This is a genomic window from Flavobacterium sp. (assembly GCF_031411595.1).
GTDB lineage: Bacteria > Bacteroidota > Bacteroidia > Flavobacteriales > Flavobacteriaceae > Flavobacterium.
This window is the reverse complement of sequence record NZ_JANOBI010000049.1, coordinates 1-46,842: the sequence shown is the minus strand read 5'-3', so window position 1 is coordinate 46,842 and position 46,842 is coordinate 1. Positions and strand designations below refer to the sequence as shown.

The 46,842-nt window shown below is 37.5% G+C and carries 41 protein-coding genes and 1 other RNA gene; 22 read left to right on the top strand and 20 right to left on the bottom strand.

What is annotated here, in order from left to right; all coding sequences use genetic code 11:
- From RMO03_RS11860 to RMO03_RS11840, 5 genes are all read left to right on the top strand, one after another.
- The coding region (locus RMO03_RS11860) for a type IX secretion system membrane protein PorP/SprF (protein WP_309642273.1) at positions 1 to 211 on the top strand (211 nt) is incomplete at its 5' end.
- Positions 212 to 231: 20 nt separating this feature from the next.
- Complete coding sequence (locus RMO03_RS11855; protein WP_309642317.1) at positions 232 to 2,097, top strand: OmpA family protein; 1,866 nt, start codon at positions 232 to 234, stop codon at positions 2,095 to 2,097.
- A 97-nt stretch (positions 2,098 to 2,194) separates the two neighbouring features.
- Positions 2,195 to 5,977, top strand: coding sequence for a reprolysin-like metallopeptidase (locus RMO03_RS11850; RefSeq protein WP_309642316.1), 3,783 nt, complete (start codon positions 2,195 to 2,197; stop codon positions 5,975 to 5,977).
- A gap of 129 nt (positions 5,978 to 6,106) precedes the next feature.
- A complete protein-coding gene (locus RMO03_RS11845) occupies positions 6,107 to 7,891 on the top strand; it encodes an ABC transporter transmembrane domain-containing protein (RefSeq protein WP_309642315.1) in 1,785 nt (594 codons plus the stop codon).
- Positions 7,892 to 7,902: 11 nt separating this feature from the next.
- Entirely contained in the window at positions 7,903 to 8,766 is an 864-nt protein-coding gene (locus tag RMO03_RS11840; protein ID WP_309642314.1) for an alpha/beta hydrolase-fold protein, read from the top strand.
- A gap of 90 nt (positions 8,767 to 8,856) precedes the next feature.
- On the opposite strand, the gene RMO03_RS11835 is transcribed toward RMO03_RS11840, so the two are convergent.
- The 6 genes from RMO03_RS11835 to RMO03_RS11810 form a co-directional block, all read right to left on the bottom strand.
- Positions 8,857 to 10,026, bottom strand: coding sequence for a proline dehydrogenase family protein (locus RMO03_RS11835; protein WP_309642313.1), 1,170 nt, complete (start codon positions 10,024 to 10,026; stop codon positions 8,857 to 8,859).
- Between the two features lie 152 nt (positions 10,027 to 10,178).
- A complete protein-coding gene (locus RMO03_RS11830; protein WP_309642312.1) occupies positions 10,179 to 11,471 on the bottom strand; it encodes a DASH family cryptochrome in 1,293 nt (430 codons plus the stop codon).
- The gene (locus RMO03_RS11825) at positions 11,471 to 11,638 is read right to left on the bottom strand and encodes a DUF2256 domain-containing protein (protein ID WP_309642311.1); all 168 of its coding nucleotides are present in this window, start codon (positions 11,636 to 11,638) and stop codon (positions 11,471 to 11,473) included. Before RMO03_RS11825 ends, RMO03_RS11830 begins: the two co-directional genes overlap by 1 nt.
- The gene (locus tag RMO03_RS11820; protein WP_309642310.1) at positions 11,635 to 12,288 is read right to left on the bottom strand and encodes a flavin reductase; all 654 of its coding nucleotides are present in this window, start codon (positions 12,286 to 12,288) and stop codon (positions 11,635 to 11,637) included. The genes RMO03_RS11825 and RMO03_RS11820 overlap by 4 nt, the downstream gene beginning before the upstream one ends.
- Positions 12,289 to 12,291: 3 nt before the next feature.
- The gene (locus RMO03_RS11815) at positions 12,292 to 12,747 is read right to left on the bottom strand and encodes a DUF2452 domain-containing protein (RefSeq protein ID WP_309642309.1); all 456 of its coding nucleotides are present in this window, start codon (positions 12,745 to 12,747) and stop codon (positions 12,292 to 12,294) included.
- 48 nt (positions 12,748 to 12,795) lie between these two features.
- Positions 12,796 to 13,080, bottom strand: a complete 285-nt coding sequence (locus tag RMO03_RS11810) for a TIGR03643 family protein (protein WP_309642308.1) — start codon at positions 13,078 to 13,080, stop codon at positions 12,796 to 12,798.
- Positions 13,081 to 13,357: 277 nt separating this feature from the next.
- On the opposite strand from RMO03_RS11810, the gene aroB reads away from it, so the two are divergent.
- The 6 genes from aroB (at position 13,358) to RMO03_RS11780 (ending at position 18,282) form a co-directional block, all read left to right on the top strand.
- Positions 13,358 to 14,425, top strand: a complete 1,068-nt coding sequence (aroB, locus tag RMO03_RS11805; protein WP_309642307.1) for a 3-dehydroquinate synthase — start codon at positions 13,358 to 13,360, stop codon at positions 14,423 to 14,425.
- Positions 14,426 to 14,580: 155 nt separating this feature from the next.
- Entirely contained in the window at positions 14,581 to 14,754 is a 174-nt protein-coding gene (locus RMO03_RS11800; RefSeq protein ID WP_309642306.1) for a hypothetical protein, read from the top strand.
- Positions 14,755 to 14,805: 51 nt separating this feature from the next.
- Positions 14,806 to 16,206: an arginine decarboxylase gene (locus RMO03_RS11795; RefSeq protein ID WP_309642305.1), complete on the top strand. Its 1,401-nt coding sequence runs from the start codon at positions 14,806 to 14,808 to the stop codon at positions 16,204 to 16,206.
- A gap of 130 nt (positions 16,207 to 16,336) precedes the next feature.
- The gene (locus tag RMO03_RS11790; protein ID WP_309642304.1) at positions 16,337 to 17,308 is read left to right on the top strand and encodes a deoxyhypusine synthase family protein; all 972 of its coding nucleotides are present in this window, start codon (positions 16,337 to 16,339) and stop codon (positions 17,306 to 17,308) included.
- Positions 17,309 to 17,334: 26 nt separating this feature from the next.
- Positions 17,335 to 17,760 carry a DNA primase gene (locus RMO03_RS11785; RefSeq protein ID WP_309642303.1) on the top strand — a complete coding sequence of 142 codons (426 nt, stop codon included), beginning with the start codon at positions 17,335 to 17,337 and terminating at the stop codon, positions 17,758 to 17,760.
- 42 nt (positions 17,761 to 17,802) lie between these two features.
- Positions 17,803 to 18,282, top strand: coding sequence for a DNA-deoxyinosine glycosylase (locus RMO03_RS11780; RefSeq protein WP_309642302.1), 480 nt, complete (start codon positions 17,803 to 17,805; stop codon positions 18,280 to 18,282).
- A gap of 1 nt (position 18,283) precedes the next feature.
- On the opposite strand, the gene RMO03_RS11775 is transcribed toward RMO03_RS11780, so the two are convergent.
- From RMO03_RS11775 to RMO03_RS11755, 5 genes are all read right to left on the bottom strand, one after another.
- On the bottom strand, positions 18,284 to 18,805 hold the full coding sequence (locus RMO03_RS11775; protein WP_309642301.1) for a DinB family protein: 522 nt from the start codon (positions 18,803 to 18,805) through the stop codon (positions 18,284 to 18,286).
- Positions 18,806 to 18,816: 11 nt separating this feature from the next.
- Positions 18,817 to 21,375 carry a phosphoenolpyruvate carboxylase gene (locus tag RMO03_RS11770; RefSeq protein ID WP_309642300.1) on the bottom strand — a complete coding sequence of 853 codons (2,559 nt, stop codon included), beginning with the start codon at positions 21,373 to 21,375 and terminating at the stop codon, positions 18,817 to 18,819.
- A 140-nt stretch (positions 21,376 to 21,515) separates the two neighbouring features.
- A complete protein-coding gene (locus tag RMO03_RS11765) occupies positions 21,516 to 21,995 on the bottom strand; it encodes an Lrp/AsnC family transcriptional regulator (RefSeq protein ID WP_166337030.1) in 480 nt (159 codons plus the stop codon).
- Positions 21,996 to 22,075: 80 nt separating this feature from the next.
- Positions 22,076 to 23,230 (bottom strand): M14 family metallopeptidase, encoded by a 1,155-nt coding sequence (locus tag RMO03_RS11760; RefSeq protein ID WP_309642299.1) that lies wholly within the window; start codon positions 23,228 to 23,230, stop codon positions 22,076 to 22,078.
- Between the two features lie 15 nt (positions 23,231 to 23,245).
- Positions 23,246 to 23,812 carry a 1-acyl-sn-glycerol-3-phosphate acyltransferase gene (locus tag RMO03_RS11755; protein ID WP_309642298.1) on the bottom strand — a complete coding sequence of 189 codons (567 nt, stop codon included), beginning with the start codon at positions 23,810 to 23,812 and terminating at the stop codon, positions 23,246 to 23,248.
- Between the two features lie 151 nt (positions 23,813 to 23,963).
- On the opposite strand from RMO03_RS11755, the gene RMO03_RS11750 reads away from it, so the two are divergent.
- Together RMO03_RS11750 and RMO03_RS11745 are read left to right on the top strand one after the other, a co-directional pair.
- Entirely contained in the window at positions 23,964 to 24,638 is a 675-nt protein-coding gene (locus tag RMO03_RS11750; protein WP_309642297.1) for a fused MFS/spermidine synthase, read from the top strand.
- A gap of 3 nt (positions 24,639 to 24,641) precedes the next feature.
- The gene (locus RMO03_RS11745) at positions 24,642 to 25,592 is read left to right on the top strand and encodes an endo alpha-1,4 polygalactosaminidase (protein WP_309642296.1); all 951 of its coding nucleotides are present in this window, start codon (positions 24,642 to 24,644) and stop codon (positions 25,590 to 25,592) included.
- A gap of 65 nt (positions 25,593 to 25,657) precedes the next feature.
- Here the strand turns inward: RMO03_RS11745 and RMO03_RS11740 are convergent, their stop codons facing one another.
- Positions 25,658 to 26,155 carry a fasciclin domain-containing protein gene (locus RMO03_RS11740; RefSeq protein ID WP_409024919.1) on the bottom strand — a complete coding sequence of 166 codons (498 nt, stop codon included), beginning with the start codon at positions 26,153 to 26,155 and terminating at the stop codon, positions 25,658 to 25,660.
- 231 nt (positions 26,156 to 26,386) lie between these two features.
- Between RMO03_RS11740 and RMO03_RS11735 the strand changes: the two genes are divergently transcribed.
- A complete protein-coding gene (locus tag RMO03_RS11735) occupies positions 26,387 to 27,109 on the top strand; it encodes a potassium channel family protein (protein ID WP_309642294.1) in 723 nt (240 codons plus the stop codon).
- 78 nt (positions 27,110 to 27,187) lie between these two features.
- Here the strand turns inward: RMO03_RS11735 and kdsB are convergent, their stop codons facing one another.
- From kdsB to RMO03_RS11720, 3 genes are all read right to left on the bottom strand, one after another.
- The gene (gene kdsB / locus RMO03_RS11730) at positions 27,188 to 27,913 is read right to left on the bottom strand and encodes a 3-deoxy-manno-octulosonate cytidylyltransferase (protein ID WP_309642293.1); all 726 of its coding nucleotides are present in this window, start codon (positions 27,911 to 27,913) and stop codon (positions 27,188 to 27,190) included.
- A 221-nt stretch (positions 27,914 to 28,134) separates the two neighbouring features.
- Positions 28,135 to 29,565: an AAA family ATPase gene (locus RMO03_RS11725; RefSeq protein ID WP_309642292.1), complete on the bottom strand. Its 1,431-nt coding sequence runs from the start codon at positions 29,563 to 29,565 to the stop codon at positions 28,135 to 28,137.
- Between the two features lie 74 nt (positions 29,566 to 29,639).
- Positions 29,640 to 30,569 (bottom strand): T9SS type A sorting domain-containing protein, encoded by a 930-nt coding sequence (locus tag RMO03_RS11720; protein WP_309642291.1) that lies wholly within the window; start codon positions 30,567 to 30,569, stop codon positions 29,640 to 29,642.
- Between the two features lie 292 nt (positions 30,570 to 30,861).
- On the opposite strand from RMO03_RS11720, the gene RMO03_RS11715 reads away from it, so the two are divergent.
- Positions 30,862 to 31,659 carry a DUF3822 family protein gene (locus RMO03_RS11715; RefSeq protein WP_309642290.1) on the top strand — a complete coding sequence of 266 codons (798 nt, stop codon included), beginning with the start codon at positions 30,862 to 30,864 and terminating at the stop codon, positions 31,657 to 31,659.
- The gene (locus RMO03_RS11710; RefSeq protein WP_309642289.1) at positions 31,656 to 32,207 is read left to right on the top strand and encodes an RsmD family RNA methyltransferase; all 552 of its coding nucleotides are present in this window, start codon (positions 31,656 to 31,658) and stop codon (positions 32,205 to 32,207) included. Before RMO03_RS11715 ends, RMO03_RS11710 begins: the two co-directional genes overlap by 4 nt.
- A gap of 200 nt (positions 32,208 to 32,407) precedes the next feature.
- Here RMO03_RS11710 and rnpB read toward each other — a convergent pair.
- An RNA gene (gene rnpB, locus RMO03_RS11705) (RNase P RNA component class A) lies at positions 32,408 to 32,712 on the bottom strand.
- Between the two features lie 127 nt (positions 32,713 to 32,839).
- Between rnpB and RMO03_RS11700 the strand changes: the two genes are divergently transcribed.
- The 3 genes from RMO03_RS11700 (at position 32,840) to RMO03_RS11690 (ending at position 35,238) form a co-directional block, all read left to right on the top strand.
- The gene (locus RMO03_RS11700) at positions 32,840 to 33,157 is read left to right on the top strand and encodes a hypothetical protein (RefSeq protein WP_309642288.1); all 318 of its coding nucleotides are present in this window, start codon (positions 32,840 to 32,842) and stop codon (positions 33,155 to 33,157) included.
- A gap of 318 nt (positions 33,158 to 33,475) precedes the next feature.
- Positions 33,476 to 34,561, top strand: coding sequence for a DNA polymerase III subunit gamma/tau (gene dnaX / locus RMO03_RS11695; RefSeq protein WP_309642287.1), 1,086 nt, complete (start codon positions 33,476 to 33,478; stop codon positions 34,559 to 34,561).
- Positions 34,562 to 34,596: 35 nt separating this feature from the next.
- Positions 34,597 to 35,238 (top strand): DNA polymerase III subunit gamma/tau, encoded by a 642-nt coding sequence (locus RMO03_RS11690; protein WP_309642286.1) that lies wholly within the window; start codon positions 34,597 to 34,599, stop codon positions 35,236 to 35,238.
- A gap of 1 nt (position 35,239) precedes the next feature.
- Here RMO03_RS11690 and RMO03_RS11685 read toward each other — a convergent pair whose 3' ends face one another.
- The 4 genes from RMO03_RS11685 to RMO03_RS11670 all read right to left on the bottom strand — a co-directional run bounded on the left by RMO03_RS11685 (position 35,240) and on the right by RMO03_RS11670 (position 39,438).
- Positions 35,240 to 35,812 (bottom strand): TMEM175 family protein, encoded by a 573-nt coding sequence (locus RMO03_RS11685; protein WP_309642285.1) that lies wholly within the window; start codon positions 35,810 to 35,812, stop codon positions 35,240 to 35,242.
- A 103-nt stretch (positions 35,813 to 35,915) separates the two neighbouring features.
- Positions 35,916 to 36,806: an exopolyphosphatase gene (locus RMO03_RS11680; RefSeq protein WP_309642284.1), complete on the bottom strand. Its 891-nt coding sequence runs from the start codon at positions 36,804 to 36,806 to the stop codon at positions 35,916 to 35,918.
- On the bottom strand, positions 36,807 to 38,948 hold the full coding sequence (gene ppk1, locus RMO03_RS11675; protein ID WP_309642283.1) for a polyphosphate kinase 1: 2,142 nt from the start codon (positions 38,946 to 38,948) through the stop codon (positions 36,807 to 36,809).
- Positions 38,949 to 38,952: 4 nt separating this feature from the next.
- Positions 38,953 to 39,438 carry a histidine phosphatase family protein gene (locus RMO03_RS11670; RefSeq protein ID WP_309642282.1) on the bottom strand — a complete coding sequence of 162 codons (486 nt, stop codon included), beginning with the start codon at positions 39,436 to 39,438 and terminating at the stop codon, positions 38,953 to 38,955.
- Positions 39,439 to 39,685: 247 nt separating this feature from the next.
- On the opposite strand from RMO03_RS11670, the gene RMO03_RS11665 reads away from it, so the two are divergent.
- From RMO03_RS11665 to RMO03_RS11655, 3 genes are all read left to right on the top strand, one after another.
- Positions 39,686 to 43,051 carry a gliding motility-associated C-terminal domain-containing protein gene (locus tag RMO03_RS11665; protein ID WP_309642281.1) on the top strand — a complete coding sequence of 1,122 codons (3,366 nt, stop codon included), beginning with the start codon at positions 39,686 to 39,688 and terminating at the stop codon, positions 43,049 to 43,051.
- A 364-nt stretch (positions 43,052 to 43,415) separates the two neighbouring features.
- Positions 43,416 to 43,928: a hypothetical protein gene (locus RMO03_RS11660; protein ID WP_309642280.1), complete on the top strand. Its 513-nt coding sequence runs from the start codon at positions 43,416 to 43,418 to the stop codon at positions 43,926 to 43,928.
- Between the two features lie 25 nt (positions 43,929 to 43,953).
- The coding region (locus RMO03_RS11655) for a hypothetical protein (RefSeq protein WP_309642279.1) at positions 43,954 to 46,842 on the top strand (2,889 nt) is incomplete at its 3' end.

The following is a 46,842-nucleotide window of genomic DNA, read 5'->3' as shown; positions in this document are numbered from 1 at the left end:
TGAGAAGTTTGAAATTGGTGCAACGTATCGTAAGGAAGACAGTTTTGGCGCGATGGTCAATTATGCTATCAATCCCAACTTAAGAATTGGATATGCTTACGACCATGTCATTTCGGATTTGAAAGTCGCTACAACATCATCACATGAAATCATATTGTTATTCGACTTAAACTTCCCGAAAAAAGTATCACAATCACCTAGATATTTCTAAAATCAAAAAGCAAATCAAACATGAAACATTTATATATAGCATTTATTTTAATCGCAAGTACAAGTCTTTTAGCTCAGAATGCAAACACTCAAAAAGCAGATCAATATTTCAATCAATATGAATATGTGAATGCCGCCAATGCTTACCTCAAACTTGTCGAAAACGGTAAAGCGGATGGTTATGTTTACAAACAATTGGCGGACACTTATTTCAATATGTTCAACACCACCGAAGCTGCTAAATGGTATGCCAAAGCGACGATGACAAAACAAGATGCCGAAACGTATTATCGTTATGCACAAATGCTTAAAGCCAACGGAAAATACGAAGAAGCAAACAAGCAAATGCAGCAATTCGCAAACTTAGCGCCGAATGATCAAAGAGCCAAAACATTCAAAGAAAATCCGAATTATATTCCAAAACTTTTTGATGTATCGAAATTGTATGAAGTAAAAGCAGGCACATTCAACACGGACAAATCTGATTTCGGAGCAGTTTTAAACAACAATCAAATCTATTTTACAAGCACTCGAAACAACTCTAGAAAAGATTATGGTTGGAACAAAGAACCATATTTAGATTTATATCAAGCGGATTACAATACTGATGGAACCGTTGTCAATGTTAGAAACATTAGCGAATTAAATTCAAAATACCACGACGGTCCTGCTTCGCTTAGTGCTGACGGGAATACGATTTATTTTGCTAGCGACAGTTTTAGAGAATCTTCTTTTGAAAAAGACAAAAAGAACAACTTAAAATTAGGGAAAAACAATTTATTTATCGCTACAAAATCGCAAGGCAATTGGGGAAAAGCGACTTCTTTACCATTCAACAGCAACGATTTTTCTACGAGTAATCCGAGTTTGAGCAACGATGGAAAAACCTTGTATTTTTCATCGAACATGCCCGGAAGTCTTGGTGGCGTAGATATTTGGAAAGTTTCTGTGAATGCTGACGGCAGTTATGGAAAGCCGGAAAATTTAGGTGCTAAAGTGAATACGGAAGGCAACGAAAGTTTTCCATTCATAGCTGATGACAACACTACTTTATACTTTGCATCAAGCGGGAAACCGGGTTTGGGCGGCATGGATATTTTTCAAGCTGATTTGAATAAGGGAACCGAAGCTAGCAATCTAGGAAAACCAATCAATACGGAAAAAGATGATTTTGCATTTACTTTCAATAAAGCGCAAAACATCGGATTCTTATCGAGCAATCGCAACGGCAATGATGATATTTTTGAAGTGCATGCGATTTGCAATGTCGATGTATTAACCGCTGTAACCAATGCCAAAACCGGAGCAATATTGGCCAAAGCCAGCGTATCGATTCTCGACGATAAGAAAAATGTGATTGCTACAGAAATTGCCAATGACAAAGGCGAAGTGAGTTACAAAGTAGATTGTAATAAATCTTATTCGATATTGGCTTCTAAAGATGGTTTTGAAAGCAACTCGTTCGAAGTCGCCAAAAGCAAAGGCGGTACAACTACAATTGCTGCAGCATTACAACCTATTGACGTGATTGTTACCGAAACAGAAATCGTATTGAAACCAATTTACTTCGAATACAACAAAAGCAACATCACGCAAGAAGGCGCTAATGAATTGGATAAATTGGTACAAGTTTTAAAGAGCAATCAGAAGCTGATTATCTTAGCCAAATCGCATACCGATAACCGTGGAAGCGATGCCTACAATCTGAGTTTATCCGACCGAAGAGCCAAAGCTACTGCGCAGTACGTTATTTCTAAAGGTATTGCCGAATATAGAATTTCAGGCAAAGGTATGGGAGAAACCGAACCGAAAATCGATTGTAAAGAAAACTGCACTGAAGAGGAACATGCGGCCAACAGACGATCGGAATTTTTGATTGTGAAGTAGAATAATATTTATAGAAGAACTAAAAATATTATCTTTCCAAAATTTTGATATTGAGTTAATTGATATAATTTTACTTCCAATAAAATGAACTAACATTATGAGAAATACATTACTACTATTTTCTGTTTTTATTTTTTTTAACAGTTTTGGACAAAATGCTTTATGGAATAAGGTTTCTGAAGAAGCAACAAAATCATCAATTAAAATGGATCGTGCTTCGATGCCATCTAAGTATGAATTGTATTCTTTAAATTTAGATTTACTTAAATCGCGTTTGTTGCAAGCACCTTTAGATTCGAGGGCTACATCTTCTAATGTTATAATTGCTTTTCCAAATCCGAAAGGAGAATTGGAAGATTATAAAATTTATGAAGCTCCTATTATGGAGAAAGGTTTAGCAGATAAATTTCCAAATTTAAAAACATACATAGGAAAAAACATTAAAAATCCTGCAGAAACTATACGATTTAGTATTACTGTTTTTGGTTTACATGTCATGTCATTATCGGGTGAAAACGGAACTTTTTATATTGATACCTATACCAAAAATTTGAGCAATTACATTGTTTATAAAAGACAAGATATTATTGCAACCAAATCTTTTCATTGTGATGTAATCGACTCGTCTTCAGAAGATATTAAATCGATTAGAGGTGCTATTCAAAACAGAGCTAGTGATAGTTTTTTTAGAACCTATCGTTTAGCAATGGCTTGTACTGTTGAATATGCAGCTTTTCATATCACTGCAGCAGGATTAGGGGGCGGAACCATAGCCCAAAAGAAAGCGGCAGTTTTATCGGCTATGATTATTACGATGGCACGTGTTAATGGTGTTTTTGAAAACGATATGTCTTTAAGAATGAAATTAGTAGCCAATAATGATTTGATCATTTTTGTTGATGCTGATAGTTTCGATAATTCGAATTCAAGCACATTGATTAATCAAAGTCAGACTGTAATTGACGCGACTATTGGTTCTTCAAATTATGATGTTGGTCATACCGTGAGTACTGGAGGCGGCGGACTTGCTCAGTTGAACTCTCCCTGCGGAAGTGGTAAAGCAAGAGGAATTACAGGTCAAGGTTCGCCAGTTGGAGATCCTTTTGATATTGATTATGTAGCGCACGAAATGGGTCACCAGTGGGGCGGAAATCATACGCAAAATAATGCGTGTAACCGAAATTCGACAACTGCAATAGAACCAGGAAGTGCTTCAACCATAATGGGTTATGCAGGAATTTGCGCGCCAAATGTTCAAAGCAATTCGGATGCTTATTTTCATACCGTAAGTATTTCTGAAATGATTGCATTTATTGCCGGAACAGGAGGAACATGTGCGGTTGCCACTGCTAACGGTAATGCTGCTCCAATTGCAGATGCAGGAATTGATTATACGATACCCAAAGGAACCGCTTTTATTTTAAAGGGAACTGGTTCTGATTCCAATGGAGATTCTTTAACTTATTGTTGGGAGCAAACAAACAATCAAACCAGTACGCAACCACCCACTCAAACGGCCACAACTGGTCCGAATTTTAGATCTATTTCACCATCAACCTCACCAAACAGATACATGCCAGTCTTGTCTAGTGTAGTTGCAAATGTTTTGAATCCAACTTGGGAAGTTGTGCCAACTGTTGCTCGAACTATGAATTTTGCCTTAACAGTGAGAGATAATAGAACACCAAATGGTGGTCAAACCAATAGAGACGATATGGTGCTTACCGTTGCTAATGTGGGACCTTTTTTAGTGACTAGTCCAAATACTGCTGTATCTTATGTTGGAAATGTGTCGCAAACGATAACATGGGATGCAGCCGGAACTACTGCAAACGGAATTAATTGTGCCAATGTTGATATACTTTTATCGACTAATGGCGGACTGACTTTTCCCATCACTTTATTAGCAGGAACTCCTAATGACGGTAGCCAAGCGGTTACTATTCCGAATGTAGCTGGAACTACCAATCGTATTATGATTGCGGGTAGTAATCATATTTTTTATGATGTATCTAATACTAACTTTACCATTACCGCTGGAACTGCAGATACGACCGCCCCGACACCTCCTACCCTTGTCGCTTCAAACACCACTTCAAGTTCAACCTTGCTGAGTTGGTCTGGAGCGACAGACAACATTGCAGTCGCTAGTTATTCTATTTTTAGAAATGGTACACTTGTCGGGACATCAACTGGAACAACATACACCGCGTCTGGATTAAGTGCAGCAACAATTTATTCCTTTACAGTAAAAGCAAAAGATGCCGATGGAAATCTTTCTATTGATAGCAATTCCGTTAGCGTTACCACACTTTCCGCCGACACAACGCCGCCTTCAGCACCGGTCTTAAGCAATAGTTTGACAGGCATTAATTCTACTTTTCTTTCTTGGCCAACCGCTACAGATAATGTTGGAGTTGTGAGTTATGACGTATACAAAAATGGGGTGTTTTTAGCAAATACGACGCTAACATCTTATTTGGTTAATGGATTATCTGCCGCTACACTTTACACCTTTTATGTAAGAGCAAAAGATGCCGCTGGAAATGTCTCTGCGAACAGCAACGTCGTGAATGTGACAACACAAGTACCTGATGTAACGCCACCGACACCACCAACATTAAGTGCGTCATCTACCACATCTACTTCAACCGTGCTTTCGTGGTCTGGTGCTACAGACAATATTGGTGTTTCTGCTTACGATGTGTATCGCGGTGCTACACTAATCGGTACAACTGCAGCTACAACATTTAATGTGACGGGATTAACACCACTAACTCCGTATTCATTTTCAGTAAAAGCAAAAGACGCATCTGGAAATATTTCCGTTTCAAGTAATGTAGTTTCAATTACAACAGGCGAATTTACTTATTGTACTTCTCTAGGAAATAGTGTCGCCGATGAATTAATCGGAAACGTCACCTTGGGTACAATCAACAATACTTCAACTGGAGGTTCAGGATATACAGATTTTACCAACATCTCTACAAGTTTAGTTGTAGGAACTACAAAGACTATTACTATCACACCAACGTGGACAGGTACAGTTTATCCTGAAGGTTATGCTGTATTTATAGACTACAATCGAGATGGAGATTTTATTGATAGTGGCGAAACAGTTTTCACTAGAGCTGCAACAACTTCAACACCAATTAGTGGCACATTTACAATTCCATTAACGGCGACCATTGGAACAACAAGAATGCGTGTATCCTTAAAATACAATGGTATTCCAACTGCTTGTGAAACTTATTCTTACGGACAAGTAGAAGATTATACTGTAATTTTGAATGCACCGTCAACGAATACGACATTAAATCTTAAATTATTTCTTGAAGATTATTACGACAGCTCCATTCATGCCATGAGACCGGTAAAAGCCAATCAAGGTATCGGAAGCAGTAACACCTACGTTGATGACATTACGGTTGAATTAAGAAATGCAGCAACTCTTGCATTGGTAACAAGTACAACGGCAGCTTTACAAACCGATGGTGTTGCCATTTGCAATTTTCCAATGGCTGCTTCGGGTTCGCTTTATATTGTTGTTAAACATCGAAGTGCCATACAAACATGGAGCGAACCGGTAACTTTTAGTACCGCATCGGTAAACTATGATTTTTCCGATTTAATCTCCAAAGCTTTTGGGTCATCCAATATGAAACAAGTAGAACCTAATATTTGGGCATTTTACAGCGGTGATATTAATCAAGATGAAGTCATTGACAACTCTGATGCAGACAGCTTATTTATTGATATTGAATCTTCAGCATTTGGATATTTAACAACTGATTTAAACGGAGATGGCGCGGTTGATAATTCAGATCTTGACAATTTCTATATCAATATTGAAAACTCCATTTATTCTAATCACCCATAATTTTATTGATATTCACAAAAGATAAATCATTCCCAAGTTGATAATGTTATGTTAATTCTTACTGAATTGTAACCCACAATTTGTTCTCGAATAATAGATAATGCTAAATTTGAGCTCAAATAAAAAACTATGGCGCGATTCAAAGAAAACGATTTGCCAAAATCGAAAATTACGGCTACATCTTTACAAAAAGCAACCCTGATTTTTCAATTCGCAGGAAAGCATCGATGGAAGTTTTATGTAGGTTTGGTTTTTCTTTTAATGACCGGCGCGACAGCTTTAGCATTCCCAAAACTCATGGGGATGCTCATCGATTGTGTCAAAAACAAAGACACGGTTTTGGCCAACAACATCGCACTCGGATTGGTTGTCATTTTATTTTTACAATCTTTTTTCTCGTTTTTTAGGTTATCATTATTCGTCAATTTCACTGAAAATACTTTAGCCAATTTGCGTTTGGCGTTGTATAGCAATTTGGTTAAACTACCCATGTCGTTTTTTTCTCAGAAAAGAGTGGGCGAATTAAACAGCCGCATCAGTTCCGATATTACTCAAATTCAAGATACGCTAACGTCCACAATCGCAGAATTTTTACGTCAGTTTATCTTAATCATTGGTGGCGTTATTTTATTGGCGAGTGAAAGTTTCAAATTGACATTACTTATGCTTTCCGTTGTGCCTTTAGTGGCTGTTGCTGCTGTGATTTTCGGAAGATTCATTCGTCGTTATTCAAAAAAAGTACAAGATCAAGTGGCCGAAAGTCAAGTCATCGTCGAAGAAACCATGCAAGGCATCAGTATCGTCAAGGCTTTTGCTAATGAATGGTACGAAATTGCACGCTACGACGGCAAGATTAAAGACGTCGTAACACTAGCCATCAAAGGCGGGAAATATCGTGGTTACTTCGCTTCGTTCATCATTTTTTGTTTGTTCGGATCAATCGTAGCCGTGGTTTGGTATGGCGTTCAATTGAGTATTAGTGGTGAAATGAGCGTCGGCCAATTGATTTCTTTTGTATTGTATTCGACTTTTGTAGGCGCATCATTTGGTGGCATAGCCGAATTGTATGCTCAAATTCAAAAAGCCATTGGCGCCACAGAACGTGTTTTTGAATTGCTTGAAGAAACGCCCGAAAAAATCAATAGTGAAGCGGCGGCTAATCAAGTAAAGATCAAAGGCAACGTAACTTTCAAAAATGTGGCTTTCAGTTATCCGACGAGAAAAGAAATTAAGGTATTAAAAGACGTAAACTTTACAGCCAACTTTGGGCAAAAAATAGCGATTGTCGGACCAAGTGGCGTAGGCAAATCGACTATAGCTTCACTCCTATTGCGGTTTTATGATATCGAAGGCGGCAGCATTGAAATTGATGGAAAAAATATCTACGACTACAATCTAGAAACTTTACGTGGCAACATGAGTATCGTTCCGCAAGATGTCATTCTTTTCGGTGGCACGATTAAAGAAAATATCGCGTATGGAAAACCTGATGCTACCGATGCTGAAATTTTTATCGCAGCCAAGCAAGCCAACGCTTTCCATTTTATTGAAGGATTTCCAGAAAAAATGGAAACAGTTGTTGGTGAACGCGGCATCAAATTATCTGGTGGACAACGCCAGCGAATTGCTATTGCGCGTGCTTTATTGAAAAATCCAAGTATATTGATTCTCGATGAAGCCACTTCTTCACTCGACAGTGAAAGCGAAAAACTCGTACAAGAAGCTTTAGAAATCCTAATGGAAGGCAGAACCAGTATCATTATCGCACACCGTTTATCAACCATCAGAACGGCCGATCAGATTTTGGTACTCGACGATGGAAAAATTACTGAGCAAGGCACACATCAAGAATTGCTTGCGTTAGAAAACGGCTTGTATAAAAACCTGAGCAACTTGCAGTTTAGTAATTCATAATAAAAACAAATATGAAATCAACGCTACTTTTCTTTCTAATTTTTACAACTGTAGTCACTTCACAAAATAAAAAAGCACTCGAAAAATCGACAACAAAACCTTTCGAATTGGGCGTGATTGAAGCAATACAATCGACCATACTTTCAGAAAAAAGAATCTTGAATATTTATCTGCCCGAAGGTTACCAACAAAACGACACCATACAATATGCTGTGATTTATTTATTGGACGGCGGCGCAGATGAAGATTTCATTCATACGGTCGGATTGGTACAATACAATACTTTTTCATGGATCAACAGAATTCCAAAATCGATTGTGGTTGGTATTGCCAATACCGATCGTCGTCGGGATTTCACTTTTCCAACATCGATTGAAGAAGACAAAAAACGATTTCCAACCACCGGTGGTTCCTCAAAATTTATTGATTTTATCGAGAAAGAATTGCAACCTTTCATCCAAGGAAAATACAAAACCAACCATTCCAAAACCATCATTGGTCAATCATTAGGCGGATTATTAGTAGCCGAAATTTTATTCACCAAACCTACATTGTTTGATAAATACATTATCATCAGCCCGAGTTTGTGGTGGAATGACGGTTCCTTATTAAAACAAAATCCGGAAATACTTCATGAGAATTTCACACAAAAAACAGCAGTTTACATTGGTGTTGGAAAAGAAGGATTAGCACCAACAAAAAATCCTCACGTCATGGAAGTTGAAGCCAATCTATTGTCCGATAAACTCAAACAAACCAAAAGCAAAAACGTAAAAACTTATTTCGATTATATGCCTGAAGAAGATCATGCCACGTCGTCGCATCCAGCGTTATTCAATGCGTTTAGGCTTTTATATCCGGTAAAAAAGAATTAAAAAGTCAACACGGATTTCACAGATTAGCACGGATAAAATCTGTGACAATCCTTGAATTGAATAGAACCTCTGAGCTAAATCTGTGTTCTATTATTTCCCTTTCCTTCTATCACGTTCAGTTTTAATCAGTGTCAATTCACGGCTGGTTTGTCCTGCAACCGATGTGTTTTCTTCCGCTCGTCTGATAAGGTAAGGCATCACATCACGAACCGGTCCAAACGGTAAATATTTTGCCACGTTATAACCATTCGAAGCCAAGTTATAACTGATGTTGTCGCTCATCCCATACAATTGTCCGAACCAAATTCGTGGGTCGTTTTTCTTAATGCTTTTTTCTTGCATAAGTTCCATCAAGCGATAGGAACTTTCTTCATTGTGTGTTCCGGCAAAAATCGCCATCGAATCTAAATGCTCAATCATATAATGCACTGATGCATTGTAGTTGATATCGGTCGCTTCTTTAGAAACACAAATCGGCGATGGATATCCTTTTTCTTCAGCACGCACGTTTTCTTTTTCCATATAAGCACCGCGAACGAGTTTCATTCCGATATAAAAACCTTCAGCTTTCGCTTGATCGTGCAATTTTTGGAGATAATCCAATCGATCCCAACGGTACATTTGCAACGTATTAAACACAATCGCTTTTTCTTTGTTGTATCGGCGCATCATTTCCGTCACCAAATCATCGGCGGCATCTTGCATCCAGCTTTCTTCGGCATCAATCAATAAAGCAACATTCTTTTCGTGAGCAATTTTACAAACTTTATCAAATCGTTCTACAATCCTATCCCATTCTTGTTTTTCACTTGCTGTTAATGTTTCTTTGGCACCGATTTTTTCATACAAATCCAATCGACCAAAACCCGTAGGTTTAAAAACTGCAAACGGAATCGCTTGGCGTTCTTTGGCGAATTCAATAGTTTTCAAAGTCATCTCCAACGCAGCATCAAATTGCGATTCTTCTTCTTTGCCTTCGACCGAATAATCTAAAACCGACGATACACCTTTAGTATACATTTTATCAACGACTGACAAGCAATCATCTTCACTAACACCGCCGCAAAAATGGTCAAAAACTGTGGCGCGAATCAAACCTTCTACCGGTAAATGGGCTTTAATGGCAAAGTTGGTAACCGCAGTTCCGATGCGAACTAACGGTTGGCTATCGATTAATTTGAATAAGAAATAAGCACGGTCTAATTCGGTATCTTTTTTTAAAGAAAAGGCAACTTTAGTATCGTTGAAGATTTTTTCCATGAGGTAGTATTTGATAACAAATATAAAGAGTTTTAAAAAATCAATATTCAAAAAAAAAATACTTTTTTTGCGATATTATTATTTTTTAAGTGTCAAATGAGGTTTTTATTCATAAACATTTAGAAATGAGGAGAAAGCTAACCTAAATTCGTTTACGGTTTCAACCACAATTTTCTATAGGCTTTGTTCTTATCATAATCCTGTGCCTGTTTTTCGATATTGAAATAGCGATTGCCTCGCGGATCATTGCCAACGCCAGCCAAATAAGCCCAATTTCCCCAATTGCTGCATACATCATAATCGATCAATTGCTGCTCAAAATAGGCTGCTCCATAACGCCAATCCAGTTTTAAATCGTTGCATAAGTAACTTGCTACATTTTGCCTGCCGCGATTGCTCATAAAACCGGTTAGTTTTAATTCGATCATATTGGCATCAATAAAATCGACACCTGTCGCGCCATCGATCCAATTTTTGAGCACTTCAATATTGTGCTTATTGACGGCAATGCCTTTATTTTGAATGCCTGCTTTTTGAAAAAATTTTGTATGGTATTTCTTCATCATAAATCTAAAATAATCGCGCCACAACAACTCAAAAACCAACCAATAAGTTGATTCATTTGCTTCGTATTGCGTCTCGTATTTTTTAAGTTCAAAATAAATTTCTCTAGGCGACAAACAACCCAAAGCCAACCAAGCAGAAAATTTTGAAGAATAATCCGCGCCAACCATTCCGTTTCGGGTTTCTTTATAATTGGAAATGGATTGACTTTCAAAAAAATAATGCTGCAATCGTCGTAAAGCTTCTGTTTCTCCACCTTTAAAATGTATTGCCGCTCTTTGATCTATAGGCATTGCAACCAATCCAAGAGTTTCTATAGTAGGCAAATCAATTGTTGGTATTTCCGGCGAAGCTATCGATAAAGGCTTTTCAAAAACGGTTCTGATCACGCTTTCCTTTTCAACCTTTTTTCTAAAATTGGTAAAAACATCCGGAATGTCTTTAATCGAAAAAGGCAAATCTTCAGCATGGTATAAGGTACTCGTGCTAACCGTTTCGAATTCGCAGCGCAATTTGAAAAGTTCTGATTGCACCAATGTTTCGGTTTGTTTTTCTTCCTGCGTCACTTCTCTTTTGGCAAATACTTTATAGGCTTTATATTGTTGTACGATTTTTGGAATTTCGACTTCAGGCTTTCCAATCAACACAATCAATCCGGAGCTTAATACTCTCAATTGTTTGTCTAAATCAGCTACGGATTCTAACAGAAATTGTGCTCTGAATGCACCTGTTTTTTGAAAACCATAAGCCGTTGTTTCAAATTGCGTTTCTTCAAAACAATACACCGGAATAATGACATCGGAATTCGCAATGGCCTTCACGAGCGTTTCGTTGTCATGCAATCGCAAATCAGTTTTAAACCAAACGACGGCTCTTTTCATTAGAAAGTATTTATTTTATTTCCTATTTTACTTTTGTGATTTCGACAAGCATCGCTGCAATACTTAACTTCTTGCCAAACGTGTTCCCACTTTTTACGCCACGAAAATGGTCGATGGCAAACGATGCATAGTTTTGTGGGTAAGTTTTGCTTTCTAACACCTTTCATACTTTATAATCTGATGCAATGGCAACAATTTCACGATTCGGTTTGGCATAACTCAACCGATTCAATTGGAGTGTTTTATGGTAACTATCCAAACCTGAACATGTAATCGTATTGGCTTTTTCGATATCTAAAAAACCATCTTTAGCAAGGCAATTTTCAGGATAATAAATATGGTTGATTTCGCCGATCACCATGACTGTATCATTGATGGTAATGTTGATTTTTTCTTTAAATTGAACTCCGATTTGAATGCTGCTTTCTTGTACAAATGGCGCGAAAAAATCATTTTTATACTCACTTTTCAAACCCGTTACATCGAATTCTGAAATAGAGGAATCATATCTCGCAGCGGTTTGATGCGCTTGTTTGTATATGTTTTCGTTGATGTGATTGATGGTGTAAAAACCCGTCTCTAAAATATTTTTTAAAGTATCGCGCTCGGGTGGACTTGGTCGAAACACCACGGCAATTAAAGGAGGATTGGCTCCAATGTGAAGAATAGAACTGAAAATACCAAGGTTTTCGTTTCCTAAATGATCAACTGTTCCGATTAATGAAACACTTTTAAAACCGCCAAGACTATTCACCAAATGAACACGCTCTTGTTTTTCCATGGCAACAATAACGTCTAAAGAAATATGTTTTTGCATCTATTAATCTGTATTTATGGTTTGAAATGGCTTTTGATTTGAAAAGAAACTATTAGCTTTTTCATCCTGCACAATCCACTTTTTATCACTGTTCAATTTGAAAGTTGCAATGTGTTCTTTATTCCATTCATGTGGTGCAATTAATGACAGAAAATTGATGCCGTCATCGCCAATATACAGATGATAAATTTCACCAATTACAGGCTCAAAGGAGAATTTTGCGTTATACACCAATTCGTTCCACTCGTATTCTTGCATTAAATTCTGGTATTGCATTTTAAGCTCATTGAACTTATTCTCAAACTCTTTATTGACGTTGTGTATGCCGCGGCTTTTCCAAGCAACAACATCATCAATTTTAATGACAGGCGCGCCAACATTCGTTGAATATGGCAATACACTGGCATAAAATCCTTTTTCTTTAGAATATACAACATTGTCCGGTTTCTCTTTTTCCATTTTTTTAATAAATCTGATTATATCACTGTGCTATGTGACGTTTGTAAATTATCGTTTTGAAATTTTATTGTTTGAAATGATACGTTGTAGCTTGCATTTAAACCGATCAATACCGGAAACACGTTTCGCCAAGTGCTTGGTTTTACAGTTTTCAACTCGTTTGCGCCAAAGTTTATAACTACTGAATTTCAATTCTCTTTTCATCAATGCTTTGACATCAGCTTCAGCAAGACCAAATTGAAAACGAATCGCATCAAAAGGGGTTCGATCTTCCCAAGCCATTTCGATAATGCGATCGATGTCAACGTCACTAAAATTTTTATTGGAAGGCATTTTTATTTTGTTTAATCTTTTTAAAAAAATATTGAACAAAGATAAGCGCTATTTATGATTTAAATTGTTAAAATGCGTTTAATTTACTGGCTCGCGTTGAAGCTGATTTTCATGAATTTTATAATTCTACAATCATTAAAAAAATCAACCCTAACTTTTTAATCTGTTCAAATCCGTAAAATCCGCTTCATCCTTATACCATTTCCTAATCAAAATTATTCCATCAAAAAACCAAAAAAATTACCGTATTTTGCGACGATAAATCATACGATTCCTTATGTCTCATATTCAAGCCAATGGCTATCCGATATACTTCAACGAAGCAGGCTACGAAGCCTTAAACCAATTCATTACCGAAACTAAGTATTCTTCCATTTTCGTACTTGTTGACAGTCAGTCGAATGAATATTGTTTGCCTAATTTTTTACCGTATTTAGCCACTGAAATCGCAATAGAAATCGTCGAATTTGATTCCGGTGAAAGTTCCAAAAACATCGAAACCTGCGTGCAAATCTGGAATGTTTTAACCGAATTGGGCGCTGACAGAAAAAGTGTCATCATCAATTTAGGCGGCGGTGTAGTAACTGATTTGGGCGGATTTGTGGCTTCCACTTTCAAACGAGGTATCGATTTTATTCACATTCCAACTACATTACTCGCGATGGTTGACGCATCGGTTGGTGGCAAAAATGGTGTCGATTTAGGAAATCTAAAAAACCAAATCGGCGTGATCAATGTACCTAAAATGGTCATCATTGATTCGAATTATTTAGAAACTTTACCACAAAACGAAATGCGCTCGGGTTTAGCCGAAATGCTCAAACATGGATTGATATTCGATAAAAACTATTGGCAAAAATTCTTAGATTTAAAACAATTGGATTTGGCAGATTTAGATGATTTGATTTTCAGATCAATTGAAATCAAAAACGAAATCGTCATGCAAGATCCCACCGAAAACGGCATCCGAAAAGCGTTGAATTTCGGACACACTTTAGGCCACGCTATCGAAAGTTATTTCCTCGAAAACGAAAATAAGAGAACCTTGCTGCATGGCGAAGCGATTGCTGTCGGCATGATTCTCGAAAGTTATCTTTCATGGCAAAAAAACTGGATTTCTGAAGCTGAATTTCTTCAAATAAAAAACACGATTTCCGGCATTTTTGAAACCGTAATTTTCGATGACAACGACATCAATCCCATCCTCGATTTACTCATTCATGACAAAAAAAATGAATACGGAACCATCCAATTTGCATTGATTGAAGGAATAGGTAAAATAAAAATAAACCAAACCGCTGAAAAAGAACTCATTATAGAAGCATTCAAACATTATAAGGTTTAAATCTAGCTTTGCGCCTTTGCGTCTTTGCGAGACATTAAATTCGCTCGCAAAGACCCAAAGACGCAAAGTTTATAGCAGTAAATAAAACTTAATATTTTTTTAATAAAAACGATTGCATCACAACTATTTATTTTTTTACATTTGCGCTAATGAATATGAACAGTAATACCGCCAATTCGCTTTTTTCCGCAGTTGAAAATCAAAAATTCTTCTTCCACTTTTTGAAGAATGTTTTTACGGTAAATGGTATTTCACCTTTTGATGTTTTTCAATATTCCAATCAATACAACGAAAAACTGCTGATTATTTACGCGAATATTCGGGTTTGAATTATAGATAAAATTGATTTCCTCTTTTTAATCTAAAATAAAACCCAACCAATGAATACAAAATATTTCGATTTAATCAATCAAACTTATTACTTCCCGCAAGAAGAGTTCACACTCAACAAAGACAACCTGCAATTTCACAACATCGATTTGATGAAATTGGTCGAGCAATACGGAACACCATTAAAATTCACCTACTTACCACAAATTTCCAACAACATCAAAAGAGCCAAAAACTGGTTCCGAAATGCAATGGAAAAAAACAAATACGAAGGCAAATATTACTATTGCTATTGCACAAAAAGCTCGCATTTTCAATACATTATGAATGAAGCGTTTAAAAACAACATTCATATAGAAACGTCTTCCGCATTCGACATCAACATCGTTGAGAATCTACTAGAAACCGGAAAAATAAACAAAAGCACGTATATCATTTGCAACGGTTTCAAACGTGATCAGTACATTTCAAACATTGCCCGCTTAATCAATAACGGCCACAAAAATGCCATTCCAATCATCGACAATTACGAAGAACTCGATTTGTTGCAAGCGGAAATCAAAGGAAAATTCAAAATCGGAATCCGAATCGCAGCCGAAGAAGAACCGAAATTTGAGTTTTATACTTCGCGTCTCGGAATCGGTTATAAGAATATCGTAGCGTTCTATAAAAAACAAATTCTGGAAAATGAAAATCTAGAGCTCAAAATGCTGCACTTTTTCATCAATACCGGAATCAACGACAACGCGTATTATTGGAATGAACTCGTGAAATGTATCAAAGTATACATCCAACTCAAAAAAGAATGTCCAACGCTCGACGGACTCAACATCGGCGGTGGTTTTCCAATTAAAAATTCACTGGCTTTCGAATACGATTACCAATACATGATTGACGAAATTATCAATCAAATCAAAATTGCGTGCGAAGAAGCGGAAGTCGATGTTCCCAATATTTTCACTGAATTCGGTTCGTTTACCGTAGGCGAAAGTGGCGGTGCGATCTACCAAATTCTGTATCAAAAACAACAAAACGACCGAGAAAAATGGAACATGATTGATTCGTCTTTCATCACCACTTTACCGGACACCTGGGCCATCAACAAACGTTTCATCATGCTGGCGGTCAACCGCTGGAACGACCAATACGAACGCGTTTTACTCGGCGGAATGACCTGCGACAGTGACGATTATTACAATTCAGAACAAAACATGAATGCCATCTACCTGCCCAAATACAACAAAGAAAAACCATTATACATCGGATTTTTCAACACCGGCGCATACCAAGAAACCATCGGCGGCTACGGCGGATTGCACCACTGCTTGATTCCACAGCCCAAACACATCCTAATCGACCGCGACGAAAACGGCATTTTAGCAACTGAGGTTTTTTCCGAACAACAAACTTCAGAAGAAGTGTTAGATATATTAGGTTATAATAAAAAATAAATTATTTTTGAAGAATAATTCTTAGGAGCTATTTCCTGCTGTGCGCTACAATCTTTTGCGCCGAACAACGGCACAAAAGGATAACCGCTTCCATCAGGGCTAGGGCCTAAGCATTAAAAACAACATCACCATGAGTAAAGGACCTATCAGTCAATTTATCGAGAAACATTATTTGCATTTCAACTCCGCCGCCTTAGTAGACGCAGCAAAAGGCTACGAGCAACAATTAGCCAATGGTGCCAAAATGATGGTGACGCTAGCCGGTGCGATGAGTACGGCTGAAATTGGAAAAATTTTCGCGGAATTTATCCGCAAAGACAAAGTGCAAATCATTTCATGCACAGGAGCCAACCTCGAAGAAGATATCATGAATTTGGTGGCGCATTCTCACTACGAAAGAGTGCCGCATTACCGCGATTTGACACCACAAGAAGAATGGGATTTATTAGAACGTGGACTAAACCGTGTCACCGATACTTGTATTCCGGAGCATGAAGCCTTCCGTCGTTTGCAAAAACACATCTACAAAATCTGGAAAGATGCCGATGACAAAGGAGAACGTTATTTCCCACATGAATTCATGTACAAAATGTTACTTTCAGGTGTGCTGGAAGAATACTACGAAATCGACTTAAAAGACAGCTGGATGTATGCCGCTGCTGAGAAAAACTTACCGATTATCGTCCCGGGTTGGGAAGATAGCACGATGGGAAACATCTTCGCATCGTACGTAATCAAAGGCGATTTGAAAGCCTCGACAATGAAATCAGGAATTGAATACATGGTTTTCCTTTCTGACTGGTATCCAAAAAACAGTAAAAATGGCGTTGGGTTTTTCCAAATTGGCGGTGGTATTGCAGGCGATTTCCCAATCTGTGTCGTGCCAATGTTGTACCAAGATATGGAAATGCATGACGTGCCATTCTGGAGTTATTTCTGCCAGATTTCCGATTCAACCACTAGCTACGGTTCGTATTCTGGAGCCGTTCCCAACGAAAAAATTACTTGGGGAAAACTTGACATAAAAACCCCTAAATTTATAATCGAATCTGATGCTACAATTGTAGCACCATTAATTTTTGCTTACCTACTTGATTTATAACTTACCTACTTGATTTATAATAAACTATGAGAAGAATTATTGTTGATTACTCTAAACTGACGAATGAAATTCTCACCTTATTGGTGGAAAGGTTTCCTGACGGCTATGATGACTCCAACATCATCCGTTTTAGAAATGCGCACAACGAATTGATTGAAGCTGTTGAAGTACGAACCGAAGACACCATTTATTTGGTGAAAGTAAGTACCAAACTCGCGAGTCGACTCGAAAAATTTGACGAAGAAGACGATATAGACGATATCGTAGAACCAATCGATGTAATCAAAGGTCTCGACGACGACGACGACGCTCACGCCAGCGAAGATGAAGAAGAAGAAGAAGTGGATATCACCAAAGACCCAGGAGGTTCAGATGATGGTGATGACACAGACGACGATGACGATGATGATGTGGAAGACGTTGCTGACGACGACGAAGACGACGAAGAATAAATATACAAGGAACTTTCGGGTTCCTTTTTTTATACCAAAAACATGCTAGCTTCCTTTCCTCCTTTCGCAGATACTCAAACAAAAATCCTAATTCTGGGAACCATGCCTGGTGCGATGTCATTGCTAAAGCAGGAATATTACGCACACAAACAAAACCAGTTTTGGAAGATTATGTTTACCGTTTTTGCTGACGGAAAAGTTCCTGATAATTTTGCGGAAAGAGTGGCATTATTAAAGCAAAACCAAATCGGACTTTGGGATGTGTTAGCCAATTGCGAACGCAAAGGAAGTCTCGACATTCATATTAAAAACCACACAGAGAATGACATTCCGGCTTTGCTTGAGCAATTTCCAAAAATTAAAAAGATCCTTTTTAATGGAAAAGAAAGCCACCGTTATTTTATAAAGAAATTCGGGAATATTGAAGGTATTGAATTTCACGTAATGCCTTCTACAAGTCCGGCGCATACAATAAAGTTTGAAGAAAAATTTGGTGCTTGGCGAGAAGCTTTATACGAATAAATTACGAAAGATAACGTTCTTCAAAAACCCGTTGATGATGGTTCTGATGCCCAATAATCACAAATCCTAAAGCACGCACCGACATCGGATTATTCGAAGCGATTCCAACTTGCATCAGATTTTCATCAGAAAAACTTTTAAATAAAGACAAAGTCGCTTGTCGAACTACGGCCAATTCTGTCAACAAATCTTGGATGCTTCTGTTGTTGGCATGTGCTACATCAACATAAATATTTTCATCAAAACTCGCCAATGGTGTTGCATCTTTTCTGGCGAACCGCAAAGCGCGATAAGCGAAAATTCTTTCGGCATCAATCAGATGTAGCAGAATATCTTTAATCGTCCATTTGCCTTCTGCGTATCGGTAGTCGAATTTATCCAAAGGAATGTTTTGCACGAATTTAATGAGTCTATGCACTGAAATTTCTAATTCTTCTATCAAGCTGTATTCGTCAGAAACTGCATTGATGTATGGTGCGTAAAAAGAAGCGTATTCGGTATTTTGTAATTGATTTAATTTCATAAAAATAAATATTAAGCAGAATTCCTACTCGCGTTAGTATTCCCAAACAGCGATCGTGTTACAATTTTTTGATACATTTCAATCAACTTCACATCGGGGTTTTTCTCTTGCTGCAATTGATTGATTCTCGACAAAGCATACTGTTGAATCGTCAACAACGGTTTTACAATATTCTCACGCATCGCAATCGACGCTTTTCCGTCGGGATAATTTTCCATCAATTCTTGGTGTCCAGCAATTTTAAGCAATAAGCGCTTGGTTTCCAAAAATTCATCATAAATAATTTGCCAGAAATCACCAAACTGCGGATCATCTTTCATATAAGCTGTTAACGGAAAGAACGATTTGGCAAGCGACATCATGCTGTTTTCGAGCAACGTTTTGAAGAACAAAGAACTGTTATACAAATCTTGAATTTTCTCCCATTGGTTGGTTTCTTCGAAATGTTTTAAAGCTGTTCCTACACCAAAAAAACCGGGAACATTTTGCTTCAATTGACTCCATGAACCCACGAATGGAATCGCTCGTAATTCTGAAAAATCCAAAGTATCTGAATTTTTCCTTTTCGACGGACGGCTGCCAATATTGGTTTTCGCATAATAATTCAACGTACTCATTTGCTCGAGATACGGAATAAATTTAGGGTGGTTTTTGAAATCTGAATATTTGGTATAACCCACTGTTGCAAGTTCATCAAGCAAACCTTTTTGTGGTTCTGTCAACGTTGTTTGTGTTTCAGCAAAAACCTGATTCGTCGCTCCGGCACTCAATAAATTTTCAAGATTGTAACGACACGAATCCAATGTTCCAAAATTAGAACTAATCGTTTGCCCTTGCACAGTTACTTGAATCTGTTGATTTTCAATCGATGAACCTAATGAAGCATAAAACTTATGCGTTTTTCCACCACCACGCGCAGGTGGACCACCACGTCCATCGAAGAAAATAACTTTTATACCGTATTTTCTTGAAATCGATGTGATGTTTTCTTTGGCTTTATAGATGCTCCAATTCGCCATCAAATAACCACCGTCTTTGGTTCCGTCAGAAAACCCCAACATAACGGTTTGTTGATTGCCGCGACGCTCGAGGTGTTTTTTATATATTGTATTAGAATACAATTGCTCCATAATTTGTGGCGCATTTTGCAAATCATCAATGACTTCAAACAGCGGAATAACATCAACTGTTGGATATTCCCAATCACATTGTCGCAATAAGGCAAAAGCTTGTAAAACCTGTAAAGCACTGTCGCAATTGCTGATGATATAACGATTGCAAGCCAATTCTCCATTTTTTTGTTGAATGGTTTTCATCGCATAAATTGATTCGATTGTAGATTGTGTCATCTCATGAGAAAAATCTTTTGGATTTAATTTTCCTTGGAGTGCAGCCAAATCATCTAATTTTTCCGCGATTGATTTCGATTCAAAATCTGAAGAAAACGGAGCAATGTGAGCAAAAACAATGTCGTGAATTTTACTGTTCTGACGGATATCAAGCGACGCAAAATAGAATCCAAACAACGTTATTTTATTGATCAACGCATTCAATTCATCGAGATATAATGATTGGTGTTGGTGGATGACAATCGTTTTGATTTCTTTTAGCTTGCTTTTGAATTCTTCCAGTGTGATGTAAATGTCGCCTTGTGAATAAAAAACAGAGCGGTAAATTTTCAATTCCAATTCCGCAATTAGCTTATCGACTTGATAAAAGGTAAGCTTGCGTTTTAAGTTTCGCAAGTCTTTATAATAACTTTTCAAAATAGAAGTTCGCAAACGGTCCGCAACTTGGAGTGTAATTTCTGTGGTCACGAACGGATTTCCGTCGCGATCTCCACCGGGCCAAAACCCCAAATTGAAGATTGGATTTTGAATATCACCACCGTCAAAAACATGTTTTTGAATGTAAGACAACATCGCACCACTGGTTTCGTAAAACACATTTTCGAGATACCAAACCAAACTTACGGCTTCATCAAAAGGCGATGGTTTATGCTTTTTGATAAAAGGCGTTTTCCCCAATTGCGACAACAACTGCTTGATTTTTACCAAATCATCTTCACGAATCGCATTCGTCAAATCGGTAATAATTCCGAGTACAGAACCCGGATAAAATTGCGTTGGATGTGCTGTCAAAACCGTTCTTACATTAAAGTTTTTGAGGAACTCACGAAACACTTCAGTTTTGCCATTGGATTCCGCCGTTTCTTTAATATCACGCAAAGAACCTTTTCCTTCAAGGTTATTGACGACCGGAAAAGCAGCGTCTTCAATGGCATCGAAGAGCACGATTTGGCGTTCAATGAATTGAATAAACCGAAACAGTAAATCGATTCTGTCCCATTCCGGAGCATCGTCTAAATATTTTTTATTGAAGAAATCAACAATCTGAATGGGCGTTTCCTGCTTTTTAAATCCTTTCTCACACACTTCAGAAAACAGCGGTAACAATACGCCGGTATTATCAATAGAATCAAAAGGTAAAGTCAAGAAAACACTGTTGTAAACATGATACTTAGACAATACATTCTGATTGAAACGTTCTATTTTGGTCAGTGTGTACATGATTGAAACGGAATAGGCGAATTAAAATATTTAACACAGATTTGACTAATTAACACGGATTCAATCTGTGAAATCCGTGTTTAAAACAAAAAACCCCAAGCGCTAACTTGAGGTTCTATACTATAGTACGTTCAAGCTGCTTACATATTTTTAAAAATAGTATGCATCAAACGTTTCTTATCATTAATACTTTCTTCGAGAGAAATCATCGTTTCGGTTCTGTAAACGCCTTCGATGTCATCAATCATAAAAATAACTTCCTTTGCATGCTTGGTATCTTTAGCTCTGATTTTACAAAAAATGTTGAATTTCCCTGTCGTAACAGACGCAACCGTGATGTATGGAATTTCGTTGATACGCTCTAAAACAAATTTAGTTTGAGAAGTGTTGTTTAAAAATACACCAATATAAGCGATGAAAGAATAGCCCAATTTATCATAATCAAGCACTAAGGATGAACCCATGATAATGCCCGCGTCTTCCATTTTCTTTACTCTCACGTGAACTGTTCCGGCTGAGATTAATAATTTTTTGGCAATATCCGTGAAAGGAATTCTGGTATTGTCGATCAACATGTCTAAAATTTGGTGATCTACTTCATCTAATCGAAACTTACTCATAAAAATATTGGTTAGTTGTTTTGTTCTGCTCTAAAATTAAAAAGAAGTATTGAATTTTTCGCTATAGATTTTAAAAATTATTAACTATTAATTCGTCCGTTAACAATTTTTGTAATTTTATCCAAACAAAAATTAGCTTTTGCATCTAATTTCGGAATATTATCGCTTTCATCGGAGTAAACAGCGCCTTTGGCATCAAATTCAAAATGACCAAATGCATCTTCGAGATTTCCTATTTGAGCGAAATATCCATTAAAACAAAGCCGATTATCAATCAACTCTTCTTTATAATGAACTGCGAAATTCGTATTTTTTTCGATACCATCATAATTTATGTTGACATTTTTATAAACAATATCAAAAAAAACAGCTTTATTTTGAGGAATATTCAAGTAATTGTCAGTTTTGTTGTCAACTACAACGTTTTCGTAAATATGTTGCAATCCAGAAATTAATGCTATGAAAATAAATTTTCTAGTTACTTCACGCTCATAATCGTTTTGAAAATGTCCGGCTTCAAATAATATTGTCGGAACATTCAGCGACTGAAAAGTATCGCCGACGCAATTCAAATTAAACGCATCATCAAACCGACCGACTTGATTCGGGATATATTGTTGCAATGCATCATTCATCGCCACAATAACCCCAATGGCTTTTTCTCGGACTGCATTAATCTCACGTGCAACATTGAAAGCCGGTGCCAAAAAAGAAACTGTCGCTGGTTTGTTAGTGTTTCCAACTGCATAAATAGTCCGTTGATCGTGAAGATTGAAACAATAATGCGGTTCGAATTTGTCAAAGCAAGCTCGAAGAATTTTACTTTCAGGCTGCGATAAATCTTGCGCATCACGATTCAAATCAATGCCATTGGCGTTTTCTCTTGTGTATGCTTTCGCACCGTCAGGATTCAACATTGGTAGCATCATAAAAGTAAAGTGTGACAACCATTGCGTTGCAGTATCAGAATCGCTGTGCAGAAAATTCAAGAAATCGAAAACTGCTTTCGTCGTCGTACTTTCATTGCCATGCATTTGCGACCACATTAAAACACGAGTGCTTCCGTGCCCAATGGTGTATGCATAAATCGATTGATGCAACACCGATTGTCCGACGATTTTCAAATGATGGTCAGTATTCCATTGACTTAATAAAGGTTCAATGGATTCTAATGTGATGTATCGGCCAGATAAACTGGGAACTTTATTTGTTTGGGCTATTGATTCGAAATTCATAGACTAAAAATTATATTAAAATGAATTGGAATTAAAATCAAAACCATGCTCGGGAATTTTACCTTTAACTCCGGCAAAATGAGGCATAATGGCTTTCATATCTTTTTGAAAATCAGTGGTTGGATAAAACGGCTCACCAAAATTGACTTCTTTTTTCCCAAAATCAAACGCCACTGGAATAATCGGAACTTCAGCTTTAATCGCAATATAATAAAACCCAGTTTTCAATTCCGTGACTTTTTTTCTGGTTCCTTCGGGCGATATGCCCATTCTGAATACTTCTTTTTGCTTGAAAATTTCGGCAATCGCATCGACTTTGTTCAAGCCACCCGAGCGATCTAATGGTGTACCGCCAATCCAACGGAAATACCATCCGAAAGGAAATCGGAATAGTTCTTTTTTAGCTACAAAATTCATTTCCAAACCAATGATGCCTCTTGTAAAAAGCCCCAAATAGAAATCGTGCCAACTGGTATGTGGCATCACCATGAGGATACATTTCTTGATTTCGGGATTGATTGTGCCGATAATTTTCCATCCCATCAATCGACAGAAAATAAATCGGTAAATGCTTTGTTTCATATAGTAGAATTTATTCTTTATAGGTCTATATGAGAATCGCTTATTTTTAAAGGTTTTTGCAAAAGCAAATTTCTGGTTTACTGCGATTTCATGCTAAACTATTTCTGTAAAATTAACATTAATCTCTTATTTTTGATGAAAATAATTTCAAATGCTGCGAAGAGTACTTAGTTTTCTTATTCCGATTCGTGTTTACCAAAAAAAATCGATGGTTAGCAAGTCGATTGAAATTAATTGGAATAATGGTCAACTCGTGCTCGATTCTCAAAATACCAATTATTCTTATGGTAGTTTGCAACGCGTTTTGAGATTGGGTTTGAAAAAAATTGGTTTTGAAAAAATAAAATCAATGAATAACCTTCTAATACTAGGTGTTGCCGGTGGAAGCGTGATTAAAACATTGGTGGATGAAATTCATTATAAAGGCAAAATAACCGGTGTTGAAATTGATCCGGAAGTCATTCAAATTGCCAACGAATATTTTTATCTCGACAAAATTCCAAACCTCAACATTATTATCGATGATGCTTTCGAGTTTGTATTGAAAACCAAAGCAACCTACGATTTAATAATCATTGATGTCTTTCAAGACACACAGATGCCTAATTTTTTGTTCGAAAAATTCTTCATCAATCGCATTGGTGCTTTATTGAATGAGCAAGGTTATATTTTATTCAACACCATGACGCTCGATGAAAAACACAATCAGCGCAATAAAGAATACCTTTCGGAGTTCAATACTTTACCTTATACTGTTTTTACGATACCGCGAATTGAAAACCATAACGAATTGATTGTGATTCAAAAAAGCTTTAATAAAAAATAAACGATGCGGAAAAAATCACTTTTTATACTTTCATTGTTCGTGCTTTTCATTGTTGCTTTCACTCCGGTGAAAGAAAGTAAAACCACAAAAGCGGGAATTAAAATGCAAGATTTCGTCATCGATCTCTCGAAGTATGCGAGAAGTATCGACTCGACTTTCATCATCATTCCACAAAACGGACCCGAACTCGCGTTTGAAAAAATGAATCCGAATGGTAAATTAAGAACTGCTTATATTGACGCCATTGATGGCATTGCTGTAGAAGATTTATTCTACAACGAAAAACCAAAAGTTGACACTTATCGACTCAATATGCTGCGGAAATTGAAAGCCAAAAAACAAATCATGCTTTCTGACTTTATCCGCGAAGACAATGCTATAGAATCTATAAAATCGCAGAGTGACAAAGAAGGCTTTTTGTTGTATCCACGCGTGAAAACCAACGAGCATTATCGTGAAATTCCAACCAACATTCCCAACGAAAATGCTAATGATATTTTGAAATTGAGTGATGCGAAAAATTATTTATACCTCATCAATCCTATCGATTTAAAAACCAAACACCTTTTTCTTACCGCCATTGCTGCAACGAATTACGATATGATTACCATTGATTTATTTTATAACGACCGCCTTTTAACCGCCAACGAAATCGAAAAACTCAAAACCAAAGCCAATGGCGGAAAGCGACTCATTATTTCGTATGTCAATATTGGTGCGGTGGAAAACTGGCGTTATTACTGGAAAACAACGTGGCAAATCAACAACCCCATTTGGATTAAGAAAAAGTATGCGGGTTATGATGATGAATTTTATGTACAATTCTGGCACGAAGACTGGAAAAAAATTATTTATGGAAACCCCGATTCCTACGTCAAAAAAATTATCGATGCCGGATTTGACGGTGCTTTCCTTGACAATGTTGAAGGGTATTATTTTCTTTATAACAAATAAAAAAGAGGACAATCGCTCGCCCTCTTTTCCCAATTCTCATAACAAAATTCCCCGAAATTATCTTTTTATTTTGGAGTAACTACATTGTCAATTACGTGGATCACACCATTCGATTGGTTGACATCAGCAATCGTCACTTTGGCCGATTTACCGTTTTCATCGGTAATGTATAAGTCTTTACCTTTCATCCAAGCGGTCAATGTTCCGCCGCTCACAGTTTTCAAAGTAGCTTTTCCACCGCCGGCTTTAATCGCTTTGGCTATATCGGACGAGTTCATTTTTCCGGCAACCACGTGATACGTCAAAATAGTTTGTAATGTTTTAATGTTTTCGGGTTTCAATAAAGTTTCCACGGTTCCTTTTGGCAATTTGTCAAACGCTTCATTGGTTGGAGCAAAAACGGTGAATGGCCCTTTTCCTTGCAGCGTTTCTACCAATCCGGCAGCTTTTACAGCCGCAACCAAGGTGGTATGGTCTTTAGAATTGACAGCATTCTCAATAATGTTTTTTGATGGATACATCGCAGCGCCACCAACCATCACGCTTTTTTGAGCGGAAACCATACCTACTAAAAGTAAAGTAATTACCAGAATAGAATTCGAAATTAATTTTTGTGCTTTCATAGTTTTTCTTTTTTAAAAGTTATAATGGCATTTACGGAAGAATATTGAATGTGGTTTTGTGCAAATGCTTTTTATAAAGAAAAAAGACCGTTGACACTTCATTTTATAAAGAATCAACAGCCGGAAAAGCCTATTAATTACTATCTTAGCAAGAACAAACGATAACTTTCCATGCTACTGAAAATACTTTATATTTTAAGGAAATTATTATTGGGAAATGTATCTCAACTTTCAAAGTCTAAGTACAATCCGATACAAAAAAGAATCCGCAACATTCAATCGATTTGGAACAACGACCATCAGGATGACAATGGTATTGAAAAAATTGTGCGTTTGTTGCTTTCGTTTTCTCAGTTGCTTTTCCCTGGTATTTATATCAAATATTTAGCGGCCAAGAAAGGAGCAGAATACCGAGATTTGGCCATGGATTTTTACATTTTATTGAAAGTAGCTTTTCCCATGGTCATTTTATGGCACCATTGGCAACACAATCAGTGGATTTTAGGAATCATGATTTATGTGCTGTTGGAAACCGTACTGTATATTCCAACTTTAATTTTTGCATCCGATCTAATTTCACGACCACGTTCTTATAAAAGATCGATCTTACTACTTTTCCTCAATTATCTCGAGATTATTTTTGCTTTTTCGGTATTGTATTCGTGTGGAAATTATCTGAACAAACCATTTGCCAGCCGCTTTGACGCGATCTATTTTAGCATCATCACTTCGTCATCGATTGGGTATGGCGATTTTCATCCCGTGACCACTATAGGAAAGATTTTGGTATCAACCCAAGCGTTGTTGTTCTTATTCTTTGTGGTTTTATTTTTGAATTTTTTCTCCACGCAAATCAAAAGTAGAGGTTATTTTGATCACGAAAACAAAGAATAAACTTTTTGCGCCTTTGCGTCTTTGCGAGAGAATTATTTTAAATCTCGCAAAGACGCAAAGGCGCAAAGAAAAACTATGTTAGAGCATTTTTTTAGCACGCACTAAATCTTCAGGAGTGTCAATGCCAATACTAATGTGATTGGTTTCAACCATTTTGATGCGCTTTCCGAATTCGAGGTAACGAAGTTGTTCCAATTTCTCAGAAGCTTCCAACGACTTCATCGGCAAATGATAAAAATCTAAAAGGGCTTGTTTTCTGAAAGCATAAATGCCAATATGTTGAAAATACCGAACACCAACATTTTTTTCTCTTGGATACGGAATCACTGCACGCGAAAAATACAACGCCATGCCGTTTTGATCTACAACCACTTTGACGTTGTTCGGATTATTAATCTCATTTTCGTCTTTAATCTCACGCATCAAGGAAGCCAAATCAATTGCTTTTGAAGCATCATTTTTAAAAACGGCCATGACTTTTTCGAGCGAACCTTGATCAATAAATGGTTCGTCGCCTTGCACATTCACTACAATATCAACGTCAAGATTTTGCACCGCTTCCGCAATCCTATCGCTGCCAGATTCATGTTCCTTTTGGCTCATCACCGCTTTTCCACCATTCGAAATAATCTCATCGAAAATCAAATCCGAATCCGTCACTACAAAAACATCGTCGAAAAGATTCGTATTCACAGCGGCTTCATAAGTTCTGGTGATGACCGTTTTGCCACCCAAATCCTGCATCAGTTTCGCGGGAAAACGGGTTGAGGCGTAGCGTGCGGGAATGACGGCGATGATTTTCATTTTAGAGGTGCTAAGGTTCTGAGGTGCTAAGGTACTGAGGTTTTACTTTTTAAGAAGAACGTTTTTTTAAATATTTTACATTTTTTTAGGAGCTGGTTCCTGCTATCCGCCATATCTTTTCTGCCGAACGACGGCACAAAAGGATAAATGCTCCTATCAGGGCTAGGGTTTCACGCAAACCAGAACGACCTCAGTACCTTAGTGCCTCAGAACCTTAGTACCTAATCCTCCAAAAAACTTTCATCCTTAAAACCAATCAAATACAACTGATCTTTAGCACGCGTAATCGCAGTATACAACCACCGAATATATTCCCTATCAATAATCCCATCAGGCAAATAAGGCTGTTCTATAAACACGGTTTTCCATTGGCCGCCTTGCGATTTGTGGCACGTAATCGCATACGAGAACTTGACTTGCAGCGCATTAAAATATTCGTTCTCTTTTACCTTTTGGAAGCGTTTGTATTTGGTGGTTTCGTTTTCATAATCTTCCATCACGGCTTCGTACAATCGGTTCGATTCTTCGTAAGTCAATGAAGGCGATTCGCTCGTAATCGTATCGAGTAGCAACACCGTTTCAAAGGGTTTTTGGTTCGGATAATCAACCATTCGGATTTTGACATTCGCAAATTTGAATCCGTAGAGTTCTTTAATATTAAAGACTTGCATGACTTCAATAATGTCGCCATTGGCTATAAATCCGGCTTCATCGCTTTCTTTAAGCCAGAAATAATTGTTCTTCACAACCATTAAGTAATCTCCGGTGGAGAGTTCACTTTCCTTATCAAGAATCCTTGTGCGTATTTGCTGGTTGTAAGCGTTGGCGCGTTTGTTCGATCGTACGATGAATGCCGTTTCCTCAATACTATAATTGCTGTAAGCCGAATGAATCGCATCCTGAATATCGTAACCATCGGTCAATCTGACAATATCTTTAAAACCTTTAAGTTGAAATTGAAACGTATCGAAAAGTTCGTCTTTCAATACTTCACGCAATTCCGTAGCATTGAACAAAATTCCCGAATTTTCTTCCTGTCGCATCACTTCATCAAGTTCGATATGGAAGATTTCTTTTTGGTAATGCAAACCCAAACCATCGATATCGAGTGCCGGAGAAAGCGACAAATTCACCGGTGGCAACTGCGCTGTATCGCCGAGCAGAATCATTTTGCAATTGGTTCCGGCATATACATAAGAAATCAAATCATCGAGCAGTGAACCGTTTTCGTATAGCTTCGTATCTTGATTCACATCCGAAATCATCGAGGCTTCGTCGACAATAAAAATTGTGTCTTTGTGTTTGTTGGGTTGCAAGGTAAAACTCATGCCACCGCCTGAATTTTTCTTTGGAAAATAGATTTTCTTATGAATCGTAAAGGCTGGTTTCTGAGAATAATTGGCAATGACTTTTGCCGCGCGTCCTGTAGGTGCAAGCAATACATATTTCTTATTGATTTCCGAAAGGTGGTTGACAATAGTTGCAATAACGGTTGTCTTTCCTGTTCCCGCGTAGCCTTTGAGTACAAAGATTTCCTGGTTGTTATTGTTGGTGATGAATTCCGCAATCTGTTGGAAGAAAATATCCTGTTTCGTAGTGGGTTGAAAAGGGAAATTTCTGGAGAGAATGCTGTAGAAGTTACTGGAATTCATATTGGATTTTTGTCACCGCAAAGTACGCAAAGATTTTTTGATTTGGCTCGCAAAGACGCAAAGGCGCAAAGAAATTATTGCTTGATTATTTTTTGGGTCTGCAAAACCACGTTATTAGCATCGGTGATTTCAATGATATACAAACCCGGGCTACAATCGAGCAGGCTTATCTTATTATACGCTGCGTTGTGCCTTTCGTATGAATGTATGACCTTTCCTAAAACATTATAAACGTTTACGAAAACTTCGGTATTAGTGGTGTTGCCGGTATCGATTGTAAAATCATCCTGTGTTGGATTCGGATAAATGCTGAATGAATTTTGATCATGTTTTGTAGTGCTTAACACTTCATTACCATAGACCGTCAACGATTGGCCGTTATAACCCAAGATGGCGAGTACCTGAAACGGATTGGCATTAAACCAATTGTAATATATAAAACCACCGGGGCTTTCTATTTTTTGTCTGATGGCATTGTTATACGTGCCGTAGGGCGTGATTAAAGTTCCGTAGGCATCATAGGTTCTCGTAGTCGAGTTTGGTTCTGTTTCTATTGTAGATTGAAATGTATCCGTGAATGCCGTATTGTAAGTATACGGAAAAGTGAACACCGATAGCGGGTTGGGCGTATAATCTGTTGATATACTAGTATCCGAAACAGCACCAAGATATTCCATACCGTTGGCGGAAATACTAAACAATGAATAATTAATAAATTCTCCCGAAACATTTTTATAGCAAAAGTTTGCGGTTGGAAAATGGTTTGCCTGCGGCACATTCGCTACAGGGAAAACACTCGTATTATCCGACTCAGTCATGGCTACCGAAGAAAAATCCCAAGTTTGGTTGGGTCCCGGCAGGCCTGCAGACAATGACAAATTAGTGGCATCATATATTGTTGCGGAATAATTGCTTGGAAAACTCGACTGATTGATGACAGGTTGCGAAAATGCTACATTAAAGAAGCCGATCAATAATAATAGTAAACTCGTATTTTTTTTCATGAGAAGGCGGTTTTGAGAGACAAATCTAAAATAATAAATGGATTATGAGACTATAAGATTTTAAGACTGTAAGATTTTATGATACGCTCACGGTCTTAGAATCTTACAGTCTTAAAATCTTACCGTCTCGTCTAGCCCTGATGGCAGCGGTTATCCTTTTGTGCCGGCGTTCGGCGCAAAAGATATTAGCGTACAGCAGGATTAAGCTCCTAAAAAAAATCAAAAATCATGTAAAAAAATTGTAAGTTTGTCGGGTTAGATTTTCTAATTTAATGATTGAACGATTTGTCTTATGCTAGTGAATGCAGCCAACATCACGGAAAAAATTTACAAAAAACTGACGGTTCAAGTTTCGGCTAGCGGTTTGGCTTTCAGTAGTTTTGATACTTTAAACAATAAAGTGCTTTCGGTTGACGAACTGGCTTTTGATGGTGCTACGGTGGCAGAAATCCTAAACGAAAATCCAGTTTTTCAAGAATCATATGACGAAGTGGTCGTGTTGCACGAGAACAATCTCGCGACATTTGTGCCGGCACCGCTGTTTGATGAGGAATATTTGGGCAGTTATATGCAGTATAATACCAAAGTTTTTGAAACTGATTTTTTTGCTTTTGATACGCTGTCGACTTATTCGATGCATACGGTTTATGTGCCTGATGCGAATATCAACGATGTGTTTACGAATCATTTCGGGGCTTGTCATTATAAGCATGTGCATACGATTTTGGTGTCGAGATTGCTCGATCTTTCTAAGAATGTTGATGACAAACGCATGTTTGTGCATATGAGCCAAACGCATTTTGAAATTATCATTGTGCAAAACCAGCACTTGCTATTGTTCAATTCGTTCGATTATAAGACGCCTGAAGATTTGATTTACTATTTACTTTTTACGGCAGAACAACTCAATATGAATCCGGAGAGTTTCAAGCTCGAATTTGTTGGTGATATTGCTGAAGACGATGCTTATTTTAAAATCGCTTACAAGTATATCCGAAACGTTTCGATATTTGATATTACCGATTTACAACCGCACAATACGTTCTCGACAGCTCAGAATTTGAAGCATTTCATTCTTTTTCAATCGTGAGAATTATTTCAGGGAAATTCAAAGGCCGACGCATTTCCGCACCCAAAAACCTACCGGTTCGCCCTACGACTGACATGAGTAAGGAAGCGTTGTTTAACGTGCTCAACAATCATTTTCATTTTGAAGATTTAAAAGTACTCGATTTGTTTTCAGGAACGGGCAACATCAGTTATGAGTTTGCGTCGCGAGGCAGTCAGAATATTACTAGTGTTGATGGCGATTTTGGTTGTGTGAAATTCATCAAGCAAACTGCGGTGGAATTCGATTTTAATATTGCCGCGATCAAAAGCGATGTACTTCAATATATAGCACGTTGTAAATCAGAATACAACATCATCTTCGCCGATCCGCCGTATGGTTTCGACCAAAAAACTTTCGATAAAATTGTAATTTCGGTTTTTGAGCAGAACTTACTGGCTGCCGATGGTATGATGGTTATTGAACATTCAAAATACACCAAGCTCGATCATTTAGCGCATTTTTCGTTTAAGAAAAGTTATGGTGGTTCGATATTTTCTTTCTTCGAATTTGAAACTGAAAAAGGATAAGGCACTAAGGTTCTGAGGTGCTAAGGCACTGAGGTTCGTCCTAGTTTGTGAGAAACCTAGCCCCGATAGAAGGGAAAATCCTTGGCATTGAGAGATTGCCGCGCAAGCTCGCAATGACAAGATTGGAATGATAGCAGGTTCCCGGCTCCTAAAAAAACCTTAGAACCTTAGCACCTCAGTAACTTAGACCCTTAAAAAGAAAAAAAAGCAGACCTATAAGCCGGATTCTGTACCCACCGAAGTGAGCCCTTATCATTTATCTAGGCAATCAATTACTCAATTGCTCCATCTTTCTACCCTTCGACAACGGGCGAGAAACCCTTAAATGCCGATATACTTGAAATTTCACCGCATAGAGTTTACCTGGTTTCACTACAGCCGAACTGTACATACTTTCTGTTGCACTGGTCCTCATCTCGCGACGGACGGGCGTTACCCGCTATGCTTCTCTATGGTGTCCGGACTTTCCTCCCTTCTTACGAACGGCGATAAGGCGGCCTGCGGTGCAAACTTACAATAATTTTGTGGTTCTATTTCATCTGCAATTATATAACATTCGGTGCTAATTTTATAAAGTAAACCCCACCTATAGCAGTACTTTTAAAACATATAAATAACCAAAAAATATTACCATGGATACTCAAATGTACCACTACGCCACCGCATCCATAGCACTTGAAGAATTAAAAGAAAAAGGCTTTACCATCGATTTCAATATTCAGGAAAATCGCATCATCAATAATCCCGATGATTTCGAAATCGTGCATGTTTATCGTTATGAAGGCAACACCGATCCCGGAGATGAAGTCATGGTTTTCGGAATCAAATCAAGCAATGGAGAAAAAGGTGTTTTCGTAGCAGGTTTATCCGCTTTTACCGACAGTAGTGCCGCAATGGTGCTAAACGATCTGAGCATTAAAGGCAGAGATAAAAAAGTTGAAATACACTAAATTTATTTTTCCCTTTTTTTCAAGGAGCTAATTCCTGCTATACGCTATTATCTTTTGCGCCGAACAACGACACAAAAGGATAACCGCTGCAAATGCGTAGCATTCATCGAACACCTATAAAAAATAAAAGTAAGGTGAGGTAATCAGGGCTAGGGAATTGATTTCAAGATTGTAAGACTTTAAGATTTTAGGATACTGCATCTTATAATCTTAAAGTCTTACAATCTTATAATTCTGTGGAAAACTTTTCCCCAAATCAATCAATTACCAAATCAACCAACCAACAAAAAAACTATATTTGTTCTCCAATAAAAAACTATGGAACAATTTGTAGTATCGGCGCGCAAATACCGTCCGCAAACATTCAAAGATGTTGTCGGGCAGCAAGCCATTACGAACACTTTACTCAATGCCATAGAAACCAACCATCTCGCTTCCGCCCTATTGTTTACGGGACCAAGAGGCGTTGGCAAAACAACCTGCGCCAGAATCTTAGCACGTAAAATCAACCAGCCGGGTTATGATGATCCGAATGAAGATTTCGCATTCAACGTGTTTGAACTCGATGCCGCTTCAAACAATTCTGTAGACGACATCAGAAACTTGATTGACCAAGTTCGGATTCCACCGCAAACCGGACAATACAAAGTTTATATTATCGACGAGGTGCACATGCTGTCTGCTTCTGCTTTCAACGCCTTTCTGAAAACACTTGAGGAACCGCCGAAACATGCGATTTTTATTTTAGCCACTACAGAAAAGCACAAAATCATTCCAACGATATTATCGCGCTGTCAGATTTTCGATTTCAAACGCATTACCGTTAAAGACGCTAAAGAGCATTTGGCTGAAGTAGCCCAAAGTCAAGGCGTTACTTACGAAGACGATGCGCTTCACATCATTGCACAAAAAGCCGATGGAGCAATGCGTGATGCTTTATCTATTTTCGACAGAGTCGTTTCATATTGCGGGAACAACCTCACAAGACAAGCCGTAACCGAGAATTTAAACGTGCTTGATTATGAAACTTATATTACGGTAACGGATTTAATTATCGAAAATAAGATTCCGGATTTGCTCATGGCTTACAATGATATCCTAGCCAAAGGTTTTGATGGACATCATTTTATTGCAGGATTGGCTTCGCATTTCAGAGATTTATTGGTTAGTAAAACACCATCAACATTATCATTGCTTGAAGTTGGTGAACAGGCTCAAAAACTATATGCTTCACAATCGCAGAAAGCATCGGCTGAATTTCTGTTGCAAGGCATCGACTTGGCGAATGATTGTGATTTGAAATTTAAAGTGTCCCAAAACCAGCGATTGCTCGTTGAACTTTGCCTAATGCAATTAGCCTCCATTACTTTTGATGGAGAAAAAAAAAAGTTAACGGGTTTATAATTCCACCCAAATATTTTTACGGACGCGTTTTAGAATTGGCTGTTGAAGCGCCGGAAATTGTCGAAATTCAATCTACATATAGTGATCAAACTATTGTCACATCGAGTGCAGTCGAAGTATCGGAAGAAATGCCTATTGAAACTCTAATAGAAACTGTTACTGAAAAAATAAACATTCCCACTCCAAATATTCCAAAACCTATTACTGAAAATGAAACAAAAGTTTCGGCACTTTCATTAGCGAGTATTCGCGCCAAAAGAGAACTTCAGGAATCAACCAAAGCGGTTGTTAAAGAAACGGTTCATTTACCTACTGAATCATTCACCGAGACTGACATGCTGTTGCATTGGAACAAGTATGCGCAGAAATTGGGCGACAAAGGGTTTAAGATTATGGAATCGTTGTTGCTGATTAATGATCCTACATTAAATGGCACTACCATCACACTCGAGTTGCCAAACGAAGGTTCAAAAATTGATTTTGAAACAGAAAAATCAGGATTGCTCGGTTATCTCAAAGGGCATTTGCACAACCATGACATTACGATAGAAGTCATCGTCAATGAGAAAATGGAAACCAAAAAGAATTACAACAACCAAGATCGTTACAACAGATTGCATGAAATCAATCCCGCAATTGAAGTATTGCGCAATACTTTTGGGTTGGATATTACTTGATTTATTCGATTACCCTTTCAATTCTTTTATCGGGAACGAGCCACATCAACGCTACAAAAATATAAACACCACCAGCAATCCATTCGTTATAAAAAGAAAAAGCAATACCTATGATGTATAAAATTGGTGAAGCGTTTCCTTTAAAATCCTTACCTATTGCTTTTTTGAGCAGTGAATTTTCACCTTGGCTTTTTACAATAATATTTTGTAAAATATAATATGCGGTTCCTGCCATCAACAATATAAATCCGTATAGTGCCATTGGTACTTTCGCAAAATGATTCTCACCAATCCAGCCTTTAGCAACAGGAACTAACGATAACCAGAACAATAAATGCAGATTTGCCCAAAGGATTTTGCCATTCACTTTGTTCATACTTTGCAACATATGATGGTGATTGGTCCAATAAATCCCAATGTAGATAAAGCTTAAAATATAACTTCCAAAAACGGGGAGCACTTTTTGAAGTGTATCAAAATCGGCACCTGCAGGCACTTTAATTTCAAGTACCATAATCGTAAGAATGATGGCGAGTACACCATCGCTGAAAGCTTCGAGTCTGGTTTTATTCATTTTATAAAAAAATTGATTTTTAAATACAATACATTTTGCGCCTTTGCCTCTTTACGAGAAAATTATTTAGTCTCGCAAAGACGCAAAGGCGCAAAGCCTTCAACTATATTTTTCCGTAATACATCGCTTTGATGATTCCGTCGGATAATCCGATTTTGGGAACATAGATTTTTTTGGCACCGCTCCATTTCATCGCATTGAGATAAATTTTAGTAGCCAATACAATAACGTCGGCACGGTCGGGATTCAAATCCAATTCTGAAACGCGTTGTTCGTAGGTTAGTGAATTCAGAAAATTATAGCGTTTGCTTACATAAACATAAGACAAAGGTTTGTCCTGTTGCTTGCCCGACATTTTGAATAATTTGTTGATGTTTCCTCCAGAACCGATTAAAATTACATCATCAAATTCGTGCGTATAGGTTTTAATCCATTTTTCGATTTCATCCCAAACTACATCGTTGACCATTTCATTCAACAAACGAACCGTTCCGATTTTAAACGATTTTGATGCCACCATTTTAGCGTCGGAAAACAGAGAAAACTCAGTGCTTCCACCGCCAACATCTACATATAAATAGGTATGGTCAGTTTCTAAAAGATGGTGCAAATCGGTTGAAGCAATAATGGCTGCTTCCGTTTTCCCGTCGATGATATCGATTTTAACGTCGGCTTGTTCTTGAATAATGCGAATCACTTCATCACGATTTTCTGCTTCACGCATGGCTGAAGTGGCTAAAGCAGTATACTTTTCGACTTTATGAATTTTCATCAAAAGTTTGTAGGCTTTCATCGCATCAACCATTCGACCAATGTTTTCTTCCGAGATTTCGCCCATCGTAAACGAATCCTGACCCAGACGAATCGGAAGCCGCACTAAAGCACTTTTACTAAAATGTGTCGGTTGGCCTTTTTCTTCGATGATGTTCGCAACTAGTAATCGCATGGCATTGGAACCTATATCAATCGCTGCGTATTTTCTTATGTTAATCATTTAGGTTGTTTGGGGATTTGTAGATTGGGTTATTGGATTGTCTTGATTAGAAACAACATTCTTTTTTTGGTAATAATTATAGGTTTCGAGTTGCGCTCGGAATACCGGATTTTGTCCCCGTACGCGGTATTTGTTGTCGAGTTTTTCGGAATGATAACGCGCTTTTACGTTTCCTTTCCATCCGATATTAAAGACATCTATTAGTTCATTTTTGATATCAGCATCATATATAGGACAAGTCACTTCTACCCTGCCATCGAGGTTTCTGGTCATGAAATCGGCGGAAGAAATGAATACATCGGGTTCGCCTTTATTAGCAAAAATGGAAACCCGTACATGCTCGAGATAATTGTCGACGATGCTGATGGCTTCGATGTTTTCGCTCATGCCTGCAACACCCGGAATTAAAGAGCAAATACCTCGAATCTGCAATTGAATTTTGACACCGGCGCGACTGGCATCGTATAATTTATCAATCATATCGAAATCAGAAAGGCTGTTCATTTTGAGTTTAATAAAAGCTTCATAACCTAAATTAGCATGGAGAATTTCACGATCTATGAGTTTATACAAACGACTTCTCGTATAATGAGGTGACACAATTAAATGCTTATAACGGTAAACTCGAAAATTCACATCGAAGAAATCGAATACTTTATTGACGTCTTTTAAAATCTGTTCGTGGCTTGTGAATAAAGTCACATCGGTATATACTTTTGCAGTCGATTCGTTGAAATTTCCTGTGGATACTAGTCCATAACGTTTTAGTTTTCCATCTTGAATTCTTTCGATGACACAAATTTTACTGTGCACTTTCAAGCCTTTGATTCCAAAAATTAGGTTGATGCCTTCAGTTTGCATTTGCTCTGCATAATAGATGTTGCTCGCTTCGTCGAAACGGGCTTGAAGTTCAATTTGAACTGTTACTTTTTTTCCGTTTTTCGCAGCATTGATCAATGAACTGATGATCTGAGAATTCTTCGCCAAACGATACAACGTAATTTTGATGGTTGTCACTTTCGGATCTAAAGCGGCTTCTCTTAAGAATTTAATTAAATAAGAAAACGATTGATAAGGCGCATTGACCAAATAATCTTTCTTACTGATTTTTTCTAGCATGCTGCCTTCGAGACTTAAATCGCAAACCGGCAATGGCTCGTTGGTTTTGTATAAAAGATCGAATCTTCCGAGGTTTGGGAAATTCATATAATCTCTTCTGTTGTGGTATCTTCCGCCGGGAATGATACTATCACTTTCGTGAATATGCATTTTTAAAAGGAAGAATTTGAGTGTATCTTTCCCGATTTGTTGGTCGTAAACAAAACGTACTGGCTCACCAATTCTACGGTCTTTGACGCTGGTTGCGATTTTTTCCATCATACTTTTACTCAAATCGCTATCAATCTCGAGCTGTGCATCGCGCGTAATTTTGATCATGTGGGCTGAAATGCTTTCATAATCGAAAATATTAAAAATGCTGTGCAGGTTGTGTCGGATTACATCATCTATGAAAATGATATAATTTTTATCATCTTTAGCCGGCAATACCACGAATCGGTTGAGTGTTTTGGGGATCTCAATAACGGCATAAGTAACTTCTTTCTTGGGCTTTACGATATTGAGTAATGATTTTTTAGATGGTATTGGCTTCATTACCAACTTAACCGCTAAATATCCTGAAGTATCTTTCAATAAAGGAAATTCAGCCAAGTCATTTAAGATAATCGTGACTAAAGCCGGGCTTACCATTTGGATAAAGAAATCTTTGATGAAATTTTCGTGCTCTCCGGCTATTTCATTTTCATTGACCATGAAGATATTTTCGGCTTCGAGTTTCTTCTCGATAATGCTTAAAATGCGTAGGCTTTCTGATTGCTGTTGAATCACAATTTGTGTAATTTCCTTCAGCAATTGTTCTGCGCTTACACCACCTAGCACCTTTTCTCCCGAAATTCCTGACAAGCTCAAACGGCGAATAGCAGCGAAACGCACTCTGAAAAATTCATCTAAATTATTGGAAAAAATCCCTAAAAAACGAAGTCTGTCTAATAACGGAACCGCATCATCTCCGGCTTCTTGTAATACTCTGGCATTGAATGCTAACCAACTTTTTTCTCTATCGATATATTTATTATCTGACATAAATCTATTTTAAATCTTTTGGGAATAGGACTTTTAGTGTTTTACCGTTTTGAATATTTTGCCAATCATAGGTATCGAATTGAAGGGAAACCAATCCTGATGTGGAAACGTTATCGATAAAAACGTCTCCAAATTTATTAACAAAATTTGTAATGGCCTCGTTATGTCCGAAAAGAATCACATTATCATAATTATTATCAAACGATTTGATAATTTTCTCCAATCGACTTTCATCAAAAGTATAGAGCTCGGGTTTGAAAACAATATTCTCTACCGGATACGAAAAATTCTGTGCAAAAATCATGGCTGTTTCTGAAGCGCGTTTGGCATTGCTGCTGAAAATCTGAAATTTAGCAGGAACGAAACTATGGCTGTTCATCGCAACCAGATGCGCATCTTTGATACCGCGTTGTTCCAAAGGTCGATCGATATCGTTTAAAGGTGCGTTCCAACTTGATTTGGCGTGACGGATGATAATGAGGTTTTTCATTGTGTTGCATTTGAAGGTACAATTTACAGAATTTAAATGTTCTTTTTATGGTTTTTATTAGATTAAAAAACAGGTGCTTGTTGTCGGCTATCGGTTGTTCGTTTGAGTATTGTGTTTTTATTTATGTAATATTATTCTTTAAATTAAAATCAAAAAGTGTATTTAATCGATGTTTATTGTATTTAATCGTTGTTTTTCTTGTTTTTAACTTATAGAAAGAATAGTTTTGAATGTCAAAAACAATACATTGAATACCAAAAACACTACATACAACATCAAAAGATGCATGCTTTGGTTCGCCATGGGGTGGATTTTTCTGTGTATTGGAGTGTTTGATGTCGCGGCACAAGTTCGTGTTCCGTACAAAGTGAGAACTTCTCAATATTCACCTTCGAAGAAAGTGTATAGCATCAATGGTGATTTTACATTCATAGGAAACACCAATTTAACTTTACTAAATTACGATGCCAGTACCAATAACAACAACAGCTCAATGCGTTATGTTGATGTTGACAATGACGCTTCCACGTGGAATTCCTCATCAGCCGATTTAACTTTCTCTTCAGAAAACGGAGCCGCAACACCTTGTAGCAACATCGTATTTGCCGGTTTATATTGGACTGGAAAAAGTGCAGCCGACAATAGTAACAACAGCAGCAATGAGTTTTCGATGACCAAAATAATTGATGGACATGCGGTTACTAAAAATTTCAGCAAGAGAAAAATTTTATTGAAAGGTCCAAATTCGAATGCCTATTCAGAGTTTTTTGCCCGAGAAGATGCGATATATTATCCGAACAGTTCAGACGCTTTTATATACTCTGCTTATACGGAAGTTACCGATTATGTTCGTCAAAATGGCGTTGGTTCTTATTTGGCGGCAGACATTGCTTTGGCTGAAGGTAATGGTGGCGGAACAGGTTATTCCGGCGGTTGGGGATTGGTGGTGATATATGAAAATACCCAAATGAAACACCGCGACATTTCATTGTTCGACGGTCATGCGTTTGTATTAAATTCCAATAATAACGGCTATAATTTAGAAGTATCAGGTTTCCATTCGGTTCAAACCGGGAATGTTGGCGTGAAATTGGGTGTCATGGCCAGTGAAGGTGATGTTGGATTGAATGGGGATTATTTCAAAATTCAAAAAAATAGCGATTTGAGTTTTATGAACCTTGAGCATTCGCTAAATACCAGTGACAATTTTTTCAATTCATCGATTAATAATAATGCGAATCGAAATCCAAATCTGACTAACAATACAGGAATTGATATTGCATCGTTTGATATTCCGAATACCGATAATTCCGTCATAGGCAATAACCAGACGACTGCCAATTTCAAATACGGAACCAATGCCGATACTTACGCGATTTTTGCGATAGTCTTAGCAGTTGATTCTTATGTTCCTAAAGTTGAAAATATTATTACGGTTACTGAAATCAATCAAGTCATAGTGCCTGAGCCATACACAGCATTGCCAGGACAAGAAATCAAATTAAAAGTCGATATAAAAAATACCGAACACGAAGCGATTAATGGATATAAAATCACAGTACCAATGCCGTATAATGCTACTTATATTAATGGAAGTGCGGTTGGAAATCTATGGAATAGTACCACTCAATTGCTACCGAATGCGATACATTTTGATGCAACCTTGGGTTCTAATGGTTCCATTGTTTGGGATTACGGAACGTTGCCATTGCCCGAAAATCCTAATACTGTTTTAGCAACATTGCATTTTACAATACAAGCCACATCGGATTGTGCGCTTTTAAAACAAGCCAATTGTGCTAACACCATTCTGATTAATGGTTTTTCTGAAGGTATAGGTGCGATTAGCGGTGTTGAAATGCGTGAAAATCCTTTTATTTTAGGGAATACTGTTTCAGGAAATTGTTTCGGAAATCCGATTAAAGGGCCAATTACAATCGATATTGATGCTAGTGAATATGCCGGTATTCATTGTCAAAACACCGCTTCGATTCGGAATTTTACGTTTTGTAATCCGAACAATGTCGTAGCTGTTTCTGAATTGTCATCGAATTTCTCTTCCGGCACTTTGTTCTACAATTCATTTCCTTTGACACAAAATACGATTCAATATTCCAATTCAAATCCATTTGCGCTGCATCCCGGAGCAAGTACTTTATATTTTGCCATTCAACAAAACTTAAATGATGCTTGTGTTGTACCTTTCACTTTGTCGAAATGCATCGAAATTTCAGCCAATGCTGATCATGGAAATGCCATCAATAGTAATGTTGGCGGCATTGCTTTTAGTAATGTTTTGAGCAATGATTTGCTTAATGGTCAAATCGCATTGGCTTCTCAAGTCAACTTGACTTTTGTAAGCGCCAGCCATTCCGGAATTACGCTTGACGGCTCGAATGTGATGGTGGCATCAGGAACACCGCCCGGAAATTACACACTAACTTATCAAATTTGCGATTTGACTGATCTTACAAAATGCGCTCAAGCGACCGTGAATGTAACCGTGACATCGAGTCAAATCATTGCCGAAAATAATACTTATGAATACCAATGTTCTACTGCCGGGATATTAGGCAACATTCTTAATAACGATACCTTAAATGGTGCTTTGTGCCATTCGAATGAAGTTAGAATTTCAATTGAATCGCCATTAAATCCCAATATTATTGTTGATGCAAGCGGAAATATTTCCGTCACCAACGAATTGGCTGTTGGGCATTATGACTTGGAATACAAGATTAGTTCAATTGTAAATCCAAACAATTTTGATCTCGCAACCATCGGCATTACGATTATTGATACAACTGTACCTGATTTGCCTTTATTAAATGACATTATAAAATATTGTGAAGCTACCGTAACCATTCCGAGCGCTACCGATAATTGTTCGGGGAATGTTTTGGGAACTACGAATGATTCGCTGTTTTATGATGCTCCTGGAAATTACATCATTCATTGGGCATTTACCGATGAAAGTGGCAATCAAACTACTGCGCTTCAAAATGTATTGATAAAATCAGCAGAAGACATTGAGTTGGGTTATGGTTATGCAGATTGTAATTTGGATAATGATGACAGTTTGAATATTAATTTGAATAGTTACCTACCGGAAGGCATGGGCTTAGACGGCACTTGGACATCGAACTTGACTACTCCAAATTTGACCGGTGCTATATTTAGACCTTATCAAGCGCCGACTGGTAATTATGAATTTGAATACATTCACAGCGACATCAATTGTACGCAAACTGTTGAAGTGGTTATCGAAGTTAACAATGATTGCTTCGTAGCACCTGCTTGTAATCTACTAGTTCACAACGCTTTTTCTCCGAATAATGATGGCGTGAACGATACGTTTTTTATCGAAAACATCGACCAAATTTTTTGTTTTCCAACCAATAGTGTAGAGATCTATAACCGTTGGGGTGTTTTGGTTTATAAGACCAAACAGTACGATAATGTAACCCGAGTTTTCAAAGGAATTTCCGAAGGACGCGCGACCATCAATGAATCGGAACAATTGCCTACTGGTACTTATTATTATGTCATTAATTATACTGATGATAAGGGAAATACCTTAGATAAAGTGGGTTATTTATATATGGTCATGTAAATTCATTGCGATTGTATACGCCCAAATATCAATAGAAAAAATAAAATTTAACAGCTAAATAGTTTACAATCAATGTTAAAAAAAATAACAAATTATAGAAATAGCAAGTACATTTTAAAGAAAAATGACTTTTTAACGAGTTTTCTGGTTATTGGTAGAAAAAATGATTGAAAAAATAATTATGTAGGTAATTTAGCCCAGATTAATTTTAAGTGGTTTTCCCCAAATCTGCTAAAAAATTTAAAACTCGGAAACCTACAATAATAATGTATTAATTTTTAATGTTATGGAAACAACCGTCCCAAACCTATTTGTTAACCGTTCAAACAATGCTCAATTGTTTGGAAAACTCCAATTTTTATTTATGAAAAGACTACTACTATTATTAGTATTGGCGCTATATTGCGTTGGTGCTAATGCTCAAGAATTGAGAACAAGTCAAGGTCCTCAACTAATGGAGGTGAAAGCTTATCTGGCTTATCTTAGAACTTCACAATCAAGTTCAAGAAATTCGATTTCAAATGCAAATCGATTAGAACAACTATTAAGTGAAGTGCAACCCACTGTATATTTTCTCTCCGGAGAAATAAAAACGTATGGAGAAAACCCTACTGCTCTTTATACGAATTCAAGTGCATTGAGTGCTATTGAGACTTCAGCCATTAATAGAGCGACGATTGAAATCGTGACTATTAATCTATCTCAATATGCAGACTTAAATAACCCTTTGGATTTGGCTGTATTTTCAAATTTCCCTAATTTGAAATACATCTATATCTTATCTAATTTGGAAACTACAGGAACGGTTATTTCAGGCTTGGTCCGAAATAGCAATTTGAAAATTGGTGTTTTTTACAAAATAGACAAAGGCGCTTAATTGTCCCAATCAAAAAGAAATCATTATGAAAAACATATACTCTTCAAAAAATAGTAACCTATTGTATGGTTATTTTTTACAAGCTTTCCTTCTTTTAGGAATAGCATTGACAACGAATGCTCAGGTTAGAGTGCCTTTTACACAAAGAACTTCTCAATATACACCTGCTACGAAAATCTACAACGTTAAAGGAGATTTCACCATTATGGGAAATACCAACTTAACGTTGCAAAACTACGGAGATCAAACTGCAAACAGTAACAACTCTATGGTTTATGTAGATGTCGATGGTAACAGCAACAATGGTGTGGATGGAAAACCAACATTCAACTCATCGCGTTCAACCTTAGCATTGTCTACAGAAAACGGTGCAAACCCTTCGTGTTCAAACATCATATACGCAGGTTTGTATTGGACCGGTAGATCATCTGACGGAAGTTCAAGCGACAATAGTTTCTCGGTAACCAAAAACAATGTTACCAAAACTTTCGACAAAAGAAATATTTCGTTGAAAGGGCCAAACGCTTCTACTTATACGCAATTCACGGCTGCTACGACCGATATATACTATCCGCAGACTTCCGATGGCTATATGTATTCTGCTTACAAAGAAGTAACGGATTATGTTCGTGCCAATGGAATTGGAGAATATACTGCTGCCGATATCGCTATTACAGAAGGTAATGGTGGTAGCATTGGTTTTTATGGCGGTTGGTCATTGATTGTAGTGTATGAAAATTCAAAAATGAAATATCGTGATGTTACTATTTTTGATGGACACGCGTATGTTACTGGTGGTACTGCCAGTTTTGAAATTCCGGTTTCGGGTTTCAATACTGTTCAATCAGGTCCGGTTGGAATGAAATTAGGTTTGATGGCTGGTGAAGGCGATAATGGAATTTCGGGAGATTACTTCCAAATACAAAGACAAAGCGATAATGCTTTCGTAAATTTAACGCATTCTGGCAATAGTTCTAATAACTTCTTCAATTCCTCGATTCAAACGGGAGGAAATTCCAGAAACCCTAATCTTCTTAATAATACGGGATTGGATATTAGTATGTTTACGATACCTAATGCCAATAATACCGTATTAGGAAACAACCAAACCTCGACAAGATTTAAATACGGATCGACCCAAGATACTTATGTAATTTTTGCGATTGCCATGGCGGTCGATGCATACATTCCGGAAGTTGAAAATATTATAACGGCCACAACAATCAATAATGTTCCTGTAACTACTGAACCATATGTTTCTTTACCAGGTCAGGATGTAGGATTCAATATTGATATTAAAAATTTAGGAACGGAAGCGATCAACAATTATAAAGTGATTGTTCCGATTCCTTATAACGCGTCTTATGTTCCGGGAAGTGCTGTAGGTACTATTTTGTTCTCGCCTGCTCCTACGCCAAATACCGTAACTTTCGACCCAACACTTGGTGCGACTGGTTCTATTGTTTGGGATATGGGAACTTTGCCTTTACCTGCAAATCCAAGTACGCTTTTAGCAAAACTTAGTTTCAAATTAAAAACGACTACAAACTGTTCCATTCTATTGAATGCTACTTGTGGAAGTCCAATATTTGTTGTTGCCAATTCAGGCGGAACAGGCGCTATTACCGGAATTACTTTTAGTGGCACAAGGGCTATTAAAGGATATACCCAAAACGGAACTTGTACAGGTCAACCTATTGGAGAAACCTTATCGATTAAAATTGATGGTGCTGCTTATGTGGCCGCAAATTGCGCCAATACTCCATTAATCAGAAACTTCGGATTCTGTAATACAGGCTCAACCATTGGAACTTCAGCTATTGCTGCGAACTTCCCTCCTGGATCTACATTTTATAATGAATTTCCAGTTACTTTAAGTTCGATTCAATATTCAGATGCCAATCCATTGCCATTAACAGCCGGATCTACCATTACCTATTATTCAGTTCCGCCTAATACGACCGGATGTGTTTTCCCTTTTACAGTTTCTAAATGTAAATTGATTGATGCTGTAAACGATGCCATTGGTCCAATCAACGGAACAACTGGCAGCACAAATGCCGGAAATATATTCAACAATAACGGAAGTGGCATCGATACTTTAGGTGGCGTTCAGGTAGCTATTGCTCAAGTAAACTTAACGGTATTGACTCCAGCTACTCCTATCAATGGTGGATCAGTTCCTGCAATAGATTTGACAAACGGTAACATAGTGGTTCCAGCAGGTACTCCAGCCGGAACTTATACCATTGTTTACCAAATTTGTGAAAAAACTACACCAACCAATTGCGATTCAGCAACGGTTACCATCTGTGTAAGCGCTGCTCCTATTTCTGGTGGAGATCAAACAGTATGTAAAACGACTCTTATACAAACATTAACTGCAACTGCAACAGCTCCGGGACAAACCATTGTTTGGTATACTGCTGCAACTGGCGGAAGCATTGTGGCCAATCCAACACTCAATACTGTTGGAACCATTACTTATTATGCACAAGCGAATGTAGGAAGCTGTTCTTTCCCTACACGAACTGCGGTTACTTTAACGATTAAAGATACACCTAACGTTCCTGTATTAGCGAATGTTACACAACCAACTTGTGCTGTAGCAACAGGAAGTTTTGCAATTTCTAATTATAATGCTGCGAATTCCTATAATGTAACACCTTCCACTGGTGTGACAATTTCTGCTGCTGGTGTAGTAAATGCTCCTGCGGGAACTTATACTGTTACTGCTTCGGCTAATGGTTGTACTTCTGGATCTTCGGCTTCAGTAACCATTAATGCACAACCGGTAACGCCAACTGTGCCTACTGTTCTTGGTAATGTTACACAACCAACTTGTGCTGTAGCAACAGGTAGCTTTACAATTTCTAATTATAATGCTGCGAATTCCTATAATGTAACACCTTCC

Excerpts from the sequence above, each read along its gene's own strand:
- RMO03_RS11845 (WP_309642315.1), top strand. The coding sequence starts at position 6,107 with ATGGCGCGATTCAAAGAAAACGATTTGCCAAAATCGAAAATTACGGCT.
- RMO03_RS11720 (WP_309642291.1), bottom strand. The coding sequence starts at position 30,569 with ATGAAAAAAAATACGAGTTTACTATTATTATTGATCGGCTTCTTTAAT.
- RMO03_RS11715 (WP_309642290.1), top strand. The coding sequence starts at position 30,862 with ATGCTAGTGAATGCAGCCAACATCACGGAAAAAATTTACAAAAAACTG.
- RMO03_RS11670 (WP_309642282.1), bottom strand. The coding sequence starts at position 39,438 with ATGAAAAACCTCATTATCATCCGTCACGCCAAATCAAGTTGGAACGCA.
- RMO03_RS11735 (WP_309642294.1), top strand. The coding sequence starts at position 26,387 with ATGCTACTGAAAATACTTTATATTTTAAGGAAATTATTATTGGGAAAT.
- RMO03_RS11780 (WP_309642302.1), top strand. The coding sequence starts at position 17,803 with ATGCTAGCTTCCTTTCCTCCTTTCGCAGATACTCAAACAAAAATCCTA.
- ppk1 (WP_309642283.1), bottom strand. The coding sequence starts at position 38,948 with ATGTCAGATAATAAATATATCGATAGAGAAAAAAGTTGGTTAGCATTC.
- RMO03_RS11825 (WP_309642311.1), bottom strand. The coding sequence starts at position 11,638 with ATGAAAGGTGTTAGAAAGCAAAACTTACCCACAAAACTATGCATCGTT.
- aroB (WP_309642307.1), top strand. The coding sequence starts at position 13,358 with ATGTCTCATATTCAAGCCAATGGCTATCCGATATACTTCAACGAAGCA.
- RMO03_RS11840 (WP_309642314.1), top strand. The coding sequence starts at position 7,903 with ATGAAATCAACGCTACTTTTCTTTCTAATTTTTACAACTGTAGTCACT.
- RMO03_RS11725 (WP_309642292.1), bottom strand. The coding sequence starts at position 29,565 with ATGAATTCCAGTAACTTCTACAGCATTCTCTCCAGAAATTTCCCTTTT.
- RMO03_RS11745 (WP_309642296.1), top strand. The coding sequence starts at position 24,642 with ATGCGGAAAAAATCACTTTTTATACTTTCATTGTTCGTGCTTTTCATT.
- RMO03_RS11785 (WP_309642303.1), top strand. The coding sequence starts at position 17,335 with ATGAGAAGAATTATTGTTGATTACTCTAAACTGACGAATGAAATTCTC.
- dnaX (WP_309642287.1), top strand. The coding sequence starts at position 33,476 with ATGGAACAATTTGTAGTATCGGCGCGCAAATACCGTCCGCAAACATTC.
- RMO03_RS11760 (WP_309642299.1), bottom strand. The coding sequence starts at position 23,230 with ATGAATTTCGAATCAATAGCCCAAACAAATAAAGTTCCCAGTTTATCT.
- RMO03_RS11800 (WP_309642306.1), top strand. The coding sequence starts at position 14,581 with ATGAACAGTAATACCGCCAATTCGCTTTTTTCCGCAGTTGAAAATCAA.
- RMO03_RS11850 (WP_309642316.1), top strand. The coding sequence starts at position 2,195 with ATGAGAAATACATTACTACTATTTTCTGTTTTTATTTTTTTTAACAGT.
- RMO03_RS11835 (WP_309642313.1), bottom strand. The coding sequence starts at position 10,026 with ATGGAAAAAATCTTCAACGATACTAAAGTTGCCTTTTCTTTAAAAAAA.
- RMO03_RS11770 (WP_309642300.1), bottom strand. The coding sequence starts at position 21,375 with ATGTACACACTGACCAAAATAGAACGTTTCAATCAGAATGTATTGTCT.
- RMO03_RS11815 (WP_309642309.1), bottom strand. The coding sequence starts at position 12,747 with ATGGAAAAAGAGAAACCGGACAATGTTGTATATTCTAAAGAAAAAGGA.
- kdsB (WP_309642293.1), bottom strand. The coding sequence starts at position 27,913 with ATGAAAATCATCGCCGTCATTCCCGCACGCTACGCCTCAACCCGTTTT.
- RMO03_RS11755 (WP_309642298.1), bottom strand. The coding sequence starts at position 23,812 with ATGAAACAAAGCATTTACCGATTTATTTTCTGTCGATTGATGGGATGG.
- RMO03_RS11820 (WP_309642310.1), bottom strand. The coding sequence starts at position 12,288 with ATGCAAAAACATATTTCTTTAGACGTTATTGTTGCCATGGAAAAACAA.
- RMO03_RS11685 (WP_309642285.1), bottom strand. The coding sequence starts at position 35,812 with ATGAATAAAACCAGACTCGAAGCTTTCAGCGATGGTGTACTCGCCATC.
- RMO03_RS11700 (WP_309642288.1), top strand. The coding sequence starts at position 32,840 with ATGGATACTCAAATGTACCACTACGCCACCGCATCCATAGCACTTGAA.
- RMO03_RS11810 (WP_309642308.1), bottom strand. The coding sequence starts at position 13,080 with ATGCCTTCCAATAAAAATTTTAGTGACGTTGACATCGATCGCATTATC.
- RMO03_RS11660 (WP_309642280.1), top strand. The coding sequence starts at position 43,416 with ATGAAAAGACTACTACTATTATTAGTATTGGCGCTATATTGCGTTGGT.
- RMO03_RS11750 (WP_309642297.1), top strand. The coding sequence starts at position 23,964 with ATGCTGCGAAGAGTACTTAGTTTTCTTATTCCGATTCGTGTTTACCAA.
- RMO03_RS11775 (WP_309642301.1), bottom strand. The coding sequence starts at position 18,805 with ATGAAATTAAATCAATTACAAAATACCGAATACGCTTCTTTTTACGCA.
- RMO03_RS11795 (WP_309642305.1), top strand. The coding sequence starts at position 14,806 with ATGAATACAAAATATTTCGATTTAATCAATCAAACTTATTACTTCCCG.
- RMO03_RS11765 (WP_166337030.1), bottom strand. The coding sequence starts at position 21,995 with ATGAGTAAGTTTCGATTAGATGAAGTAGATCACCAAATTTTAGACATG.
- RMO03_RS11680 (WP_309642284.1), bottom strand. The coding sequence starts at position 36,806 with ATGATTAACATAAGAAAATACGCAGCGATTGATATAGGTTCCAATGCC.
- RMO03_RS11830 (WP_309642312.1), bottom strand. The coding sequence starts at position 11,471 with ATGAAAAGAGCCGTCGTTTGGTTTAAAACTGATTTGCGATTGCATGAC.
- RMO03_RS11740 (WP_409024919.1), bottom strand. The coding sequence starts at position 26,155 with ATGGTTTCCGCTCAAAAAAGCGTGATGGTTGGTGGCGCTGCGATGTAT.
- RMO03_RS11790 (WP_309642304.1), top strand. The coding sequence starts at position 16,337 with ATGAGTAAAGGACCTATCAGTCAATTTATCGAGAAACATTATTTGCAT.
- RMO03_RS11855 (WP_309642317.1), top strand. The coding sequence starts at position 232 with ATGAAACATTTATATATAGCATTTATTTTAATCGCAAGTACAAGTCTT.